This is a genomic window from Variovorax sp. GW531-E2, assembly GCF_059423125.1.
In genome coordinates, this window is the sequence record NZ_JBWKXQ010000015.1 from 1 (window position 1) to 56312 (window position 56312).

General features: G+C 70.3%; 50 protein-coding genes and 1 pseudogene (1 of these 51 running past the window's edge). 28 read left to right on the plus strand and 23 right to left on the minus strand.

Features of this window, described 5'->3' with window-relative positions; genetic code table 11:
- Positions 1-376: PhaM family polyhydroxyalkanoate granule multifunctional regulatory protein (locus tag AC07XP_RS11605; protein ID WP_495264741.1), on the minus strand; the 376-nt coding region annotated here is incomplete at its 3' end.
- Between the two features lie 64 nt (positions 377-440).
- Entirely contained in the window at positions 441-1862 is a 1422-nt protein-coding gene (locus tag AC07XP_RS11610) for an aminotransferase-like domain-containing protein (RefSeq protein WP_159273750.1), read from the minus strand.
- A 130-nt stretch (positions 1863-1992) separates the two neighbouring features.
- Between AC07XP_RS11610 and AC07XP_RS11615 the strand changes: the two genes are divergently transcribed.
- From AC07XP_RS11615 to AC07XP_RS11660, 10 genes are all read left to right on the plus strand, one after another.
- Positions 1993-2592 (plus strand): LysE family translocator, encoded by a 600-nt coding sequence (locus AC07XP_RS11615; protein ID WP_495264742.1) that lies wholly within the window; start codon positions 1993-1995, stop codon positions 2590-2592.
- On the plus strand, positions 2589-3536 hold the full coding sequence (locus tag AC07XP_RS11620) for a DMT family transporter (RefSeq protein WP_495264743.1): 948 nt from the start codon (positions 2589-2591) through the stop codon (positions 3534-3536). Before AC07XP_RS11615 ends, AC07XP_RS11620 begins: the two co-directional genes overlap by 4 nt.
- Positions 3537-3547: 11 nt before the next feature.
- Complete coding sequence (locus AC07XP_RS11625; RefSeq protein WP_307583333.1) at positions 3548-3955, plus strand: VOC family protein; 408 nt, start codon at positions 3548-3550, stop codon at positions 3953-3955.
- 49 nt (positions 3956-4004) lie between these two features.
- Positions 4005-5192: an aminotransferase-like domain-containing protein gene (locus tag AC07XP_RS11630; protein ID WP_495264744.1), complete on the plus strand. Its 1188-nt coding sequence runs from the start codon at positions 4005-4007 to the stop codon at positions 5190-5192.
- Positions 5193-5206: 14 nt separating this feature from the next.
- Positions 5207-5854 carry a DJ-1/PfpI family protein gene (locus AC07XP_RS11635; RefSeq protein ID WP_495264745.1) on the plus strand — a complete coding sequence of 216 codons (648 nt, stop codon included), beginning with the start codon at positions 5207-5209 and terminating at the stop codon, positions 5852-5854.
- A gap of 5 nt (positions 5855-5859) precedes the next feature.
- Positions 5860-6501: a glutathione S-transferase family protein gene (locus tag AC07XP_RS11640; protein ID WP_495264746.1), complete on the plus strand. Its 642-nt coding sequence runs from the start codon at positions 5860-5862 to the stop codon at positions 6499-6501.
- Positions 6502-6633: 132 nt separating this feature from the next.
- Positions 6634-7557 (plus strand): PhzF family phenazine biosynthesis protein, encoded by a 924-nt coding sequence (locus AC07XP_RS11645; protein WP_495264747.1) that lies wholly within the window; start codon positions 6634-6636, stop codon positions 7555-7557.
- Positions 7558-7570: 13 nt separating this feature from the next.
- Positions 7571-8266 carry a VOC family protein gene (locus AC07XP_RS11650; RefSeq protein ID WP_495264748.1) on the plus strand — a complete coding sequence of 232 codons (696 nt, stop codon included), beginning with the start codon at positions 7571-7573 and terminating at the stop codon, positions 8264-8266.
- Between the two features lie 4 nt (positions 8267-8270).
- Positions 8271-8903, plus strand: coding sequence for a LysE family translocator (locus AC07XP_RS11655; protein WP_062480600.1), 633 nt, complete (start codon positions 8271-8273; stop codon positions 8901-8903).
- Positions 8904-8921: 18 nt separating this feature from the next.
- A complete protein-coding gene (locus tag AC07XP_RS11660; protein ID WP_495264749.1) occupies positions 8922-9893 on the plus strand; it encodes a threonine dehydratase in 972 nt (323 codons plus the stop codon).
- Positions 9894-10173: 280 nt separating this feature from the next.
- Here the strand turns inward: AC07XP_RS11660 and AC07XP_RS11665 are convergent, their stop codons facing one another.
- Positions 10174-11010, minus strand: coding sequence for a creatininase family protein (locus AC07XP_RS11665; RefSeq protein ID WP_095743493.1), 837 nt, complete (start codon positions 11008-11010; stop codon positions 10174-10176).
- Between the two features lie 320 nt (positions 11011-11330).
- Here AC07XP_RS11665 and pgaA point away from each other — a divergent pair, with 320 nt between their 5' ends.
- The 5 genes from pgaA to AC07XP_RS11690 all read left to right on the plus strand — a co-directional run bounded on the left by pgaA (position 11331) and on the right by AC07XP_RS11690 (position 18700).
- Positions 11331-13874, plus strand: coding sequence for a poly-beta-1,6 N-acetyl-D-glucosamine export porin PgaA (gene pgaA, locus AC07XP_RS11670; RefSeq protein WP_495264750.1), 2544 nt, complete (start codon positions 11331-11333; stop codon positions 13872-13874).
- Positions 13875-13882: 8 nt separating this feature from the next.
- Entirely contained in the window at positions 13883-15949 is a 2067-nt protein-coding gene (gene pgaB, locus AC07XP_RS11675) for a poly-beta-1,6-N-acetyl-D-glucosamine N-deacetylase PgaB (protein ID WP_495264751.1), read from the plus strand.
- Positions 15946-17226, plus strand: coding sequence for a poly-beta-1,6-N-acetyl-D-glucosamine synthase (gene pgaC / locus AC07XP_RS11680; protein ID WP_492731640.1), 1281 nt, complete (start codon positions 15946-15948; stop codon positions 17224-17226). The genes pgaB and pgaC overlap by 4 nt, the downstream gene beginning before the upstream one ends.
- The gene (locus AC07XP_RS11685) at positions 17216-17782 is read left to right on the plus strand and encodes a PgaD family protein (protein WP_159273740.1); all 567 of its coding nucleotides are present in this window, start codon (positions 17216-17218) and stop codon (positions 17780-17782) included. The genes pgaC and AC07XP_RS11685 overlap by 11 nt, the downstream gene beginning before the upstream one ends.
- A 120-nt stretch (positions 17783-17902) precedes the next feature.
- Positions 17903-18700, plus strand: coding sequence for an SDR family oxidoreductase (locus AC07XP_RS11690; protein WP_495264752.1), 798 nt, complete (start codon positions 17903-17905; stop codon positions 18698-18700).
- Between the two features lie 306 nt (positions 18701-19006).
- On the opposite strand, the gene AC07XP_RS11695 is transcribed toward AC07XP_RS11690, so the two are convergent.
- Positions 19007-19915 (minus strand): LysR family transcriptional regulator, encoded by a 909-nt coding sequence (locus tag AC07XP_RS11695; RefSeq protein ID WP_495264753.1) that lies wholly within the window; start codon positions 19913-19915, stop codon positions 19007-19009.
- A gap of 89 nt (positions 19916-20004) precedes the next feature.
- On the opposite strand from AC07XP_RS11695, the gene AC07XP_RS11700 reads away from it, so the two are divergent.
- Entirely contained in the window at positions 20005-21015 is a 1011-nt protein-coding gene (locus tag AC07XP_RS11700; RefSeq protein ID WP_495264754.1) for a zinc-binding alcohol dehydrogenase family protein, read from the plus strand.
- A 19-nt stretch (positions 21016-21034) separates the two neighbouring features.
- Complete coding sequence (locus AC07XP_RS11705; protein WP_495264755.1) at positions 21035-21628, plus strand: GNAT family N-acetyltransferase; 594 nt, start codon at positions 21035-21037, stop codon at positions 21626-21628.
- Here the strand turns inward: AC07XP_RS11705 and AC07XP_RS11710 are convergent.
- From AC07XP_RS11710 to AC07XP_RS11720, 3 genes are read right to left on the minus strand one after another with little or no spacing between them, the layout of a single operon-like run.
- Complete coding sequence (locus tag AC07XP_RS11710; RefSeq protein WP_062480617.1) at positions 21620-22333, minus strand: sulfite exporter TauE/SafE family protein; 714 nt, start codon at positions 22331-22333, stop codon at positions 21620-21622. The two genes, AC07XP_RS11705 and AC07XP_RS11710, sit on opposite strands and share 9 nt — an antisense overlap.
- Positions 22330-23742, minus strand: coding sequence for an amidohydrolase family protein (locus tag AC07XP_RS11715; RefSeq protein WP_495264756.1), 1413 nt, complete (start codon positions 23740-23742; stop codon positions 22330-22332). Before AC07XP_RS11715 ends, AC07XP_RS11710 begins: the two co-directional genes overlap by 4 nt.
- A 45-nt stretch (positions 23743-23787) precedes the next feature.
- Positions 23788-25164, minus strand: a complete 1377-nt coding sequence (locus tag AC07XP_RS11720; protein WP_495264757.1) for a uracil-xanthine permease family protein — start codon at positions 25162-25164, stop codon at positions 23788-23790.
- A gap of 147 nt (positions 25165-25311) precedes the next feature.
- On the opposite strand from AC07XP_RS11720, the gene AC07XP_RS11725 reads away from it, so the two are divergent.
- Entirely contained in the window at positions 25312-26352 is a 1041-nt protein-coding gene (locus tag AC07XP_RS11725; protein ID WP_495264758.1) for a LacI family DNA-binding transcriptional regulator, read from the plus strand.
- A gap of 7 nt (positions 26353-26359) precedes the next feature.
- Here the strand turns inward: AC07XP_RS11725 and AC07XP_RS11730 are convergent, their stop codons facing one another.
- Positions 26360-27718, minus strand: a complete 1359-nt coding sequence (locus AC07XP_RS11730) for a PQQ-dependent sugar dehydrogenase (protein WP_495264759.1) — start codon at positions 27716-27718, stop codon at positions 26360-26362.
- A gap of 130 nt (positions 27719-27848) precedes the next feature.
- Between AC07XP_RS11730 and AC07XP_RS11735 the strand changes: the two genes are divergently transcribed.
- The 5 genes from AC07XP_RS11735 (at position 27849) to AC07XP_RS11755 (ending at position 34301) form a co-directional block, all read left to right on the plus strand.
- Positions 27849-28622 (plus strand): alanyl-tRNA editing protein, encoded by a 774-nt coding sequence (locus AC07XP_RS11735; RefSeq protein ID WP_495264760.1) that lies wholly within the window; start codon positions 27849-27851, stop codon positions 28620-28622.
- Between the two features lie 61 nt (positions 28623-28683).
- Positions 28684-30912: a protein-disulfide reductase DsbD family protein gene (locus AC07XP_RS11740; protein WP_495264761.1), complete on the plus strand. Its 2229-nt coding sequence runs from the start codon at positions 28684-28686 to the stop codon at positions 30910-30912.
- Between the two features lie 126 nt (positions 30913-31038).
- Positions 31039-31731 (plus strand): redoxin domain-containing protein, encoded by a 693-nt coding sequence (locus tag AC07XP_RS11745; RefSeq protein WP_185993734.1) that lies wholly within the window; start codon positions 31039-31041, stop codon positions 31729-31731.
- A gap of 129 nt (positions 31732-31860) precedes the next feature.
- Entirely contained in the window at positions 31861-33168 is a 1308-nt protein-coding gene (locus tag AC07XP_RS11750) for an MFS transporter (RefSeq protein WP_495264762.1), read from the plus strand.
- Between the two features lie 152 nt (positions 33169-33320).
- Positions 33321-34301 (plus strand): AraC-like ligand-binding domain-containing protein, encoded by a 981-nt coding sequence (locus AC07XP_RS11755; RefSeq protein ID WP_095743481.1) that lies wholly within the window; start codon positions 33321-33323, stop codon positions 34299-34301.
- Positions 34302-34311: 10 nt separating this feature from the next.
- On the opposite strand, the gene AC07XP_RS11760 is transcribed toward AC07XP_RS11755, so the two are convergent.
- Positions 34312-35610 (minus strand): hypothetical protein, encoded by a 1299-nt coding sequence (locus AC07XP_RS11760; RefSeq protein ID WP_495264763.1) that lies wholly within the window; start codon positions 35608-35610, stop codon positions 34312-34314.
- A gap of 5 nt (positions 35611-35615) precedes the next feature.
- Positions 35616-36605 carry a tripartite tricarboxylate transporter substrate binding protein gene (locus tag AC07XP_RS11765; RefSeq protein WP_495264764.1) on the minus strand — a complete coding sequence of 330 codons (990 nt, stop codon included), beginning with the start codon at positions 36603-36605 and terminating at the stop codon, positions 35616-35618.
- A gap of 163 nt (positions 36606-36768) precedes the next feature.
- Here AC07XP_RS11765 and AC07XP_RS11770 point away from each other — a divergent pair, with 163 nt between their 5' ends.
- The gene (locus tag AC07XP_RS11770; protein WP_495264765.1) at positions 36769-37701 is read left to right on the plus strand and encodes a LysR substrate-binding domain-containing protein; all 933 of its coding nucleotides are present in this window, start codon (positions 36769-36771) and stop codon (positions 37699-37701) included.
- On the opposite strand, the gene AC07XP_RS11775 is transcribed toward AC07XP_RS11770, so the two are convergent.
- From AC07XP_RS11775 to AC07XP_RS11820, 10 genes and pseudogenes are all read right to left on the minus strand, one after another.
- Entirely contained in the window at positions 37698-38405 is a 708-nt protein-coding gene (locus AC07XP_RS11775) for an ABC transporter ATP-binding protein (protein ID WP_495264766.1), read from the minus strand. The two genes, AC07XP_RS11770 and AC07XP_RS11775, sit on opposite strands and share 4 nt — an antisense overlap.
- Before the next feature lie 7 nt (positions 38406-38412).
- Positions 38413-39120, minus strand: coding sequence for an ABC transporter ATP-binding protein (locus AC07XP_RS11780; RefSeq protein WP_307696637.1), 708 nt, complete (start codon positions 39118-39120; stop codon positions 38413-38415).
- The gene (locus tag AC07XP_RS11785; protein ID WP_495264767.1) at positions 39117-40187 is read right to left on the minus strand and encodes a branched-chain amino acid ABC transporter permease; all 1071 of its coding nucleotides are present in this window, start codon (positions 40185-40187) and stop codon (positions 39117-39119) included. The genes AC07XP_RS11780 and AC07XP_RS11785 overlap by 4 nt, the downstream gene beginning before the upstream one ends.
- The gene (locus AC07XP_RS11790) at positions 40184-41053 is read right to left on the minus strand and encodes a branched-chain amino acid ABC transporter permease (RefSeq protein ID WP_062476232.1); all 870 of its coding nucleotides are present in this window, start codon (positions 41051-41053) and stop codon (positions 40184-40186) included. The genes AC07XP_RS11785 and AC07XP_RS11790 overlap by 4 nt, the downstream gene beginning before the upstream one ends.
- A 12-nt stretch (positions 41054-41065) precedes the next feature.
- Entirely contained in the window at positions 41066-42331 is a 1266-nt protein-coding gene (locus AC07XP_RS11795; RefSeq protein WP_495264768.1) for an ABC transporter substrate-binding protein, read from the minus strand.
- Between the two features lie 40 nt (positions 42332-42371).
- The gene (locus AC07XP_RS11800; protein ID WP_495264769.1) at positions 42372-43874 is read right to left on the minus strand and encodes an aldehyde dehydrogenase family protein; all 1503 of its coding nucleotides are present in this window, start codon (positions 43872-43874) and stop codon (positions 42372-42374) included.
- Between the two features lie 46 nt (positions 43875-43920).
- On the minus strand, positions 43921-44313 hold the full coding sequence (locus tag AC07XP_RS11805) for a nuclear transport factor 2 family protein (RefSeq protein WP_495264770.1): 393 nt from the start codon (positions 44311-44313) through the stop codon (positions 43921-43923).
- A gap of 26 nt (positions 44314-44339) precedes the next feature.
- Positions 44340-45140: a MoaF C-terminal domain-containing protein gene (locus AC07XP_RS11810; RefSeq protein WP_495264771.1), complete on the minus strand. Its 801-nt coding sequence runs from the start codon at positions 45138-45140 to the stop codon at positions 44340-44342.
- Between the two features lie 16 nt (positions 45141-45156).
- Complete coding sequence (locus tag AC07XP_RS11815; RefSeq protein WP_495264772.1) at positions 45157-45963, minus strand: SDR family NAD(P)-dependent oxidoreductase; 807 nt, start codon at positions 45961-45963, stop codon at positions 45157-45159.
- Positions 45964-46042: 79 nt separating this feature from the next.
- A pseudogene (locus AC07XP_RS11820) lies at positions 46043-47635 on the minus strand (GMC family oxidoreductase); the annotation flags it as partial.
- 143 nt (positions 47636-47778) lie between these two features.
- On the opposite strand from AC07XP_RS11820, the gene hemE reads away from it, so the two are divergent.
- Together hemE and priA are read left to right on the plus strand one after the other, a co-directional pair.
- Positions 47779-48888 (plus strand): uroporphyrinogen decarboxylase, encoded by a 1110-nt coding sequence (gene hemE, locus AC07XP_RS11825; RefSeq protein WP_495264773.1) that lies wholly within the window; start codon positions 47779-47781, stop codon positions 48886-48888.
- A gap of 479 nt (positions 48889-49367) precedes the next feature.
- A complete protein-coding gene (gene priA, locus AC07XP_RS11830; protein ID WP_495264799.1) occupies positions 49368-51449 on the plus strand; it encodes a replication restart helicase PriA in 2082 nt (693 codons plus the stop codon).
- Positions 51450-51471: 22 nt separating this feature from the next.
- Here the strand turns inward: priA and AC07XP_RS11835 are convergent, their stop codons facing one another.
- Both AC07XP_RS11835 and AC07XP_RS11840 read right to left on the minus strand, forming a co-directional pair.
- Positions 51472-53115, minus strand: a complete 1644-nt coding sequence (locus tag AC07XP_RS11835; RefSeq protein WP_495264774.1) for a S41 family peptidase — start codon at positions 53113-53115, stop codon at positions 51472-51474.
- A 106-nt stretch (positions 53116-53221) separates the two neighbouring features.
- Positions 53222-53431: a hypothetical protein gene (locus AC07XP_RS11840; protein ID WP_062476199.1), complete on the minus strand. Its 210-nt coding sequence runs from the start codon at positions 53429-53431 to the stop codon at positions 53222-53224.
- A gap of 276 nt (positions 53432-53707) precedes the next feature.
- Here AC07XP_RS11840 and AC07XP_RS11845 point away from each other — a divergent pair, with 276 nt between their 5' ends.
- Positions 53708-54358: a hypothetical protein gene (locus AC07XP_RS11845; protein ID WP_223301482.1), complete on the plus strand. Its 651-nt coding sequence runs from the start codon at positions 53708-53710 to the stop codon at positions 54356-54358.
- A 9-nt stretch (positions 54359-54367) separates the two neighbouring features.
- Here the strand turns inward: AC07XP_RS11845 and AC07XP_RS11850 are convergent, their stop codons facing one another.
- On the minus strand, positions 54368-55387 hold the full coding sequence (locus tag AC07XP_RS11850; protein ID WP_495264775.1) for an AEC family transporter: 1020 nt from the start codon (positions 55385-55387) through the stop codon (positions 54368-54370).
- 149 nt (positions 55388-55536) lie between these two features.
- Here AC07XP_RS11850 and AC07XP_RS11855 point away from each other — a divergent pair, with 149 nt between their 5' ends.
- A protein-coding gene (locus AC07XP_RS11855; RefSeq protein WP_307696645.1) for an ATP-dependent helicase crosses the window boundary here: on the plus strand, positions 55537-56312 show its beginning. The gene runs 1321 nt beyond the window's last position; 776 of the gene's 2097 nt are visible here — the first part of the coding sequence; it begins with the start codon at positions 55537-55539; the stop codon falls past the right edge of the window.

The window sequence follows — 56312 nt, forward strand, 5'->3', positions numbered from 1 at the left end:
GTGCGGGGGCCGGGGCGGGAGCCGGTGCAGGCGCCGGCGCCATCGCCGCGGCCTGCTTGGTGAACGCGCTGGCGATGTCTTCCATCCGCACGTTCATGCCGCGCAGGGTCGACAGCGTCATCTTCTGCACCTCGAGCGCCTGGATGGTCGCCTTGAGCGCGTGGCCGTTCTGTTCGAGCCAGTACTGGACGGTCTTGAGTTCCTGGATGCGCTTGTCGACCTCTTCGACGCTCATGGTGGGCGCGACCCAACTCGCCAGGCTGGGGATGCCGGGCACCGAACCGGAGCCCGCGGCGGCACCGCCGGCGAGGTTCTTCAGGAAGTCGAATCCGGGGACGAACTGGCTGAAGTTGAAGGGTTTGCTGGCGTTGCTCATGCGGGAGGTCTCCTGGCTGGGTTTTCTTGTGCTGCCAGCTTACTCCAAGCCCTTTGCAAGCGAATCAGAGCTCGTCCCTGACCCGGCTGAAAACCTTCCAGAAATTCGCGTCCTGCGAGGTCGCGAAGTTGATCCGCATCATCGTGCTCGGCGGGCGGCGCGCATGGAACAGCGAGCCCGGCGCCAGCAGGTAGCCCTGGTCGAGCATGCGTTGCGTGAGCGCGTCGGTGTCCACGCCCGTGTCGACCCAGCCGAACAGCCCGGCCGGCTCCGAGGCGAAGGTGCAGCCGTGCGACATGGCCAGCTTCACCGCGCGGCCGCGCGCGCCGTCCAGGCGGATGCGCACGCGCTCCGAATGGCGGCGCAGCTGGCCCTGGTCGATGCACCACGACAGCGCCCGCTCGAACAGCGTGGGCGAGGTCAGCGTGGCCAGCAGCTTGGTCTCCAGAAGCCGCTCTTTCAGCGCGGGCGAGGCGGCCAGGAAGCCGATGCGCCAGTTGGGCGCCAGGATCTTCGCGAAGCCGCTGACGTAGATGGTGCGCTGCAGCCCGTCGAGCGCACTGAGCCGCGTGGCGTGCTCGGGCGCGAGGTGGCTGTAGGTGTCGTCCTCGACGATGTGGAAGTCGTGTTCGTTGGCCAGCTTGAGCACGCGGTGCGCGCTGCCCGGCGTGAGGCTGTAGCCGGTCGGGTTGTGCAGCACGCTCACGCTGACGAAGAGCTTGGGGCTGTGCAGCTTGCAGTACTGCGCCATCACGTCGAGGTCGGGCCCGTCGGCACGGCGTGGCACGGGCAGGATGCGCATGCCGAGCGCTTCGAGCCGCGCGAACTCCAGCGCCCAGCCGGGCTCCTCGACCATCACCGGATCGCCCGCGCGCAGCAGCGTGCGGCTCACGATGTCCAGCGCGTGCGTGGCGCCGATGGTGGTCACGATCTGGTCGGGCCCGGCCGGCACGTTGATGCGCACCAGCTTCTGCGACAGGCTGCGGCGCAGCGCGAGATCGCCCGAAGGCTCGCCGTATTGCAGCGACAGTTCCTGCAGCGCCGACGTGGTGGTCACGCGGCGCACCGCGGTCGCCAGGAAGGTCGAGGCCATCCAGTCGGGCGGGAACACGCCCATGCCCGGCTGCGGCTTGTCGCTCGGACGGTGGAACATGCTGCGGATCAGCGAGCTGGCGTCGGCCGGCACGCGCGAGGCCATCATCGGCGGCACCACGGGCACGGCATGCGCCGGGTTGCGCGAACTCTCGGACGCCGGCGCGGCGTCGCGCACGTAGAAGCCGCGCTGGCGGCGCGCCTCGACGAGGCCCTGCGCGAGCAGTTGGTCGTAGGCGGCGACCACGGTGTACGGGCTCACGCCCTGCTGGCGCGCGCACTCGCGCACCGAGGGCAGGCGTGCGCCGGGGGCCAGCAGCCGGTTGCGGATGCGCTCGGCGAGGCGATCGGCCAGCTGCCCGGTCAGGGACTGGGTGGAGGTTCGGGTCAGCATCGGATCGGGCTGCATCGCACAGAGAGCGAGAAAAGGGCGGCGTGTGTCGAAGGAATGACCAATACAGATTTCAGATTTGTTCGATCATCTGTACTGGAACTGTAATGGTCCAAAGTTTAGAGTCTGTGACATGAACTGGCAAGAATTCACCGCGCTGCTGGTGCTGGCCACGGCGATGAGTTTCTCGCCAGGCCCCAACACCACGCTCTCCACCGCCCTGGCGGCCAACGGCGGCCTGCCGCGCGCCATGCGTTTCGTGGTCGCGGTGCCGGTGGGCTGGACCTTGCTGCTCGCCATCTGCGCGGCCGGCCTCGGCGCGCTGGTGGTGGCCATGCCGCCGCTGCGCCTGGCGATCAAGGGCCTGGGCATCGCCTACCTGCTGTGGCTGGCCTACAAGCTCAGCGGCAGCGCCCAGCTCGGCAAGGCCGACAGCGCCCGCCTCTCGGTCGGCTTCGGGCAGGGCGTGATGCTGCAGTTCGTGAACATCAAGGCCTGGCTGCTGGCGCTCACGCTGGTGGCGGGCTGGATCGCCGGCCAGCCCGACGCGCTCGCGCGCTTCGCCATCGTCGCGCCCGTGATGCTGACCTACGCCTTCACCAGCAACTTCGCCTATGCGCTGGTCGGCGCGCTGCTGCGCGAGTGGCTGTCCAAGGGCCGGCGCCTGCTGTGGTTCAACCGCGCGATGGGCCTGATCCTGGTCTTGACGGCCTGGTGGATGGTGGGCGTATGAAGCTCGCCATCAAGGACGAAACGCTGGGCATGTGGCTCGGGGTGGTCGGCGTGGCGCTGTTCGCCATCACGCTGCCGATGACGCGGCTGGCCACGGGCACGCAAGAGGCGCCGCAGCTGTCGCCGTGGTTCGTCACGCTCGGGCGCGCGGCGCTGGCGGGCGTTCTGTCGGCCGTCTTTTTGCTGGTCACGCGCTCGCCGCGTCCGGCGGCGCACCAGTGGAAGTCGCTGGGCATGGCGGTGCTGGGCAACTGCATCGGCTTTCCGCTGCTGCTGGCCTTTGCGCTGCGCGTGGTCACGGCCAGCCATGCGGCGGTGGTGACGGCGCTGCTGCCGCTGGTCACGGCCGCGGTCGCGGCCTGGGTGCTGCACCAGCGCGCGCGGCTGGGCTTCTGGCTCTGCGCCATCGCGGGCAGCCTGCTGGTGGTGGTGTTCTCGGTGCTGCGCGCGCAGCAGAGCGGCCACGGCTTCGGTTTCGAATGGGCCGACCTGCTGCTGGTCGGCGCGGTCGTCGCGGCCTCGGTCGGCTACATCTACGGCGCGCAGGTCACGCCGTCGCTGGGCGCCGAGCGCGTGATCTGCTGGGTCTGCGTGATGGCGCTGCCCGTGACGCTGCCCGCCACCATCGCCCTGTGGCCGCAGCAGCCCGTGGCCGCCTCGGCCTGGGTCGGCTTCACCTACGTGGGCATGTTCTCGATGTGGATCGGCTTCTTCGCGTGGTACCGCGGCCTGGCCCTGGGCGGCGCGCTGCGCGTGAGCCAGACGCAGCTGCTGCAGCCCTTCCTGTCGATCCTCGCGTCGATCCCGCTGCTGGGCGAACCGCTCGACCTGGTGACGCTGGGCTTCGCCGCCGCCGTGGTCGCCACGGTGGTCGCGGGCAAGCGGCTGTCGCAACCGGCGGCGCCTGCCGTTCCACGCGGCGCCGAGCCGCAGGCCAGGAGCTGACCACCATGACACTGTTCAGCCATGTCACCGTCGGTTGCACCGACCTGCCGCGCGCCGCCGCCTTCTACGACGCGGTGCTGACGCCGCTCGGCCTCATCCGCCGTCCCGTGACGCCCGACGGCGGCCCCGACGCCGCTTGCTGGATCGCGCCGGGCCAGACGCTGCCGCGCTTTTACGTGTACATCCCGCTGGACGGCGAACCCGCCAGCGCCGGCAACGGCAGCATGGTCGCGTTCTGCGCGCCCTCGCCGCAGGCCGTTCATGCCGCCCACGAGGCGGCCCTGCGCCACGGTGGCCGCGACGAAGGCGCGCCCGGGCCCCGCCCCCGTTACGGGCAGGGCTATTACGGCGCCTACCTGCGCGACCCGGACGGCAACAAAATCCATGTCGTGCACCGTGGCGACATCCCGCCGCCCTGACCCCACACTCAGACTCACATCTCATTCGCCAGAAAGAAGAAAGCCTCCCATGAACTGGAAACTCGCCGCCCGCGCCGCCAAGATGAATCCTTCGGTGCTGCGTGAAATCCTCAAGGTCACCGAGCGCCCCGGCATCATCAGCCTGGCCGGCGGCCTGCCTTCGCCCAAGACCTTCCCGATCCAGGAATTCGCCGACGCCTGCGCCGAAGTGCTGCACAACGACGGCCAGGCCGCGCTGCAGTACGCCGCCAGCGAAGGCTACGCGCCGCTGCGCCAGGCCGTGGCCGACATGCTGCCCTGGGACGTCGACGCCTCGCAGGTGCTCATCACCACCGGCTCGCAGCAGGGCCTCGATCTCGTGGCCAAGGTGCTGATCGACCCGGGCAGCAAGGTGCTGGTCGAGACGCCCACCTACCTGGGCGCGCTGCAGGCCTTCGGCCCGATGGAGCCGCACCCCGTGGGCGTGGCCAGCGACGACGACGGCGTGATCGTCGACGACCTCGTGAACAAGGCGGCCGACGCGCGCTTCGTCTACCTGCTGCCCAACTTTCAGAACCCCACCGGCCGCACCATGACCGAGGCGCGCCGCGCCGCGGTCTCCGCTGCCGCAGCCGCCGCGAACCTGCCGATCGTCGAGGACAACCCCTACGGAGAGCTCTGGTTCGACGAAGCCCCGCCGCTGCCGCTGGCCGCGCGCAACCCCGAGGGCGTGATCTACCTGGGCTCGTTCTCCAAGGTGCTGGCCCCGGGCCTGCGCCTGGGCTTCCTGGTGGCGCCGAAGGCCATCTTCCCCAAGCTGCTGCAGGCCAAGCAGGCGGTCGACCTGCACACGCCGATCTTCACGCAGCGCATGGTCTCGGCCGTGATGAAGGACGGCTTCCTGGACCGCCACGTGCCCACCATCCGCGCGCTGTACAAGCGCCAGCGCGACGCCATGATCGCCGCGCTGCACCGCGAGATGGCCGGCCTCGACGTGAAGTTCAACGCCCCCAAGGGCGGCATGTTCCTGTGGGCACGCCTGCCCGAGGGCATCGACACCGTGACCCTGCTGCCCAAGGCCGTGGAGCGCAACGTGGCCTTCGTGCCCGGCGCGCCGTTCTACGCCGGCGAAGGCGATCCGCGCACGCTGCGCCTGTCGTTCGTGACCGCCAGCGTCGAAGAGATCGACACCGCCATCGCCGCGCTCGCCGTCACGCTGCGCGAAGAGCTGGCGCTGCTGGCCCCCGCCCACGCCTGACAAGGCCGACGACGATGCACATCGCGATCCTCACCTTCGACGGCTTCAACGAGCTCGACTCGCTGGTCGCGCTCGGCGTGCTCAACCGCGTGAAGAAGCCGGGCTGGCGCGTGACGCTGGCCTCGCCCAGCGCCACCGTGACCTCGATGAACGGCGTCACGGTGCATGCCACTGCGACGCTCGAATCGGCTTGCGAGGCGGGTGCGGTGATCGTCGGCAGCGGCATCCGCACGCGCGAGATCGCCGCCGACGCGGGCCTGATGGGCGTGCTGCGCGGGCTCGACCCGTCGCGCCAGCTCATCGGCGCGCAGTGCTCGGGCACGCTGCTGCTGGCCAAGCTCGGCCTGCTGGGCACCGTGCCCGCCTGCACCGACCTCACGACCAAGCCCTGGGTGCAGGAAGCCGGCGTCGAGGTGCTCAACCAGCCCTTCTTCGCGCAGGGCAACGTGGCCACCGCGGGCGGCTGCTTCTCGGCGCCCTACCTCGCGGCCTGGCTCATCGCGCGCACCGAAGGCCTGGAGGCCGCGAAGAGCGCGCTGCATTACGTCGCGCCGGTCGGCGAGAAAGACGACTACGTGGCGCGCGCGATGCGCAACATCGAACCGTATCTGCAGACGCGGCCATCGGCCACGGCCGACGCCCTCTCCGCACAAAGACACTGAACACCATGCTCAACATCTGGGGCCGCATCAGTTCGATCAACGTGCGCAAGGTCGTGTGGTGCGCGCAGGAGCTCGGGCTCGACTTCCAGCGCACCGAGGCCGGCGGCAAATTCGGCGTGGTGCAGACGCCCGAATACCGCGCGCTCAACCCGAACGCCATGGTGCCCACCATCGACGACGGCGAAGGCGCCGAGCGCGTCACGCTGTGGGAGTCGAACGTCATCGTGCGCTACCTGTGCGCCCGCTACTCGCACGGCACGCTCTACCCGAGCGAGCTGCCCGCGCGCTTCGACGCCGAGCGCTGGATGGACTGGCAGCAGACCACGCTCAACCGCGCCAGCCGCGACGCCTTCGTGCAATGGGTGCGCACGGCGCCCTCGGAGCGCCAGCCCGCGCTGATCGCCGCGTCGGTGCGCGAGAGCGAGGCGCTGTTCGCCATGCTCGATGCGCACCTCGCGCAGCGCCCCTACATGGCCGGCGAGCGCTTCACCATGGCCGACATCCCGATCGGCTGCGAAGCGCACCGCTGGTTCGGCCTGCCCGGCGCCGAGTACCGCCGGCCCGTCTGGCCCAACGTCGAGCGCTGGTACGCCGACCTGCTTTCCCGCCCGGGCACGCGCGGCGTGCTCGACCTGACTTTGGAATGACCCCCAGGCTACGCGCACTTCGTGTCGCTTCGCCAACCCCCTTCCAGGGGGCGACACCAGTGGCCCGGCAAAGCCGGTTCCACGGTGTCCCCTCGACTGACATTGCCCGCTGATCCGAACCGTTTGAATCCGATGAAATCCCGCCCCTTCAAGCAAGTCGACGTCTTCACCGCCACCGCCTACTACGGCAACCCGCTCGCGGTGGTGATCGACGGCCAGGACCTGGACGACGCCGCCATGCAGCGCTTTGCGCAGTGGACCAACCTGTCGGAGACCACCTTCCTGCTGCCGCCGACCGACCCGGGCGCCGACTACCGCGTGCGCATCTTCACGCCCGGCGGCGAGCTGCCCTTTGCCGGCCACCCGACCATCGGCAGCTGCCATGCCTGGCTGCAGGCCGGCGGCAAGCCCAAGGTGGCGGGCCGCGTGGTGCAGCAGTGCGGCGCCGGCCTCGTGCCGCTGCGGCGTGACGGCGAGCGCCTGGCCTTTGCCGCGCCGCCGCTCAAGCGCAGCGCCCCGAGCCCCGCGCTGCTGGCCAAGGTGGCCGGCGCGCTGGGCCTGAAGGCGCAGCAGGTCATCGCGGCGCAGGTGCTCGACAACGGCCCGGTGTGGTTCGGCCTGCTGCTGAACGACGCCGACGCCGTGCTGGCGCTGCAGCCCGACCACCGCGCGCTGAAGGAACTGGGCGTGAAGGCCGGCGTGGCCGGCGTGCCCTCGGCGCACGACACCTCGCTGCTCATCGGCCGCTCGAACCGCGAGGCGCGCGCCTTCGGCAACCGCCCCGCCACGCCGAACGACGACGGCGCCAAGATCGACCTCGAGGTGCGCGCCTTCGCCGAGCCCATCGGCGTGCAGGAAGACCCGGTCACCGGCAGCCTCAACGCCAGCCTGGCCGAATGGCTGATCGCCGACGGCCACATGCCCGAGCGCTACCTGGCCGCGCAAGGCCAGTGCCTGGGCCGCGCGGGCCGCGTGCACATCGAGCGCGACAGCGACGGCACGATCTGGGTCGGCAGCGATGCCGTGACCTGCGTCGACGGCCACGTCACCCTCTGAACAAAGGCACGCCATGGCCCCCGCCGAAATCGACCACCTGGTGATCGCCGCCGCCTCGCTGGCCGAGGGCGTGGCGTGGTGCGAGGCCACGCTCGGCGTCACGCCCGCGCCGGGCGGCGTGCACCCGCTGATGGGCACGCACAACCGGCTGCTGAACATCGCGAGCGCCGCGTTCCCGCGCGCCTATGCCGAGATCATCGCGATCGAGCCCGGCAAGGCGCCGTCGCGGCCGAAGACGCGCCGCTGGTTCGACCTGGACGACGCCGCGCTGCAGGCCGCGCTCGCGCAGCGCGGCCCGCACCTGATCCACTTCGTGGCGCGCGTGCCCGACGCGCACGCCGCCACGCAGGCGCTCGCGCGCGAGGAGCATGCGCACATCGACCGCGGCCACCTGCTCGAAGCCTCGCGCGACACGCCGGCCGGCCGGCTCGAGTGGCAGATCACGGTGCGCGACGACGGCCAGCGCCTGTTCTACGGCGCGCTGCCCACGCTGATCCAGTGGGGCGCCGTGCACCCGACCGACGCCATGCCCGCCTCGGGCCTGGCGCTGCGTTCGCTGCGCGTGGCGCATCCGCGCGCGCCGGCACTGTCGGCCGCGCTCACGGCCATCGGCATGGGCGGCCTGCCGGTCGATGCCGGCCCGCCCAACCTCGTCGCCGTGCTCGACACGCCGCGCGGCCCCGTCACCCTCGAATCGCAAGGACTCTGACCCCATGCTCACCCTGACCGAAATCGCCTGGTTCGCCCTCGCTTCGCTGCTGCTGGCGCTCACGCCGGGGCCGAACATGATCTATTGCGTGTCGCGCACGCTGATCCAGGGCCGCCGCGCGGGGCTCATCTCGCTGGGCGGCGTGCTGATGGCCTTTTTGGTGCACCTGTTTGCCGCGGCGCTGGGCCTCACGGCGCTGCTGCTGGCGGTGCCGGTCGCGTTCGACGCGATCCGTTTCGCCGGTGCGGCCTACCTGATGTGGCTCGCGTGGCAGGCGGTCAAGCCCGGCGGCAACGCGCCCTTCGAGGCCCGCGCGCTGCCGGCCGATCCGCCAGCCAAGCTGTTTCGCATGGGCTTTCTCACGAACCTGCTGAACCCGAAGGTGGCGATGTTCTACCTGTCGTTCTTCCCGCAGTTCATCCATCCCGAGCGCGGCTCGGTGCTGCTGCAGAGCCTGCAGCTGGGCATGGCGCAGATGGCGAGCAGCGCGCTGGTCAACACCGTGATGATCGTCGGCGCCGCGAGCATCACGGCCGTGCTGTCGCAAAGCGCGGGCTGGCTGCGCGCGCAGCGCTACATCATGGGCAGCGTGCTGGCCGCGCTGGCCGTGCGCGTGGCGCTCACCGAACGCAAGTAAGCAACCCGAAGGACGTCGATGCGATTCACCCGCGAAGAGATCGAAGCCGCGCAGCGCACCGTGCATGCGGCCATGCCGCCCACGCCCCAGTACACCTGGCCGCAGCTGTCGCAGCGCCTGGGCGCCACGGTCTGGGCCAAGCACGAGAACCACACGCCGGTCGGCGCCTTCAAGATCCGCGGCGGCCTGACCTACTTCGAGACCCTCGCGCGCGAGCAGCCCGCCGTGCGCCACGTGATCAGCGCCACGCGCGGCAACCACGGCCAGTCGGTCGGCTTCGCCTCGCAGCGCCACGGGCTGGCCGCGACCATCGTGGTGCCGCACGGCAATTCGCGCGAGAAGAACGCGGCGATGCGCGCGCTCGGCGTGACGCTGGTCGAGCATGGCGACGACTTTCAAGCGGCCGCCGAACACGCCGCGGTGCTGGCCGAACGCGACGCGCTGCACCGCGTGCCCTCGTTCCATCGCGAGCTGGTGCGCGGCGTGTCGACCGCGTACGTCGAGTTCTTCAGTGCATTGAAAGCTTCACCGCCCGACGTGCTGTTCGTGCCCATCGGCCTGGGCTCCGGCTTTGCCGGTGCAGCGGCGGCGCGCGCGCATTGCGGCGTGTCGACGAAGCTCATCGGCGTGGTGTCGGCGCATGCCACGGCCTACCGCGATTCGTTTCGCGCGCGCCGTGCGGTCGAGTCGCCCGCCACCACGCGGCTGGCCGACGGCATGGCCTGCCGCACGCCGGTGCCGGAGTCGCTGGAGGTGATCCTGCGCGAAGCCGACGACGTGATCACCGTCACCGACGACGAGGTGGCCGAAGCGATGCGCGTGCTCTTCAGCGACACGCACAACGTGGCCGAAGGCGCGGGGGCTGCCGCGCTGGCGGGCGCGCTTCAGCAGAAGGAACGCTGGCGCGGGCAGACGGTGGGCGTTGCACTGAGCGGCGGCAATGTCGACGCGGACATGTTCGCCGGGGTGCTGGGGCGCAGCGCTTCCTGAACCAGGCGCTGCTGTTCAGGGCACGTACCCAGGCCACCGGGTACTTCCCTCCGCGAATGTCCCCCGGGCTTCGCCCTCCTCCTTGATTTCGCTGCGGGAAGCACCCAGTGTCCTGGGCACAGGGCACGCTGCCGGTTCGCGGCCGATCAACCACTGCACTGCCCAACGCTCACGTCGATGCGGTGCCTTGCGCAGCGAAATCAAGGGGGAGGCCGAAGGCCGGAGGACATTCGCGGAGCAAGGTACCGCGTCGGCGGGAGCGTCGCCCTGAACTACGCCCTTACGGCAGCGGCCCTGTGTTCGCCGTGCTCAGCGGCAGCTGGGACACCTCGGCCAGCAACAGGGCCAACTGCTGCGCGGCCGCATCGATCACCGCCTGCCCCTTCGCGGCCGTGGCCGCTGCGGCATTGCCCGCCGCCCCCTGCGCGTTGTAGTCCTCCATGGCCCAGCCGAGCTTGGCGCTCTTGCCGTTGCCGAGGATCGCGCAGTCGGCCGCGCGCTGCTCCGAGGTGGAGCTGAAATCCTTCGCCTCGCCCATGCGCACCAGCGCGGGCGTCAGCGCCAGCATCATCGAGGTCTCGACCTCGCCCGCGTGCACGCCGAAGCGGTGCTCCCGGGCACTGAACTGCGCGTTCGCATCGCCCAGCGGCAGATTGAACCAGCTCACGCTGTAGACGATCAGGCCGTGCGCGGCGCGCAGTTCGCGCGCCACGATGTCCATCGCGCCCACATGGCCGCCGTGGGCGTTGAACAGCACCAGCTTCTTCACGCCGGCGCGCGCCACGCCCGCGCCGATCTCGTTCCACATGCGGATCAGCGTCTCGGCCGAGAAGGTGAGCGTGCCCGCGAAGCGCGCGTGCTCGGGGCTCAGGCCGATCTGCTGGGTGGGCAGGAACAGCGCCGGCAGTTCCGGCGGCAGCAGCGGCAGCGCGGCGGCCACGATGCCGTCGGCCAGCACGGTGTCCACGCCCAGCGGCAGGTGCGGGCCGTGCTGCTCGGTCGCGCCCAGCGGCAGCACCGCCACCGTGGTCGCCGCGTCGAGCGCGGCGAAGTCGCGCGTCGTCAACTGGGACCAGAAACGGGGCCAACGGGGCGAAGAGACCGGAAGTGCGTTCATGCCGCGATCTTAGGACGGGGCCATGGGCGGCGGATGGCGGCGCACAGGGCAACACTTGCATACAACTTGCCAACATCGGATGAATTGATCGCGAATCTGTTCACGATTAGTTCTCATCTTTCCCGATGTTCGGTCCTATTGTTTACAAATTGGCCTAGAGTCCCTTTTCACGAACTTTCCGCCACGGCTTGTCACGGCCCAGGAGAGTTCACGCAAAAGGGAGTAGCGTGTCCATCCATCCACAAAAAAATGGAGGCACCGTCGTTGCCGGGCGCAAAGTCGCGCCCTTCAAGGCATTGCCTCACCATCTCGCACGAGCCGTGCGGGGTTTGCCGCCGATCGTGTGCGTGCTGGTCTTCGGAAGCAGCACCGCGTACGCGGAATCCACTGTCGCGCCCTCGCCGGCCGCCCCCCTGGGCAGCGCGCTGGCGTATGACGCCTCGCAGCACGACGGCCTCATCGTCGCGCGCCGTGCCGGTCGCATCACGCCGGCCCAAGCCCTGCAGCAGCTGCGTCAATGGCTGGCGGCGCCCCTGGCCGATGAGCAGCGCCGGCGCGTGGCATCCGACGCCATCGCGATCGCGGTGGCCGAGGGCCAGTTCGCCGACGCGGTAGCCGTGGGCCGCCAGGTGCCGCCGGGCGAGCTGGGCGATTACGCGCTCGGCCCGCTGGCCGGTGCCGCGCGGCGCACGGGCGACATCGCCTTGCAAGGCGACACCGTCAAGGTCTGGCGCGCGCGCCAGCCGGCGGCCCGCGAACCGCGCATCCACGAAGCCTTCTGGCGACTGGCCAGCGGCGACACGGCGGGCGCGCAAACCCTCTACCGCGCACTCGCACAGCCCGCGCCCACCGAGGTCGCCGACCGCGTCGCGCTGCTCGACCTGCGCGCCGCGCTGGCGCGCGCCCAGGGCCAGCCGTTCCAGGCGCTCACGGCCTACGGCGAGATCACCGCGCTGCAACCCACGCGCCGCGATGCGCAGCGCGACGCCGACTTCCTGCTGGCCGAGTACGGCGGTGCCACCGCTGCATTCGAGGACGCGCAGGCGGTCGAACGCAAGCAGCCCGGCAGCCTCGCGCCACTGACGCTCGCGCTGCTCGAACAGCAGGCGCTGGCGCAGCAACTGCGCTGGGCCGTGAAGGCGCGCGACCAGCGCCTGGGCGCGGCGCGCGTCACCGACCTCGACAAGGTGCTGGCCGCCCAGAATGCCGCGCTGGCCCGGATCGACGCCGCACTCGCGCAGCCCGCCCCGCAGGACGCCGACACCTGGCGCACGCTGCGCACGCGGCTGCAGTCGGATCGCATGATGGCGCTGCTGGAGCGCGGCCGCCCCGCCGACACCATCGCGCTGTACGACAGCCTGCGTGCCGACGGCACCGCGCTGCCGCCCTACGCGCTCGGCACCGCCGCCCGCGCGCTGGCGCAGGAGCGCCGCTCGGTCGATGCCGTGCCGCTGTTCGAGAAAGCGGTCGTCGACCTGCCGATGCCCGACAGCCTGCATTTCGGCCTGGTCTACGCCTACCTGGACACCGGCCGCTTCGACGAGGCCGAGGCGCTGCTCCAGCGCATCGAAAGCGCCACGCCCGTGCTGATGCGGCTGGCACCGGAAGCCGGTCGCCCCAACGACCAGTTCTCCGAGGTCAGCGGCCTGGGTGCGCTGCTGCAGCTGTACGGCGACCGCCCGAAGATCGCGCAGCCGCGCTTCAACACGCTCACGCAGGAAGCCCCGCTCAACGCGGGCTACGCCTACGGCGCCGCGCTCACCGAGCGGCTGCGCGAGCACCCCGAGGCGGCCGTGGCGCGCTTCGAGGCGCTGAGCGCCGACCACCCCGACGACCTGAGCGTGCGCACCGGCCATGTCGAAGCGCTGCTCGACGCCGACGAATTCCGCGCGGCCCGCATCCGTGCCGAGTCGCTCGAGGCCGACGCACCCGACGCCGCCGAAGTGCGCGAGATGACGCGCAAGCGCCGCTCGCTGGTCGGCCCGCAGCTCGAGGTCGATGCCGAAGGTTCGCGCGGCGGCGGCACGCTGGCCAGCCGCGAATGGCGCGTCGACAGCCGGCTCAGCTCCGGCCTCATCGGCGATGCGTGGCGCGTGTTCTACGCGCAGACGCTGGGCCGCGGCTACACCTCCGAAGGCACGGCCCAGTGGGCGCGCGGTGGCCTCGGCGCGAGCTGGCAACAAGGCCGCTGGCTGGCCGAAGGTGTGCTGCAGCACGCGAACAGCGGGCGCTACCGCAACAGCGTGGCCGGCCGCGTCGACTACCGCGCCAGCGACGCCTGGCGCCTGTCGGCCACCTACGACGGCGACAGCAAGGAGCTGCCCTGGAAGGCGCGCGCCGTGCCCTTCGGCGCGCAGGCCATCGGCGCGCGCGAGTTCGGCGCCAGCGCGGCCTACGTCGTCAACGAGTCGCGCCGCTTCGACCTGCAATGGCGCCGGCTCGACTTCAGCGACGGCAACCTGCGCGACGGCCTCGACTTCGGCTGGCGCGAGCGCTGGGTCAGCACGCCGCGCTTCCAGATCGAGACGCGGCTGGGCGTCGATGCCAGCCGCAGCCGCCTGCAGGACGTGCGCTACTTCAGCCCCTCGCGCGACGCCAGCGCGCAACTGTCGGTGCGCGGCCAGTGGCTCACCTGGAAAAGCGACGACCGCCAGTTCTTCCAGGTGCTGGAGCTCGGCGGCGGCAGCTACCAGCAGGCCGGCTTCGGCAGCGGCCCGCTGTGGAACGTGCGCTACGAGCACCGCTGGGCCCTGGGCCAGAAGCTCACGCTGCGCTACGGCCTGACCTTCGGCAGCCACCCCTACGACGGCGTGCGCGAAAAACAGCGCGGCGTGTTCCTGAACCTTTCGATGCCCCTGCAGTGATGTCCGTGATGCAAGCCCCCACCTTCTTCCTCCGGCTGCGCGCGGCCCTGCTCGGGCTGCTGCTGGCGACGGCGTTGCCTGCACTGGCGGCGCCGGTGCTGCCCGCCGATCCCGACAACGGCGTCGACTTCCGCGTGATCTCGTTCCACGACGTGCGCCCCAACGTGCGCGCCAGCTTCGAGACCTCGCCCGACGAAACCGCCATCGACGAGCGCACGCTCGCCGAAGTGTTCGCCTGGCTGCGCCACAGCGGCTACCACCCGGTCAGCCTGCAGCAGATCATCGATGCGCGCAGCGGCGGCAAGCCACTGCCGTCGCAGCCCGTGCTGCTGACCTTCGACGACGGCTACCGCAGCGCCTACACGCACGTGTTCCCGCTGCTGCAGCGCTTCAACTACCCCGCGCTGTTCGCGCTCGTGACGAGCTGGCTCGAGGTGCCTGAAGGCCAGCCCGTGCACTGGGGCGACAAGCCCGCGCCGCGCGAGAACTTCCTGCTGTGGCGCGAAGCCGCCGAGATGGCGCGCTCGCCGCTGGTCGAGTTCGCGAGCCACACCGACGCGATGCACACCGGCATCCAGGCCAACCCGCAGGGCAACATGCTGCCCGCCGCGGCCACGCACCGCTACGACCCGAAGACCGGCCGCTACGAGGACGACGCCGCCTACCTGCGCCGCATCGAGACCGACCTGCGCCGCAGCCGCGAGCTGATCGAGAAGCGCACCGGCGCCACGGTGCGCGCCACCGTGTGGCCCTACGGCGCCTACAACACGCCCGCGCTGGAAGCCTCGGCGCGCGTGGGCATGCCGATCACCTTCACGCTCGACGACGGCGCGAACACCAAGGAGATTCCGCTCAACCGCATCCGCCGCGCGCTGGCCGCCTACGACAACGAGGCGCCCGACTACGTGCAGATGCTGCGCAGCCCGGTGGGCGGCGAGGTGCGCCCGATCAACCGCGTGATGCACGTCGACCTGGACTACGTGTACGACGCCGACCCTGCCCAGCAGGAGCGCAACCTCTCGGCGCTGATCGAGCGCGTCGCCGCCGTGCGCCCGCGCTCGGTGTTCCTGCAGGCCTATGCCGACCCCGACGGCGACGGCGTGGCCGACGCGCTGTACTTTCCCAACCGCCACCTGCCGATGCGCGCCGACCTGTTCGCCCGCGCCGCCTGGCAGTTGCGCAGCCGCACCGGCGTGAAGGTCTATGCGTGGATGCCCGTCACCGCCTACCGGCTGCCGGCGTCGAACCCGCTGGCCACGCACACGGTGCGCACGCTCAAGGGCGACGCGCCGGCCGACCGCTACCACCGGCTCTCGCCCTTCGACCCGGCCGTGCGCACGCTGGTCGGCGACCTGTACGAAGACCTGGGCCGCCACACCTTCTTCGAAGGCCTGCTGTTCCACGACGACGCCATGCTCTCGGACGACGAGGACGCCAGCCCCGCCGCGCTCGACACCTACCGCCGCTGGGGCCTGCCGGCCGACGTGGCCGCGCTGCGCGCCGACCCCGCGCTCATGGCCCGCTGGACCGCCGCCAAGACCCGCTACCTGATCGACTTCACGCACGAACTCGCGGCGCGCGTGGGCACCTGGCGCCCCGCGCTGGAAACGGCGCGCAACCTCTACGCGCGGCCGGTGCTCGAACCCGCGGCCGAGCAATGGTTTGCCCAAAACTATGAAGCCTCGCTTGCTGCCTACGACTACGTCGGCCTGATGGCCATGCCGCGCATGGAGCAGGAGGCCCGCACCCCGGCCGACAGCGACGCCTGGCTGGGCCGTCTGGCGCAGCGCGCGGCCGCCACGCCGCACGGCCTGGACCGCACCGTGTTCGAGCTGCAGGCACGCGACTGGCGCACCGGGAAACCCGTGGCCGACGCCGAGCTCACGCGCCAGTGGACCCTGCTGCAACGCGCCGGCGTGCGCCACCTGGGCTACTACCCCGACGACTTCCTGAACAACCAGCCCTCGCTGGAGACCGTGCGCCGCGCGATCTCGGTGCGTTCGCTGCTGTCGCGCGCCCCCCGGCGCAACCACGACGCCGCCACGCTGCCGCCTGAAGGAGGGAAGCCCCGATGAACACGCTCCAGATGCTGGTGGACCTGATTCCGCCGGTGCTCTTCGGCTTCGTCTTCTACTACCCGTTCTTCATGGCGTGGGTGTGGATCGCGGGCGGCCTTTCGCATGCGTGGTCGTTCGAGCGCAAGCGCGACGTCGAGATCGACCCGCTGCCGCTGCTGCCCTCGCAGCCGCTCGTGACCGTGGTCGTGCCCTGCTTCAACGAGGCGCCGCACCTGCGCGAAGTGATCGAGCAGCTCATGCGCACGCGCTACCCGAACTACGAGGTGATCGCCGTCAACGACGGCAGCACCGACGGCACCGGCGAGCTGCTCGACGAGATGACGCTGGAGTTCAGCCGCCTGCGCGTGATCCACAACGCCAGCAACCAGGGCAAGGCCGTGGGCCTGAACACCGCCTGCCAGCTGGCGCGCGGCGAGTACATCCTGGGCATCGACGGCGACGCGCTGGTCGACCCCAACGCCATTGCGTGGATGCTCAAGCGCATGCTGGCCTCGGATCGCATCGGCGCCGTCACCGGCAACCCGCGCATCCGCACGCGCACCACGCTGCTGGGGCGCATGCAGGTGGGCGAGTTCTCGTCGATCATCGGCCTCATCAAGCGCTCGCAGCAGCTCATCGGCACGCTGTTCACGGTGTCGGGCGTGCTGGCCATGTTCCGCCGCCGCGCCGTGCTCGAAGTGGGCTTCTGGAGCCCCGACGTGCTCACCGAGGACATCGACATGAGCTGGAAGCTCCAGCTCGCCGGCTGGCGCCTGCGCTTCGAGCCGCGCGCGCTATGCTGGATCCTCATGCCCGAGACCCTGCGCGGCCTGTGGAAGCAGCGCCTGCGCTGGGCCGTCGGCGGCATCCAGACCATGCTGCGCATCACGCCGTCCATCCTGCGCCTGCGCAGCTGGCGCCTGTGGCTCATCTACAGCGAGTACATGGTGAGCGTGGTGTGGGCCTATGCGATGGCGCTGGTGCTGCTGATCAGCTTCATCCGCCCCTTCCTGCCGCACGAGTCGGCCTGGCATTCGGCGCTGCTGCCGCACTGGCAGGGCACGCTGCTGGCCATGACCTGCATCCTGCAGATGCTGCTGAGCCTGTGGATCGACCGTCGCTACGACCGCGACCTCATGCGCTATTTCGCCGGAACGATCTGGTACCCGATCGCGTTCTGGACGATCACGATGGCCACCACGGTGGTCGCCCTTCCCAACGCTCTGATGCGTCGTCGCGGCAAGCGCGCGGTGTGGACGAGCCCTGACCGAGGAGTTTCTTCTGATGCATCCTGAGAACCCGCTCTCTTCGCCGGCGCTGCACGAAGCCCCGCCGCCCCGCACCCGTTCGTGGGGCCAACCCGCGGTGGACGAACCCATCATCGACGCCGCGCGCATCCCGCTGCACGCCTTCGGCAACGGCCGTTCGCCGGCACGCACGCTGGCCATGTACCTGTGGCTGCGCGTGCTGCGGCCCGCGATCACCGTCGCGATCTGGTTCTGCGCCATCTGGTACGCCTGGCCCTACGTGATGGGTGCGCGCTCCCAGCCCGAGGTGCTTCAGCTGCTGGGCCTGTACGCCATCGTCATCGGCGTGATCCTCGCCTCGATGCTGATCATGGGCCCGCTGCGCCGCCGCCAGCACCGCAGCGAGACGCCGCCGGAGAAGGAACAGTCGTCGCTGTTCGCGCTGGCGTCGTACATCGAGGTCGCGCCCGCGCGCCTGTCGACCTGGCAGCGCACGCGCCAGCTGCTGGCGCACCACGATCACCACGGCCAGCTGCGCGACGCCACCGACACCGCGCCGGCCGCGCTGGAAGAAGAAACGCCAGCAAAGCGCCGCAAGGCCTGACGCGCAGAGGCAACCGACGCGGCCTTTTCGGCCGCGTCGCTGCAGGGGTTTCGGGGCGGTGATTCAATCGCGCGGCGGCAGCGCCGCAGACAGATTCACCTTCTTCCAAGGACCCCCGACATGGATCTCGAGCTCCAGGACCAGCACGTTCTCATCACCGGCGGCAGCAAGGGCATCGGCCTGGCCTGCGCGCTGGGCTTCCTGCGCGAAGGCGCGCGCGTGAGCCTGGTCTCGCGCGACCTGCAGAACCTGCAACAGGGCCAGCAGTCGCTGCTCGCCGCGTTCCCGCAAGCCGAAGGCCGCGTCAGCCTGCACGCCGCCGACCTCAAGAACCCCGCCAGTGCCGTCGCCGCCCTCGACGCCGCCGAGCAGGCCTTCGGCCCCGTCGACGTGCTCGTCAACTCGGCAGGCGCCGCGCGCCGCACCCCGCCCGACGAGCTCACGCCCGCTGCGTGGCACGACGCGATGGACGCCAAGTACTTCACCTACATCCACATGATCGACCCGGTCGTGAAGCGCATGGGTCAGCGCGGTCGCGGCGCGATCGTCAATGTGATCGGCCAGGGCGGCAAGGTTGCGAGCCCGGTCCACATGGCCGGCGGTGCGGCCAACGCTGCGCTCATGCTCGTGAGCGCCGGCATGGCCGCCGCCTATGCCGCCAAAGGCGTGCGCGTGAACGCCGTGAACCCCGGCCTCACGCTGACCGCGCGGCTGCAGGAAGGCATGAAGGCCGACGCGAAGCTGCAGGGCATCGACACCGACGAAGCGTTGGAGCGCGCCACTGCGCGCCTGCCGCTGGGGCGCATCGCGACGCCCGAGGAAGTCGCCAACACCGTGCTCTTCCTGGCGTCGCCGAAGGCAAGCTATGTGACCGGCGCGATCGTGGCGATGGATGGCGCCGTGACCCCGATGATCTGACGAGGGACAACAGGGGGAGCGAACGCAGTGATGCGATCCCCCCAAGGCCGAGCGCAGCGACGGCCCGACCATTCCCCCTCCCCTCTGGCCGCGCCGAGGAGCGCAGCGTTTCGCGGATCAGGGCTCGCCCTTGTTTGAGCGAAGCGAGTTTGGGCGAGACCCCGCGAAACGCGAGCACCGCAGGTTGCCCGCAGCGAAGCGGAGGGACGCGGACAGTGGGGTCGCCTTTCTTTGCTTACTTTCTTTGGCGAAGCAAAGAAAGTGAGTCGCCCGCCGGGGCGAGACCCGGCCCCGGAAACCAAACCCTCAGCCCAAAGCCAACAACCCCTCGAACTTCAACGCCAGGAAATCCACAAACCCCCGAACCCGAGCCGGCACAAACCGCCCACTGGGCAACAGCGCATGCAACGGATAAGGCTCGGTGTCCCAATCCGGCAGCAACCGCACAAGACGGCCCTCACGAATATCGCTGCGCACATCCAAAGCAGACTTCAGCGAAATCCCATACCCCGCCACCGTCCACTCCCGCGCCAGCGAAGCATCATCCACACTGCGATCCCCATTCACCCGCACCTCCGTCCACTGCCCCAACTGCGCAAACCGCCACACCCGGTGCCTTCGCCCACTCCGGTTGAACGTCAGGCAGTTGTGCTGCAGCAAATCCTGCGGAACCCGAGGCAAGGGATGCCGACGCAGATAGTCCGGTGAAGCCGTCAGCACAGGGTTCGTCAGCGCAAACGCCCGCGCCACCAGCCGCGAATCGGCCAGCGCCCCGTAGCGCAGCGCGACGTCCACCTCGTCCCGCATCACGTCCAGCGGCCGATCCCCGACAGACAGCGACAACTGCACCCCCGGATGCAACGCCAGGAACTCGTCGAACCAAGGCAGCAAGGTGCTGCGCGTGAGGTCCGACGGCGAGGCCACCCGCAAGGTACCGACAAGTTCGCCGCGATCCGCAGTGACCAGCGACTCCCCTTCATCCAACAGTTCAAAAGCACGCACCGCGTAGTCAAGCAGCGTCTGCCCCTGCGGCGTCAGCCGCATCGCCCGCGTCGACCGCTCGAACAGCCGCGCCCCCAACTGCGCCTCCAGCCGCTTCAACGTCGCACTGGCCGCCGCCGGCGTGATCCCCAGCGCATGCCCCGCCGCCGTCAACGTGCCGCCACGCGCCGTCTGCACGAGCACCTGCAGGTCCGATATATTTTCAATCTTCATTTGAAAGTGTTGGTGATTCAGGCCACCTTATCAAACAAACGTTGTCATCCTACAGTCCAGCCATCGTTCCAGAAAGAAGGTCTCTTCCCATGAAAGCCGTCGGCTACCACCAGCCTCTCCCCATCGACAACCCCGAATCGCTGCAGGACATCGAACTCCCCGCCCCCGTGCCCGGCGCGCGCGACCTGCTGGTGCGCGTGAAGGCCGTGTCGGTCAACCCGGTCGACACCAAAGTCCGCAAGAACGCCGCCCCCGAAGCCGGCCAGGCCAAGGTGCTGGGCTGGGACGCGGTCGGCACCGTCGAAGCCATCGGCAGCGGCGTGCAGGACTTCAAGGTCGGCGACCGCGTGTACTACGCCGGCTCCATCATTCGCCCCGGCGCCAATTCGGAGCTGCACGCGGTCGACGAGCGCATCGCCGCCCTCGCCCCGAAGAGCCTCGACGACGCGCAAGCCGCCGCCTTGCCGCTGACCACCATCACCGCCTACGAATTGCTGTTCGACCGCCTCCAGGTGCCCAAGGACGGCGGCGAAGGCCAGACGCTGCTGATCACGGGCGGCGCAGGCGGCGTGGGCTCCATCCTCATCCAGCTCGCGAGCCAGCTCACGAAGCTGCGCGTCGTCGCCACCGCCTCGCGCGCCGAAACGCGCGCCTGGTGCCTGGCACTGGGCGCGCACGTCGTCATCGACCATTCGAAGCCGCTCGCCGCCGAACTGAAGGCCGCCGGCATCGATGAAGTCGACATGGTCGCCAGCCTCACGCAGACCGACCAGCACTACGCGCAGCTCATCGAAAGCCTCAAGCCCCAGGGCCAGCTCGCGGTGATCGACGACATGAAGGTGCTCGACGCGATGCCGCTGAAGACCAAGTGCATCTCGCTGCACTGGGAGATGATGTTCACGCGCTCGCGCTTCACCACGCCCGACATCGCCGAGCAGGGCAAGCTGCTGGCCGAAGTGGCCGCGCTGGTCGACGCGGGCCGCATCCGCACCACGGCGAATGCGAGCTTCGGCACCATCAACGCAGCGAATTTGAAGAAGGCGCATGCGCTCATCGAGAGCGGCAAGGCGCAGGGCAAGGTGGTGCTGGCCGGGTTCTGATTTGCGCACAATCGGTCGCATGACCGAAGAAAGCACACATCCGCCCCTCATCGAATTCGAGACCCCGCGCCTGCGGGTGCGCCAATGGCGCGAGAGCGATCTCGCGCCATTTTTCGCGCTGGCCTGCGACCCGCAGGTGATGGAGTTCCTGCTGCCCTTGCCCACGCGCGCCGAGAGCGACGCCGCGGCCCACCGTGCCCAGGCGCTCATCGCGCAGAAGGGCTGGGGCTTCTGGGCCGTCGAGCGCAAGGACACCGGCGAGTTCATCGGCTTCACCGGCCTGAACGTGCCGATGGCCACGCTGCCTTTCTCGCCCTGCGTGGAGATCGGCTGGCGCCTGTCGCGCGCCAGCTGGGGCCAGGGCTTCGCGACGGAGGCCGCGCGCGGCGCGCTGCAGGTCGGTTTCGAACGGCTCGGGCTCGGCGAGATCGTGGCGTTCACCGCCAACGGCAACCTGCGCTCGGCCGCCGTGATGGCGCGCCTGGGCATGCACGAGGACGTGGCCGGTGCCTTCGAGCATCCGGCAGTGCCCGAAGGCGATGCGCTGCGCGGCCACCGGCTGTTTCGCATCGACCGCGCGGCATGGCAGGCCGCGCAGCGCGCCTCAGAATGAATGCAGCAGCAGTGCGGCGCCCGACACGATCGCGAAGACCTGCACGAAGATGCGCAGCACGCGGCCGTTGATGCGCCGATGCACCACGCGGCTGAGCACCGCGCCCACGACGAGCGCGGGCAACAGCAGGGCCGCGGCATAGAGCTGTGAGCCGTCGATGCGCCCCGCCGCCATCAGCGTGGCCAGCGACACCAGCTCGCCGACCAGGAAGCACAGCGCGATGGTCGAGCGCATGGTGGGCGCCGGCTGGTGCTGGTAGACCAGCGCCAGCGGCGGCCCGCCGATGCCGGTCGCGGTTTCGGTGACGCCGGTCACGAGCCCCGCCGCCACGAAGGCGGTGCGGCCCGGCGAGAAGGCCGGCATCATCAACGTGACCAGCGCCGCCGCGATGGTCGAGGCGCCAACGAACAGCGACAGGTGGCTCGCGCTCAGCGCCGCCAGCACCCACAGGCCGCCGACGGTGCCGAGCAGGCGCCCGCCGGTGATCCAGCTGGCGCCGGTGCGGTCGATGGCACCGCGCTCGCGCCACATCACGTAGAAGTTCAGCGGCAGCATCAGCACCAGCACGCACACGGGCAGCAGGTCGGGGCGCACGATGCCGATCACCGGCGCGGCGATGAGCGCAAAGCCGACGCCGGTCGCGCCCTGCACGAAGGCGGCGAACAGCACGGCGAGCGAGACGAGGACAAGGTGTTGCGCGCTCACTGCGAGTGCCGCTCCGAGGCCAGGCGGCGGTGCGCGGCGGCCGGGGGATGCAGGCGCACGATGGGCGCGCGGTCCATGGCCGCGTGGGCGACGCGCGCCAGCTGCCGCTGCAGCGCGCGCGCATCCCAGTCGGGCGGCCAGCCTTCCCACAGGCGCAGGCGTCCGTCGACGAACACGGCCACGATCTGGTCGCGGTTGCCCAGGCGCACGAGGTCCCACGTGAGGTCGACGGAGGTGCACATCTCGGGCGTGTCGACATCGACGATGAGGAAGTCGGCCGCCTTGCCCACGGCGATCTCGCCCGTGAGGTGGCCCAGGCCCACGGCGCGCGCGCCTTCGTGCGTCGCGTGGTCGAACCAGGTCCAGCCGCCGCCGCTGGACGCATCGCCGATGGCCATGCCGAAGGCCAGCTTCTGCGCGGCCTCGGCCGCGTCCATCAGGCGGAAGGCGTCGCTGCGCGTGGCGTCGGTGCCCAGGCCGAAGCGGATGCCCAGCGCGGCCATCAGGTTCGCGGGCGCCACGGCGTTGCCCTTCCACTGGCTGGCGACGGGGTTGTAGCTCACGGCGGTGTCGGTGTCGCGCAGCACCATGAGTTCCGAAGGCGTGACCAGCGTGCCGTGCGCAATGAGCACCTGCGGGCCGAGCGCGCCCAGGTGCGCCAGCAGCTCCAGCGGCCGCTTGCCGCGCTGCACCACCGAGCGCTCGACCGAGGCGAGGTGTTCGTTGACGTGCGTCTGGAACACGGTGCGCGCCTCGGCGCACAGGGCCGACACGGCGACCAGCATCTCGTCGGACGCCGCCTCGGGCACCGAGATGGCGAGCGAGGGATGCACCAGCGGCGCGTCCGACCACTGCTGCAGGAACTGCGCGGCATGCGACTGGATCGCCTGCCGTTCGGCGGCGCTGCTGTCGTTGCCGCCGTCGTTGCAGATCAGTCCCAGCACGCAGCGCAGCCCGGCCTCCTGCACGGCGGCGGCCACGGCGCCGATGTCGCCCGGCGCGCGCGTGCCCGCGTCGCACACGGTGGTGAAGCCGCCGCGCAGCGATTCGAGCGCCGCGAGCTTGGAGGCCATGTAGACGAACTCGTCGTCCAGGCTCGACTCGAGCGGCACCCACACGCGTCGGAAGATCTCGGACGGCTCGCCATAGGCCAGCGACTTGCCGAAGGACTGCGTGAGGTGGTGGTGCGCATCGATCATGCCGGGCATCAGCAGCTTGCCGGGCAGGTGCAGCGGCGTGAGCTGCGGGTGGCGGGCGATGAGCGCGTCGGCGGGGCCGACCTCGCGGAAACGGCCGCCTTCGATGCGCACGGCATGGCCGGTGGCGGGGCCGTCGCGCAGCATCAGGTGGTCGGGAACGAGCAGCAGCTCGTCGGCCGCGAAGTGCGCGGCATCGAGTTCAGGAGACATGGTGAAAAGAGAGAACAGGAAAAGAAAGGGAGAGGCGCGCGTCGCTCATTGCGGCGCCGGTGCGATGGCCGGGCTGTCCGCCGGCACGCGGTTGAACACCAGGTTGAGCACCACCGCCGTGAGCGAGCCCATGGCCAGGCCGTTGCCCAGCACCAGTTGCAGCGTGTCGGGAAAGCGGCTGTACAGGCCCGGCACGACGATGGGCAGCAGGCCCATGGTCAGCGCGCCGGCCAGCACGAACATGTTGCCGCGCTCGTGCAGGTCGACCTTGCGCAGCATGTCGATGCCCATGGTGCCGATGATCGCGAACACCACCATCGCGGTGCCGCCGACCACGGCCGACGGAATGGCGCTGGCCAGCCGGCCCAGCGGCGCCGACAGCGCGATGAGGATCAGGATCACGCCGGCCGCGGCCGTCACGTAGCGCGAGCGCACGTTGGTGGCGCGCACGATGCCGATGTTCTCGCCGCTGGTGATGATCATCGAGGTGCCGAAGAGGCCCCCCGCCAGCGACACCAGCGCGTCGCCGCGGATGGTGCGCGGCACCACGTCGCGCGCATCGATCTTGCGGCCCACCACCTCGGCCACCGCCACGGTCTGCCCCGTGGCCTCGACCATCGAGATGATGCTGAAGATGAGCAGCGGCACGGCCGCCACCAGGTCGAAGCGCGGCATGCCGAAGGGCAGCAGCGTCGGCGCGCTCCAGAAGGGGCCGGCCGCCACGCTGCTGAAATCCATCAACCCGCAGGCCGCGGCCAGCACCGTGCCGGCCAGAAGGCCCAGCAGCACCGCGAGCTGGCCGAGCGTGCCCTTGAACACGCGCGCGAACAGCACGGTGAAGCCGATGGTCGCCAGCGCCAGCCCGATGTTCACCGGGTCGGCAAAGGTGGACGTGCCGGCCTTGCCCGCGATGATGCCGCCGTACACCTTCACGAGGTTGATCGACACCAGCAGCAGCAAGGTGCCGATGACGATCTTCGGAAAGTAGCGCAGGCAGCGCGCGAACACCGGCAGCACCAGGAAGTAGAAGAGCGCCGTGAGGATCACCGCGCCCGAGGCGGTCTGCAGGTCGCGCTGCTGGGCGATGGTCACGAACATCACGATGGGCGCACCGCCCGGCACCATCACGAAGGGCAGGCGCGCGCCGAACTTCCACGGCCCGAACGACTGCAGCAGGGTGCCCACGCCGCACAGCAGGAAGGTGGCGCTGATCAGGTTGACCGTGAGCGCGGACTCCAGCCCCAGCGCCTTGGCCACGAGGAACACCGAGGTGATCGGCACGGCCGCCATCACCAGCACGTGCTGCAGGCCGAACAGCAGCAGTTGCGACAGGGGCAGCACCGCATCGACCGGGGCGATGGCGGAAGGCGCGCCGACAGGCGCGACCGGGGGCACAGCAGAGGCATCGGGCACACGGGACATCATGGAATCCTTGAACCGGGACCGCGCCCAAATCGATTTGGGCGCACTGGCAAAAAAAGCCGCCGAAGCGGGTGAAGTACATTCCGTGGCATGGCGCCCCAAAACGATTTGGGAATTGAATCACCGCTTTTCGAAAAGGTCAACGGGATGAGCACCAATCCATCGCCGCGGGCAAACATCAAGGACGTGGCGCGCGAAGCGGGCGTGTCGCCGACCACCGTCTCGCACGCGCTCAACGCCCGGGGCCAGGTCGACGCGGAAACGCGCGCGCGCGTCGAGCAGGCGGCGCTGAAGCTGGGCTACCGGCCCAACCGCAATGCGCAGCGGCTGCGCACGGGCGAGGCGCACATGATCGTGCTGCTGTCGTCGATGCCGTTCGCGGTGGCCGGCGGCCCGTCGCGCCTGGGCTTCCTGATGGAGGTGGCGGCCGTGGCGGCCGCCGCGGCGCTCGACCGCCGGCTGGCGCTGGTGCTGGCGCCGCCGATGGAAACCGGGCGCGTGCCGATGGAGCTGCTCGACGTTGATGGCGCGCTGGTCATCGAGCCCTCGGCGGGCGACCCCAACCTGGCGTATCTGCTGCGGCGCGGCCTGCCGGTGGTGGCCATCGGCAAGCCGGCCGAGGAAGCGGCCGACGGGCCGGCGATGCCGCCCTTTGTCGACATCCACTCGGGCCGGACCACGCGCCTGCTGCTCGAGCACCTGCACGACCAGGGCGCGCGCAAGGTCGCGATGATCCTCGGCTCAGCCGCGCGCAATTCCTATGTGGAAGGCCAGGCGGCCTACCAGGCCTTCGCCGCCGCGCGCGGGCAGGCACCGCTGCTGTCGCTGGTCGACGAGGCCGAGGGCGAGAACGGGGGCCGGCAGGCGGCGCTGGCGCTGCTGGCGGCGCACCCCGACATCGACGCCTTCTGCGTGCCGGTCGACGCGTTCGCCTCCGGCGCGGTGACGGCGGTGCGCGAATCGGGCCGGCGCATTCCCGAGGACGTGATGGTCGCCACGCGCTACGACGGCCTGCGCGCGCGCACCTGCGTGCCGCCGCTCACGGCCGTCGACCTGCACCTGGACGAGGTGGCGCAGCAGGCGATTGCGCTGCTGTTCGACCACCTGCGCGGCGACACGAGCCGGCGCCGCGTCGACGGGCCGGCGGCCCAGCTGGTGCCGCGCCTGTCGTCGGCACGCCGGGGCTGATCGCGCTTCAGTTCGGCTTGCTGCGCGACACGCGCCACACCGCGTTGCCCACATCGTCCGCCACCAGCAGCGCGCCGCCCTTGTCCAGCGCCACGCCCACCGGCCGGCCGTGGGCCTTTTCGTCGGCGCTCAGGAAGCCCGTGAGAACGTCGACCGGCGGCCCGCTCGGCTTGCCGCCGATGAAGGGCACGAACACCACCTTGTAGCCCGACTTGGGCTTGCGGTTCCACGAGCCGTGCTCGCCGATGAAGGCGCCGTTCGCGAACTCGGGCGGCATGCCGCGCGCGTGCGAGAACACCAGGCCCAGCGGCGCGACGTGCGCGCCCAGCGCGTAGTCGGGCGCCAGCGCCTTGGCCACGCGCTCGGGCTGTTGCGGCGTGACGCGCGCATCGACCACGCCGCCCCAGTAGCTCCACGGCCAGCCGTAGAAGGCGCCGTCTTTCACCGAGGTGAGGTAGTCGGGCACGAGGTCGCTGCCGATCTCGTCGCGCTCGTTCACCACGGTCCACAGCACGTTCGTCTCGGGCTCCCAGCCCAGGCCGTTGGGGTTGCGCAGGCCGCTGGCGAACAGGCGCTTCTCGCCGCTCTTCGCATCGACCTCCCAGATCGCGGCGCGGCCCTCTTCGGCCGCCATGCCGTTCTCGCCGATGTTGCTGTTGGAGCCGACCGTGACGTACAGCTTGCTGCCGTCGGCGCTGGCGATGACGTTCTTGGTCCAGTGGTGGTTGAGGCCGGCGGGCAGCGCCGTCACCACGGTGGGCGTGGCGCTGACCGAGGTCTGGCCCTCGGTGTAGGGCACCTTCACGAGCGCGTCGGCGTTGGCGATGAAGAGCTCGTTGCCGACCAGCGCCATGCCGTAGGGCGAGCTGAGGTTCGCCAGGAACACCTGCTTCACCTCGGCCAGGCCGTCGCCGTCGGCGTCGCGCAGCAAGGTGATGCGGTTGGCGCTGGGCACGCCGGCGCCCGCGCGGCCCATGACCTTGCCCATGACCCAGTTGCGCACCTTGGCGACCGGGCCGCCGGCGCCGCTGCCTTCGGGCTTGGGCGGCTTGTTGCTCTCGGCCACCAGCACGTCGCCGTTGGGCAGGGTGTAGACCCAGCGCGGGTGGTCCAGCCCGCGCGCCAGCGCCGTCACGCGCAGGCCTTCGGCGGGGGTGGGCGCGGCAGTGTCGGTCCAGCCGACGGCGGGCGCCACGTTGACGGTGGGGATCAGCGTCTTGTTCGGATCGGCCAGCTGCGGCCGGGGGCCGGTCGTGAGCTCGGGCGCGAGCTTGGCGGTCTCGCCGCAGCCGGCGACGAGCAGCACGGCGGCCACGGCCGCTGCGGACAAGGCGAGGCGGACGGGAAGGTGCGGCGATGCGTTCATGCGGATTCCTTGCGCGGCAGGCGGCCGCAGACCGCCGGATCATGCGCAATCGCACGGCGCGGGCGTGTCGGTCGTGGGCGCTTTCCGGCGTGCGCGCACCTCCTTCGCGCATCGTCGCTACCATCGCCGCATGACCGACGACCTGTTCCGCGCCGACGCCTACCTGCGCACCTGTGAAGCCCGCATCCTGCGCATCGACGACACCGGCATCGTGCTGGACCGCACCGTGTTCTATCCGCTGGGCGGCGGGCAGGCCGGCGATGCCGGCGCGCTGGTGCTCGCCGACGGCCGCGAAATCGCCATCGCCGACACCCGCAAGGCCAAGGACGCCGAGGGCCAGCCGACCGCCGAATTCGTCCACGTGCCCGCGCCCGACCAGGCCGAGCTGCTGGCCGCGCTGGCGCCCGGCGACACTGTCACCGCCCGCCTCGACTGGGAGCGCCGCCACCGGCTGATGCGCTTCCACACCGCCAGCCACCTGCTGTGCCACCTCGTGCCGGTGCCGGTGAACGGCTGCTCGATCACGCCCGAGTACGCGCGCATCGACTTCCACATCACCGACCCGCTCGACAAGGAAACGCTCACCGCCGGCCTCGCGAAGCTGGTCGAGGCCGCCCACCCGCTGACCGTGGGCGCCATCAGCGACGCCGAGCTCGACGCCAACCCCGCGCTGGTCAAGAGCATGAGCGTGCAGCCGCCGCGCGGCACGGGCACGGTGCGCACCATCCGCATCGGCGGTACGGGCGAAGACGGCGGCGCGCCGTCGATCGACTTCCAGCCCTGCGGCGGCACGCACGTGGCCAACACGGCGGAAATCGGCGCCATGGTCGTCACGAAGATCGAGAAGAAGAGCGCGACCACCCGGCGCGTGGTCCTGGGCTGGCCCTCGGCCACCGCGGCCTGAGCCTCGGGAAAGACCCGGCCCCCAGGAACTTCGCCCCGCCCTCTGGCTCCGACTGACCGGCATGACCTTTTCGCGCATCTCTTTCGCTACTTTTCTGATAGCTACCGCCGCAGCCTGCATGCCGGCTGCGGCCCAGCTGGCCCCGAAGACCGGGGCCGTGGTCACCACCCCCCACGTGCGCGCCGAACTGGTCGCCCATGCGCCCCAGGGCGTGGCGCCCGGCGCGCCGGTCTGGCTCGGACTGCAGATCACCCACCAGCCCGAGTGGCATACCTACTGGAAGAACGCCGGCGACTCGGGCCTTCCGACGGAATTGAAGTGGACGCTGCCCGCCGGCGTCTCGACCGGCGAGATCGCCTGGCCGGTGCCCAAGAAGATCCCGGTTGGCACGCTCGCCAACTACGGCTACGAGAACACCGTGCTGCTGCCGGTGCCGCTCGAGGTCTCCACGCTCTACAAGCCCGACGCGGCGCTCACCGGCGGCTCGCCGGCCATGGACATCAAGCTGCAGGCCTCCTGGCTGGTCTGCCGCAAGGAATGCATTCCTGAAGAGGGCGAGTTCACGCTCTCGCTGCCCACGCGCGGCTCGACCGCGCTGAACAAGGCGGCCTTCGACACCGCGCAGGCCGCGCAGCCGGAGCCGCTGGGCGCGCCCGGCACCATCGCCGTCGAGGGCCAGCAACTGAAGGTGCGCCTGGACGGCCTGCCCGCCGCCGTGCGCGGCAAGACGCTCGAGTTCTTCCCCGAAACGCCCGAGGTGATCCGCACCGCGGCCGTGTCCGGCAAGGACTGGACACAGACCTGGGACGGCGCGACCTGGACCGCCACCGTGCCGCTGGCCGACCAGCGCAGCGAAAGCCCCACCGCCATGCCGGTGGTGGTGGCGCTGGCCGAGGCCGACCGCCAGGCCGGCCAGCCCGTGGCCTGGCGCGCCGAGGCGCCGGTGTCGGGCACCTGGCCCGCCGCCACCGCCGCACCGCGCGCCGCCGAGGTGTCGCCCGCGCTGCAGGCGGCGCTGGCAGCCAACGCGGCCCAGGCGGCGACCCCTGCTGCCGCTGCGCAGGCCCAGCCCGCCGGCACCTTCATCGTCGCCCTGCTCGGTGCGCTGCTCGGTGGCCTGCTGCTCAACCTGATGCCCTGCGTGTTCCCGATCCTCGCGATCAAGGTGCTGGGCTTCGCGCGCCAGGCCGGCAACGCCAGCGCGCACCGCAAGGCGGGGCTGGCCTACACGGGCGGCGTGATGCTGTCGTTCCTCGCGCTGGGCGGCGCCATGCTGGCGCTGCGCGCGGCCGGCGCGCAGCTCGGCTGGGGCTTCCAGCTGCAGTCGCCCGACGTGGTGGCGGCGCTGGCGGCGCTCTTCACCCTGCTCGGCCTGAACCTGGCCGGCGTGTTCGAGTTCGGCCGCGCGGCGCCGCAGTCGGTGTGCAGCGCGCAGGCCAAGCACCCGCTGGCCAACGACTTCCTCTCCGGCGTGCTCGCCGTGGTGATCGCCTCGCCCTGCACCGCGCCGTTCATGGGCGCCTCGCTGGGCTTTGCCATCGGCCTGCCGGCGGCCCAGGCGCTGCTGCTGTTCGCGGCGCTGGGCCTGGGCCTGGCGCTGCCCTACCTGGTGGCGGGCTTCGTGCCGGCCGTGGCGCGCCTGCTGCCCAAGCCGGGCCCGTGGATGCACACGCTGCGCCGCCTGCTCGCCTTCCCGATGTTCGCGACCGTGGCCTGGCTGGTCTGGGTGCTGGGCCAGCAAAGCGGCATCGACGGCGCAGGCACGCTGCTCGCGTTGTTGGTGTGCCTGGCCGCCGTGGTGTGGGCGCTCACGCTGACCGGACGCACGCGCGTCGTCATCGCCACCGTGATGATCGCCTTCACCGCCGTGCTGGCCGGCACCATCGGCCGCAACATCGTGCAGGTGCCTGAACCGACTGCGAAGCTGGCCTCGGCAGCACCGAACGACGGCGAGCGCTGGCAGCCGTGGTCGGCCCAGCGCGTGAGCGACATGGCGGCCGCGGGCCGGCCCGTGTTCATCGACTTCACCGCCGCCTGGTGCGTGACCTGCCAGTACAACAAGAAGAGCACGCTGGCCGACGCCGAGGTGCTCGCCGACTTCGACACGAAGCAGGTCGCCATGCTGCGCGCCGACTGGACCCGTCGCGACCCCGCCATCACCGCCGCGCTCACCGCGCTGGGCCGCAGCGGCGTGCCGGTGTACGTGCTGCAGGCACCGGGCAAGGCGCCCGTCGTGCTGACCGAAATCCTCAGCAAAGACGAGGTGCGCGCCGCGTTGGCAGCGCTTTGAGCGCCGATGCGGTGAATTGAAACAAGATGACAACGCCGCTGTCATGGGTTGTCACACGCACTTGAAGAAACCGTTCTAAGCTGCAGTTGTTGTTTGGAATTTTGTTTTTTGGAGTTCAAGCTGGCCATGACGCTCTCGCCCACTGTCGACTCACGCTCCCTTCGCGCCGCGCGCCAGGCACGCGCCGCCCTCAGCCGCGCTTCCCGCCGCGCCGTCGTGGCCGCCGCCGTCGCGCTGGGCGCCACCTTTCTCATGGGCACCAACGCCTTCGCCGCGCCCGCCGTGGGCCAGCAGGCGCCCGACTTCGTGGCCGTCGACACCACCGGCGCCAAGCACAAGCTGTCTGACTTCGCGGGCAAGTTCGTGGTGCTCGAATGGACCAACCCCGGCTGCCCCTTCGTGCGCAAGCACTACGGCAGCGGCAACATGCCGGCCACGCAGAAGGCCGCCACCGACAAGGGCGTGGTCTGGCTCGCCATCAACTCCACCGAACGCGCCGCCAGCGACTACCTGAAGGCCGACGCACTCGACGCCTGGATGAAGTCGCAGAAGGCCTCGCCCACCGCCGTGCTGATGGACGAAGACGGCGTGATCGGCCAGGTCTACGGCGCGCGCACCACGCCCCACATCTTCATCATCGATCCCAAGGGCACGCTGGTGTATGCCGGCGGCATCGACAGCATCGCCTCGGCCCGTGTGGACGACATCAAGACCGCCACCAACTACGTGAACCAGGCGCTGGGCGAAGTGACCGGCGGAAAACCGGTGTCGATGGCGAGCACGCGGCCGTACGGGTGTTCGATCAAGTACAAGAGTTGAGCGTGCCGCACGCGCGCCGCCGGCCTGCGCGGCGCGCTGCATTGACAGCTACCTGACTCCCCTCGTCAGGTGCAGGTCGGGAACCCCGACCTACCCTTGGGCCCACAACACCGCCCCAGGGGACACACCATGACTTCCGCGCCTGCCAACGCGCATTCCTCCTCGAAATTCGCCACCGTCCTGCGCGTGACCGGCGGCAACTTCATGGAGATGTTCGACTTCTTCCTGTTCGGCTTCTACGCCACGCAGATCTCGAAGGCCTTCTTCCCCGCGGGCAACGAGTTCGCGTCGCTGATGCTGACCTTCATGACCTTCGGCGCGGGCTTCCTGATGCGGCCGCTGGGGGCCATCTTTCTCGGCGCGTACGTCGACCGCGTGGGCCGCCGCCAGGGGCTGATCGTCACGCTCGCACTGATGGCCGTCGGCACGCTGCTCATCGCCTGCGTGCCGAGCTACGCGACCATCGGCGTCATCGCGCCGCTCTTGGTGCTGGTCGGACGGCTGCTGCAGGGCTTTTCGGCCGGCGTCGAGCTGGGCGGCGTGTCGGTGTACCTGTCGGAGATGGCCACGCCGGGCCGCAAAGGCTTCTACGTGAGCTGGCAGTCGGCCAGCCAGCAGGTGGCCATCGTCGTCGCCGCCGCGCTCGGCTACTGGCTCAACGTGACCTTCACGCCGCAGGAGATCGGCGACTTCTACTGGCGCATTCCCTTCTTCGTCGGCTGCCTGATCGTGCCGGTGCTGTTCATCATCCGCCGCTCGCTGCAGGAAACCGAGGAGTTCAGGGCGCGCAAGCACCGCCCCGACGCGCGCGAGATCTTCCGCTCGATGGTGGCCAACTGGGGCCTCGTGGTCGCCGGGATGATGCTGGTGTCGATGACCACCGTGTCGTTCTACCTGATCACCGTCTACACGCCCACCTTCGGCAAGGCCGTGCTGCACTTGAGCACGACCGACGCGCTGATCGTCACGCTGTGCGTGGCCATTTCCAACTTCTTCTGGCTGCCGGTCATGGGCTCGCTGTCGGACCGCGTGGGGCGCAAGCCGCTGCTCGTGCTGTTCACCGTGCTGACCATCCTCACGGCCTATCCGTCGCTCAAGTGGCTGGTCGGCGCGCCGAGCTTCGCGCGCATGCTCGAGGTGGAGCTGTGGCTGTCGTTCCTGTACGCCAGCTACAACGGCGCGATGGTGGTGGCGCTCACCGAGGTGATGCCGGTCAGCGTGCGCACCGCCGGCTTCTCGCTGGCCTACAGCCTTGCGACGGCCCTGTTCGGCGGCTTCACGCCGGCCATCGCCACGGGCCTGATCGAGATGACCGGCGACAAGGGCGCGCCCGGCCTGTGGATGACGGCCGCCGCCGCCTGCGGGCTGATCGCGACGCTCATGCTGTACCGCCGCAACGTCGACCCGGCTGACGCGGGCCGCGTGCCCGTCGTCTGAGAAGGTGTGACCCGCGGGCATTGACCCAGCGCGCACCGGCCGTTGACCGGGAGCGCACCGCCCCTGCCGCCCCGGGTGGAAGTACCGATGATGGCGCGCGCCGACCTGCCTATCCTGCACCAGCGCTTCCGGCGCCCCCTGGGAACCACGGCATGAACGCACACCACTTCAGCACCCGGCTCGAACACCCGGCCGACCGGCAGGCCTGCTGGGGCCGCATCAACGAGTCGTACTTCGGCGCGCTGCGCGTGCAGTGCCTCGACCCCGGCCCGTTCGACGCGCGCATGGACGCCTACGAGCTCGGCCCGCTGGGCATGTTCATGATCGAGGCGCCTTCGCACCGCGTGGCGCGGCCCGACACGCACCGCGAGATCGCGCTCGACGAGCACTACAAGCTGGTGCTGCAACTCGAAGGCCACGGCCACATCTCGCAGCGCGACCGCGAGTTCCACCTGCACCCGGGCGACTGGAGCCTGTACGACCCGCGCGTGCCCTACGCCATCACCAACCCCGAGCGCTCGCGCCTGCTGGCCATCACGATCCCGCGCCAGCAGTTCAAGGGCATGAAGATGCCCGACCTGCACACCTGCGAAGCCCACACGCCGGCCATGCAGGGGCTGTACGCGGTGCTCGGTTCGTTCCTCACCTCGCTGGCCGACCAGCTGCCCTCGCTGCCCAACGCCGTCGGCCGCTCGGTCAGCGACACCGTGCTGGGCCTGCTGGCCTCCACGCTCGCCACGCACGCTGACGAGCAGTTCGGCGCGCAGCCGCTGCCCGGCGTGCTGAAGGCGCGCGTGAAGCAGTTCGTGCACGCGCACCTGGCCGACCCGGCTTTGTCGCTCGACCTCATCGCGCAGCAGCTGCGCTGCTCCAAGCGCTACCTGCACCGCGTGTTCGAGGACGAAGACCAGACGCTCGACCGCTTCATCTGGCAGATGCGCCTGGAGCGCTGCAGCGAGGCGCTGCGCCAGGCCGCGGGCGGCCGCGCCTCGGTGTCCGAGATCGCCTTCGCCTGGGGCTTCAACAGCAGCGCGCATTTCTGCCGCGTGTTCAAGGCGCAGTACGGCGTGTCGCCGCGCGAGTTCCAGCGGCGCGAGGCGCAGCGGGCGATGTCGCCGGCGCTCACGCACTAGGCGACCTCCTTCAGGGGCTGCCCACGATCCCCGACACGTCGACGATGTACATCTGCCGCTGCGATTCGTGCACCGAGTCGATGCACACCTGCAGCCCGTCGCGGCGCCAGCGCGGGTGCAGGTCGCACCGGTTCTCCTTGCTCAGCGCCGGCGAGGCGTAGAAGCTGCCCAGGTCGTGGCGACGGCCGGTGGCCATGTCGAACAGGAACAGCACCCGCTCGTGCGTGCGCGCGTCGGGGTAGGTGTCGCTCAGCAGCCAGCGCGTGTTGACCGGCGAGAAGGTCATGTGGCCGTTCTCCACCAGCACGCCGTCGCCGATCACGCGGACCTTGCCGCCCATGCGGTCGTGGTACAGGTGGTAGTGGATCTTCCCGGCATGCGGCCCCCACACGATGATGTGTTCGTCGTCCTGCCACAGCGGATGCGAGATCTGGTACTCGGACTTCTCGTAGTCGAAGGTGCCCACGGCCGTCGGGTCGAAGTCGTCCGCCAGCTGCGGCAGCGGATGGTCGGAGCACTCCAGCAGGCGCAGGTCGGAGCCGTCGGGATTCATCGTGAGCAGGCGATGCAGAAAGCAGGTCTCGTCCTCGACGCGCTCGGTCCAGCGGTGCAGGAACAGTACGCGCGACGACGACGGGTTGACCTCGATGTGGCTCACCCAGTGGATCGCCTTGTCCATCGACGCGCGCGGATGAAACCGGCGCAGGTCCTGGTAGCTCAGCAGCAGCCGCGCCGTGCCGGTGGCCAGGTCGGTCGCGTGGATGCCGTCGTCGGCCGGTGCGAGCGGCAGCTCGAACGGCCCGCCGGCCTCGCTGTAGCCGATGGTCCGGTGCGTGATGTACAGGCGCCGGTAGTCCACGCTCAAGGCCCACCGGCTGTCGGGGGCCACCACGTAGATCGGCAACGGCAGCAGGCGCTTGGCGCCGGTGTCGACATCGAGCACCGTGGCACCGAAGCCGGGGTAGAACGCATCGGCATCGCCGGTGCGGCTGTTGTAGATCAGCTGGCTACCCGGCGCGCCGTCGAGCCACTGCAGCTGGCTGCCCATCTGCCAGTTCCATGCGGTGGTGTCGCCCACCGCGTGGAAGCGGTCGTTGTCCTGCAGGTCGAAATAGCCGACGCGGGCGGCGGCGGCCGGCGTGAGTTCGGCGTCCATCCAGGGCACCTGCTGCGCCAGCAGGTAGCGCCCGCTGCGGTCCCAGGCGCTCTTGTTGTAGTAGCCGAAGAAATGGTGCTGCGCGCCATCGCCCACGCGGCGGCAGGGCACGGGCGCGAGGCGGGGTTGCTCGGGAAGTGGGTTCGTCGACATGGGGCTCACTCCGCGGCAATGCGGCCTTGCTGGATCACCTGGTCCCAGCGCAGCTTCTCGGCCGCGATGAACTTCGTCGCGACATCTCGCGTGTTCGCCACCGGCGTCATGCCCTGCTCCGACAGCCCCTTGCGGAACTCCGGTGCCGCGACGATCTTTCGGATGTCGGCATTGAGCTTGTCGGCGATGGCGTCGGGCACCTTGGCGCTCACCGCCACCGTGGTCCACGAGGTGGCCTCGAAGGCCGGAAAGCCCGACTCGATCGCGGTCGGCACCTCGGGCAGCGCCGGCAGGCGGGTCTTGCCCGTCACGGCCAGCGCCTTGAGCTTGCCGCCGCGGATGTGGGCCAGCGTGGTCGGCGGGTTCTCGAACATCAGCTGGATCTGCCCGGCCAGCAGGTCGTTCAGCGCGGCCGTGCTGCCCTTGTAGGGCACGTGCACGATCGGCGCGTTGGCCGTGAGCTTGAAGAGCTCGCCGATCATGTGCACGGACGAGCCCACGCCGGCCGAGCCGAAGTTGATCGTGTCCGGCTGCTTGCGCGCCAGCGCCATCAGCTGCTTCAGGTCGTTGGCGGGCAGCGCGGGGTGGGCGACCACGACGTGCGGCATCTCGGCCAGCACCGTGACCACCTTCAGGTCGGTCGCGGGGTCGTAGCTCAGTTTCTTGAACACGCCGTAGGTCGCGTGCAGCCCGATCGAGCCGAGCAGCAGCGTGTAGCCGTCGGCCGGTGCATCGGCCACGAACTTGCCGCCGATGTGCCCGCCGGCGCCGGGCTTGTTGTCGACCACCACCGACTGCTTGTACAGCTTGCCCAGGCGGTCGGCCAGCATGCGGGCCTGCACGTCGGAGCTGCCGCCGGCGGTGAAGGGCACCACGAGCCGGATCATGCGGTCGGGGTAGGCCTGCGGCTGCGATGCCTGCGACATCGAAGCGACGCCCAGGGCCAGTGCGAGAAGGCCGAGGCCGGCGGCCCTGCGGGGCCAGTGCTGTGTCATGCGTCTTCCTTGCTGTGCGCCGCGACGGCGCGATGGAGGGGGTGGATAGGGCGCAGTCTAGGAACGCAGCATCATTCTGAAAAATTCATTTTCATTCACAGGCTATGCAGAAAAGATATGCCATGCTTTCTGCCTTGCACCGTGCAGCCCCAGGAGCCCCCGCATGTCGCGCCCATTGAACTTCCGCCAGATCGAGGCCTTTCGCGCCGTGATGCAGACCGGCACCACCACCGCCGCGGCGGCCCTGCTGCACACCACGCAGCCCTCCGTGAGCCGCCTGCTCTCGCAGATCCAGCATGCCACCGGGCTCAAGCTGTTCGACATCCACAAGGGGCGGCTGCGCCCCACGCACGAGGCGCGCCAGCTGTTCGACACCGTGCAGCGCCACTTCCTGGGCCTGGACCGCATCGAGCAGAGCGTGGCGGTGCTGCGCAAGTCGGGCGCGGGCTCGCTGCGCGTGGGCTGCACGCCGGCGCTCGGGCTCGGTGTGATGCCGCAGGTGATCCATGCCTTCTCGCGGCTGCACCCCGAGGTGCACGTCAACCTGCAGACCGTCGGCACGCACGCCTTGCGCGAAGGCCTGCTCTACGGCCTGTACGACGTCGCGCTCAGCACCGCCGCCTTCCACGACCCGCAGCTCGACGCGGTCAGCCTGCACAAGGCCAGCGCGGTGTGCGTCGTGCATCCCGGGCATGCGCTGGCGCACCGCGACGCGATTCATGTGCGCGACCTGAAGCAGCAGGTGCTGCTCACGCTGAATGCCGACGACGAGATCCACCAGCAGTTCCAGCGCACGCTGCAGCAACACCGCATCGAATGCGCCGCCACGGTCGAGACGACCTACTCGGTCACCATCTGCATGATGGCGGCGCAGGGCACCGGCGTCGGCATCGTCAACCCCTACGTGGCTTCGGTGTTCGCGCGTGACCTGAAGATCCTGCCGCTGTCGCCGCGCTGCCCGGTGGAGGTGTCGATGGCGTTCTCGCCGCAGTCGGCGCCTTCGGCCATCGCCGAGGAGTTCACCGCGCGGCTGCGCGACTACTTCCAGGCCTTCGTGATGCCCACCGCACGGAAGGCGCAGAAGGAGCGCGCCTAGGCCGTTGCGAGATAGCTGCTGTGCAGGATCTCCGGCCGGCTGCGCAGTTCTTCCGACGAGCCCACAAAGGCCATGCGCCCGCGCTCCAGCACATAGGCGCGGCTCGACACGGCCAGCGCCACCGTCGTGAACTGCTCGATCAGCAGCACGCCCACGCCCTCGCGCGCGACCTGCTGCACCACCTCGACCAGCCGCTTGACCACCGCAGGGGCGAGCCCCAGCGAGAGCTCGTCGATCGCGAGGTAGCGCGGCTTGCCGATGAGCGCCTGCGCGATGCAGACCATCTGCTTCTGTCCGCCCGACAGCGAACGCGCGGGCAGCGCGAGCTTCACGCGCAGTTCGGGGAACACGCCGAGCACACGCTCGACCGCATCGGCCACGCCGGCCGCAGGCAGCGCGGTCGCGGCGGCGCGCAGGTTGTCGAGCACCGACAGCTCGCCGAGCACGCGATGCCCTTCCGGCACCACCGCCACGCCGAGTGCGCGCACGCGCTCGGGCCGCTGGCCGTGCAGCGCGTGGCCTTCCACCTCGATGCGCCCGCCCGTGAGCGGCAGCACACCGCCGATCGCCATCACGGTGCTCGACTTGCCCGCGCCGTTGGCGCCCAGCAGCGCCGTCACCTCGCCCGGCGGCACCTGCAGGTCGATGCCGTGCAGCACGGCCTTGCCGCCGCGCTGCAGGCGCAGATCGGTCACGTTCAGCATGGGGTGGTCACTCCGTTCCCAGGTAGGCCTTGCGCACGGCCGGATCGTCGAGCACTTCGCGCGTCGGGCCGAGCGCAAGGCGGCGGCCGAAGTCGAGCACCAGGGTCTGCGTGCAGGTCGCGGCGATCAGGTCGACGTCGTGGTCGATGAGCAGCACCTGCGCGCCGCAGAACGCATGCACCGCACCGATCGTGCGGCGCAGCACGCCGGCTTCCTGCTCGGTGAGGCCGGCGCCGGGCTCGTCGAGCAGCAGCAGCTTGGGCGCACCGACCAGCGATTTCGCAAGCTCCAGCATGCGGCGCTGGAACAGGTTGAGGCGGTGCCCCATGACGGTTGCCACGTCGAGCAGGCCGGTGTGCGACAGCGCACGCGCCACCTGCGCTGTGGCCTCGCCGCGCGCGTGCGGCACGTGATCGAGCAGCGCGCGCACGTTGTCCCACACGCTGAGGTCTTCCACCACCTGCTCGGTCTGGAACGAGCGGCGCAGGCCGAAGCGCACGCGCGCGATGGGCTTCAGGCCCAGCAGGTCGGCGCCGTCCACCGCCACGCGGCCGGCGCTGGGCGACACGAGGCCGCTGAGCACGTTGACCAGCGTGGTCTTGCCCGCGCCGTTCGGCCCGATGAGGCCGCACACGGGCGCATCGAGCTGGGCCGTGAGCGCGTCGATGGCCTTGACACCGCCGAAGGCGACGGTGAGATCGTCGATGCGGATCATGGCGCGGCGTCCTTGTCCTTCGATGCGGCGAAGCGCTGGCGCACCGCGTCGAACGCGCCCATCAGCTGCCCCGCGATGCCGCTCGGCGCGGTGATGAGCGCATGCAGCAGCGCCACGCCGAAGAAGATCATCGCGAGGTAGCCGTTGACGCCGAAGTCGGTCAGCAGCGCCGGCACCGCGCGCAGCAGCAGCCCCGCGATGAGCGCGCCGGCCCAGTGGTACACGCCGCCCACCACCGTGAGCGCGAACAGCATCACCGATTCGCCGGCCGTGAAGGCGCGCCCGTCGAGCTGCCCCACGCCGCCCGCGAGCAGTGCGCCGGCCACGCCGGCGCAGAAGCCCGCGAGCCCGAAGGCCCAGGTCTGGTAGCGCAGGATGTTCACGCCGGCCGCCACGGCCGCCGCCTCGCCGCGCCGGATCAGCGCCCACGAGCGGCCCGCGCGCGTGCGCCGGTGCAGCTCGATCAGCGCCAGCACCGCGGCCAGCCACACGGCGACGTAGCGGAAGTACGCGGCGTCGGAAAGCGCCAGCGCGGGGCGCGGCATCATCAGCCGCTCGCTGCCGAACACGCGGCCCAGCCAGCCCGCGCCGCCATCGGGAAAGCCCGTCACGTTGACGACCACCTGGAAGCCGCCCGCCATCATCATCGTGACGAGCGCCAGGTACAGCCCCTTGAGCCGCAGCGCCGGCAACCCCGCGAGCATGCCCACGACACACGACAACAGCCCGCCCGCGAGCACCGACAGCTCGAAGGGCCAGCCCAGCCCGTGCCCCGCGCGCAGCGCGACCCAGCCGCCCGCACCCAGCAGCGCGTACTGGCACAGCGACACCAGCCCGAGCTGGCCATAGAGCAGCGCCACGCCGGCCGCCGCGACCGACAGCGCGAGCGACGAGGTGAGCGTCTTGATCCAGTAGGCGTTCGCGAACCACGGCACGGCCCAGCCGATCAGCAGCACGCAGGCCACCATGAGCACGAGCGAGTGGCGGGCGCGGCGCGTGGCCTGCGCGAGCGCGGCGGGTGCGGCGTCGGACGCGGGCATGGCGCCTTCGAGGATCGACGCGTTCATGCCGACCGCGTCCCCGCGCGGTAGAACACGATCATCGCCAGCGCGATGAGGAACGGCGTGGCGGTGCGAAAGGCCGCGAAGCCCGGCACCGTGATCGCCAGCGCCTCCAGCACGCCGATGGCGATGCCGCCCGCCACCGTGGCCGGCAGCGAATGCAGGCGGCCGATGATGGCGGCGGCAAAGGCCGGGATCACGAGAAATGTCAGCAGCGTGGCCTGCAGCCGCACGATGTTGGCCAGCAGCAGCCCGCACACGCCCGCAAAGGCACCGCTCAATATCCACGCCACCGTGTCAACGCCGAGCACGCGGATGCCGAGCAGCGCGCTCAGGTCGCGGTCGTTGGCCAGCGCGCGCATCTTCAGGCCCACGCGCGTCTTCGACAGCAGCAGGCCGACGCCGCCCATCATCAGCACCGCCAGCGCCAGGCCGAGCGCGCGCGTGTGCGTGAGCCGCACCTCGACCTCGCCCAGCACGAACTCGAGCGCGCCGCCATCGGTCGGCAGCACGAGGCGGCGCGGCTGCTCGCCCCAGGTCCATTCGGTGAAACCCACCACCACGAGCGCGAAGCCCAGGGTCGCGATGCTGCGGATGGTCGGGTCGCGGTGCGACAGGCGCGGCGCCAAGAGGCGCCCGTAGGCCAGCGACAGCGCCATGGCCGCGAGCACCGCCGCGCACCACGCCAGGCCCTGCGGCCAGTCGGCTTCGAGCAGCGTCCAGGCCACGTACGCACCGAGCGCGCCGATGGCGCCGAAGGCGAAGTTCAGCACGCCCGACGAGCGATAGAGCACCACCAGCCCCACGCCCGAGAGCGCGTACACCGCGCCCAGGCCCAGGCCCGAGATGACGAAAGGCAGGTAGTCCTCCATGGCCCGGCGCGCTTACTTCAGGCCCATCTTCTGCTCGTCGGCACGGATGTCGACCAGCTCCGGGTCGTCCGCCGTGAGGCAGCCGCCGGGTGCAAAGCGCCAGCCGTTGCCGTCCGGGCTGGCCATGGGGCCGCTGTTGTTGGCGTTGTGGCGGTTGCCGCTGCCCACGTAGAAGGGCTTGCACAGGATGTCGCTGCGGAAGTCGCTCACCTTGCGCAGCGCGTCGGTCACGCTGGCACGGTCGAGCTTCTTCGGGTCCATCTTCAGCATCGCCTGCGTGGCCAGGCGCGCGGCCAGGTAGCCGGCCTGCGAGAAGGTGTCGCGCGGGTCGCTCTTGGCACCATGCTTGTCCATCACGGCCAGCCAGTTCTTGTTGTCGGGCCCGGCCGATTCGAGCGGGTTGAACTCGAGGTTGACGTCGAAGTTGCCCTTCCAGTACGGCCCGATGGCCTTGGGCACGTCGACGTTGTAGGCCGGCGCGGCCGACACGAAGTGGATCTTCCTGCCCAGGTTCTGCTGCTCGGCCGCGGCCAGCATCGGCACCAGGATGCCCTTGGGCACGTTCATGATGATGGTGTCGGGCTTCTTCGCGGCGGCCTGCAGCATGGTCGAGGTGGCGTCGGCCGAGCCGGGGTCGATGGTGAGGGTCTCGACCGCCACGCCGTTCTTCTTTCCCCATTCCTTGGGCCCCTCGCAGGCCCAGTTGCCCAGGCTCGGGATGTTCGGAATGATGCAGACCATCTTCTTCGCCTTGTACTTCTGCGCGGCGTACATCGCGGCGATGGTGGCCGACACGCGCGGCCCCGCGTTCACCGGCACGTAGTTGCGCGCGTTGAAGCATTCGCGCGGCACGCCGGTGCCGGCGATGACCATCACGCCCTCGTCGGCGTACATCTTGGCGTTGGCGCCGCACTCCACGAAGCTGGTGCTGCCCACGAGCGCGACCACCTTGCGGTCCTTCACGAGCTTGGAGGCCACCTGCGCGGCCGTCTCGGGGTTCCACTGGTCGTCGAGAACGAGGTAGTCGACCGGGCGGCCATGGATGCCGCCGTTGGCGTTGACGCACTTGAAGTACGCGGCCGCCGCCTGGCCCGAGGCGCTGAAGTCGTCGGGGCCGGTCTTGCCGACCACCGCGCCGATGGGAATGGGCTCGCCCGTGGCGGGCTTGCCGGTGTTGAGGCCGCAGTCGGGGCTGGCCTGCGCCCAGGCGCCGCTGAAGCCAGCGAGGCCCAGCGCGCCAGCAACGGCCGACAGCGCGATTCGTCTTTTGCTTTGCATGAGGTGTCTCCTTCTTTTGGGTGATCGAAACCGGGCGGGGCTACACCGCCATGCACACGCTCTTGAGTTCGGTGAAGCTCTCCACCGCCGCGCGCCCCAGGTCGCGCCCGCTGCCCGACTGCTTCACGCCGCCCAGCGGCAGCGCGTTGTCGAGCACGTTGTGCGCGTTGACCCAGACCACGCCCGCCTGCAGGCGCGGCACGATGCGGTGCACAGCCGAGAGATCGTTCGACCAGACGCTGGCCGCCAGGCCGTAGGCGCTGTCGTTGGCCAGGCGCACCGCGTCGTCCACGTCGTCGAAGGGCACCACGGTTGCGACCGGGCCGAACACTTCCTCGCGCGCGATGCGCATCGACGGCTGCGCGTCGACGAACACGGTGGGCTGCACGAAGCAGCCGCCGTCGAAGGCCTGGCGCCCGCCGGTGACCAGCGTGGCGCCCTCGGCCACGGCGCCGTCGATGTGCGCCATCACGCGCGCCAGGTGGCGCTTGGACACGAGCGGCCCGAACTGCGCCTTCGGGTCGAAGCCCGAGCCGATGTGCAGGCCCTCGGCGGCCTGCGCGAGCCGGCGCACCACCTCGTCGAACAGGTTGCGCTGCACGTACACGCGCGAACCCGCCGTGCACACCTGGCCCTGGTGAAAGAAGATGCCGTTGGCCGCGCCCTGCGCCGCCGCCGCCGGGTCGGCATCGCCGAGCACGATGAGCGGCGACTTGCCGCCCAGCTCCAGCGTGAAGCGCGCCATGCTGTCGACGGCCGCGTGGCCGATGTGCCGGCCCACCGCGGTCGATCCGGTGAAACTGATCTTGCGGACGTCCGGGTGCGCGGCCAGCGCCGCGCCGGCCGTGGCGCCGCGCCCGCACACCACGTTGAGTGCGCCCGCCGGAAAGCCCGCCTCCAGCGCCAGCTCGGCCAGCCGCAGCGCGGTGAGCGGTGTTTCTTCCGACGGCTTGAGCACCACGGTGCAGCCGGCCGCCAGCGCCGGCGCCACCTTCCACAGCGCGATGGCGAGCGGAAAGTTCCACGGCACGATGGCCGCGACCACGCCCACCGGCTCGCGCCGCGTGTACGTGACCCACTGCGCGCCGGGAATGCCGATGGAGTTGTCGAGCGTCTGGCCTTCGAGCTTGGTGGCCCAGCCCGCCATGTAGCGCACGAACTCCGCGCCCGCGCCCACATCGACCATGCGCGCGATGCCGCGCAGCTTGCCGCTTTGCAGGGTTTCGAGCGCGCTGAGCTCGTCGGCGTGCGACTCGATGAGCGTCGAGAGCGTGTACAGCATGCGCTCGCGGTCGGCCGGGCGCAGCGACTTCCAGGCGGCACTCTCGAAGGTGCGGCGCGCGCCGGCGACGGCGGCGTGCACGTCGTCCGCGTCGCTGTCGGGCGCCTCGGCCACGGTCATCTCGGTGGCCGGGTCGACCACCGGCAGGTACTGCCCGTTGCGGGGCACGACCTCGTGGCCGTCGATGTGGTTGCCGCGGCGGCGCTGCGCCAGCAGGCCCACCTGGCCGAGGTGTTCGATCGACAGGTCGCGCAGATTCATGGGCGGGCTCCGGGAATGGATGCGAGGGATGCGAAAGAAAGCGGCGTCACGGCTGCATGGCGCGCGCGACGAGCAGCGTGTCGGTGAACTGCTCGAAGCGCCGCACCTTTCCGCCCTGCACCTGCCACACATGCGTGACACGGGCCTGCATCGGCTTGCCCGTGGTGCGGTGGCGCGCGTGGTAGTCGCCGATGCCGACCACGGTGTCGCCGCCGTCGACCAGCCGTTCGAGCACGAAGCGGTAGCCCTCCCACTCGGCGCCGAGCACCTGAAAGACCTTCTCGACCACCTGCGCGGGGCCGACGTGCGTGCCGGCGCAGGGAAATCCGGCCATCTCGGTCCACTGCACGTCGTTGGCCACGTCGGCGAACATCGCGGCGAGGTCGTGGCGGTCGGAGGCGGCGTAGTGGCCGGCCACGATCTGGTAAGGGGTGCGCATGAAAAAGCTCCTGGACAACGGTGAGGTCAGACGGGCCCGAACTCGGGCGGGTAGAAGGTCTGCGAGGCCTTGCGCATGAAGGCGCCGGCGGGGTTGTTGGCGATCGCGCCGGTGCCGGTGAGCCCGAGGAACTTGCCGGTCGATCGGCCGTTCGCGAAGTCGAAGAAGAACACCGACGCGACCGGGATCAGGAACTCGCGGAAGGTGAAGACGTACTGGTCGTCGTCGAACTTCCAGTAGCTCGCGAGGTCGACGTCGCCGTGGCCGCGCTGCACGCCCACGAGGCACTGCCAGGCGTAGCGCTCGGCGCTCAGGTAGGTGTGCTCGTAGGTGTGGTTGGGGCTGTAGGTCTGCCAGGTGCGCAGGCCGATGAGGTCGCGCGTGGCGTGCGGTGCACTCCCCGTTGCAGTGCCGCCTTCGAGCGTGCCGGACCAGAAGTCCTGCGGCACGCGCGGCTGGCCCGCGGCCTCGTCGGCGCCGATGATGCGGCAGCGAATCGCGAGCACGCGGCGCGTGCGCGTGTTGAGGACCACGGTCAGCGCCTCGCTCGGGCGGCTGGCCTGCGTGATGTCGAGAAAGAAGGTGTCGGGCGCGACCTCGATGGCCTCGTACCAGTCGCCCTGGCCTTGCCCGCCGCGTGCGCCGTCTTCGTGCCAGTCGAGCGTGTGCTGCGCGCGCGGCTGCAGCGTGAGCTGGAAGCCGGGCAGCGCGAGCCGCAGCGTCTGGCCAGCGAGCGCGTCGGTGGCGGGCAGGCGGTTGGTTGCGATGCCGAGCGCGAACTGGTCGTAGGTCTTCCAGTCGGCGGGCTTGGTGGTGTCGGTGCTCATGAAATCTTTCCCTTCTTCAGGCGTCGTGCGCGAAGGCGATGGTGGGCAGGTCGACCGCGGACGCGCCGCCATCGACCATCAGCGAACTGCCGCTGACCATCGCGGCCAGCGGCGAGGCGAGGAACAGCACGGCGTTCGCCACGTCGTCGGGGCTCGCGGCGCGGCCCATGGGCACGTCGCGCGTGACGAGGGCGTAGGCCGCGTCGGCATCGGCCAGGCGGTATTTGTCGACGAGCACCTGCATCTGCTCGTCGGCCATCTCGGTGCGCACCCAGCCGGGGCACACGGCGTTCACGCGCACGCCCTGCTTTCCGTAGTCGCGCGCCAGCGAACGCACGAGGCCGATGAGCGCGTGCTTCATGGTCACGTAGCCGACCACGCCCGGCCCCGCGAAGTGGCCCGCGAGCGACGAGAGCACGACGATGTTGCCGCGCCGCGCGATGAGCTCGGGCAGCAGCTCGCGTGCGCAGACAAAAGCGGTGTCGAGGTTCAGGCGGGTGGACAGCGCCCACGAGGCGTCGTCGGTCGCGAGCGCATCGCCCACGCCGTGACCGCCCGCGTTGGCGACCAGCACATCGACACCGCCGAAGCGTTCGCGCGCGGCGGCCAGGGCGCGCTGCACGTCGGCCGTGTTCGCTGCATCGCCCGCCACCGCGAGCCCGCCGAGCTTTGACGCCACCGCTTCGAGCTGCGCGAGGCGCCGCCCCATCAGCACAACGCGGCCACCCGCCGCGACGAACTGCGCGGCCACCGCCGCACCGATGCCGGTGCCACCACCGGTGATGAAGGCGACCTTGCCGGCCATGGAATCTGTAGCACGCATTCGCTGTGTCTCCTGGTTGGGAAGGACTCTAGGTTTCAGTGCGCTTCGGCGATTGACCGAGCGCGCAACTTCAGTTGCCCGACAGCGCGAAGTCGGCGCAGCGCTCGGCCAGCATCACGGTCGGTGCGTTGGTGTTGCCGCTGACGAGCGAAGGCATCACCGAGGCATCGCACACGCGCAGCTTCGCCACGCCGTGCACGCGCATGCGCGCATCGACCACGGCCATGGCGTCGCGGCCCATGCGGCAGGTGCCGCTCGGGTGGTAGACGGTCTTGGCGCGCTCGCGCACGTAGGCCTCGAGGGCCTCGTCGGACATGTCGTCGGCGGCCGACGGCGCCAGCTCTTCGGACACCACCTCGCGCAGCGCCGGCGCGCGCAGGATGCGGCGTGCCAGCTTCACGCCGCGAACCAGCGTGTCGACATCGGCCTGCGCCTGCAGGTAGCCGCCGTCGAACAGGATCGGCGCCATCGGGTCGGCGCTGCGCAGCGCCACGCGCCCGCGCGACTGCGGACGCAGGAAGCAGGGGTTGATCGACAGGCCGTGGCCGGCCAGCGGTGCGCGGTCGACATCGCCCACGAGCACGGGCAGCACGTGGAACTGCAGGTCTGGCCGGCCTTCGCCGGTGGTGTCGACGAAGCCGCCGCTCTCGACCACGTTCGACGTGAGCAGGCCGGAGCCGAACATCATCCATTGCAGGCCGTGCTTCAGCGCCGCCAGGCCGCGGTCGTTGCTCAGCAGGCTCACTGGCTCGCGCGTGCGGCCGTAGACCGACACCTCCAGGTGGTCCTGGAAGTTCTCGCCCACGCCGGGCAGGTCTTTCACCACCGGCAGGCCCAGCGCCTGCAGCTGCGCGCCGGGGCCGATCCCCGAGAGCAGCAGCAGCTTGGGCGAGGCGAGCGCGCCGGCCGAGAGGATCACTTCGTCGCGCGCCGTGGCCACCACCTCTTCGCCGCTGCCGTTGCAGCCCGTGCGGTAGACCACGCCGGTCGCCGCGCCGTCCTGCGTGAGCACGCGCAGCACGTGCGCGCCCGTCACCACGGTGAGCTTCGGGTCGTCGCGCACGGCCGCGAGGTAGGTGGCGGCGGTGCTCGCGCGCCGGCCTTCGAAGGTGGTGGTCTGGTAGAAGCCCACGCCGGCCTGGGCGGCGCCGTTGAAGTCGTCGTTGTAGGCCAGGCCGCTTTGCTGCGCGGCGCGCAGGAAGGCCAGGCTCAGCGGATGGCGAAAGCGCGTGTCGCTCACCTTCAGCGGCCCGCTCGTGCCGTGCAGCTCGCAAGCGAAGCGCGCGTTGCCCTCGGCCTTGCGGAACCACGGCAGCACGTCGCGCCAGCCCCAGCCTTCGCAGCCCTGCGCCTCCCAGCCGTCGTAGTCGGCGGGCGTGCCGCGCACGTAGACCATGGCGTTGACCGAGCTGCCGCCGCCCAGCGTGCGGCCCTGCGGCACGAACATCTTGCGGCCGGCGGCGGCGGGCTGCGGCTCGCTCTCGTAGGCCCAGGTGCGCTCGGTGCCGATCACGCGCACGAAAGTGGCGGGCATGTGGATGAAGCGGTCGTCATCGGGCGGGCCCGCCTCCAGCAGCAGCACGCGGCGCCCGGCGCGCACCAGCCGGTGCGCCAGCACGCAGCCGGCCGAGCCGGCGCCCACCACCACCACATCGAAAACCTGCTGCGCCATGTCCGTTCCAGACCGAAGTTGTTGTCGGGAACGCATGCTCGCGGCTGGCGCGCGCCGTGGCGCATCGGGGCGGGTTGATGCAACGCAAAGTGCGCTGTCGGTCAACTCGCGGTGAACGCGGGGGGCCCTGCGACAATCGGGCCATGCCTTTCGCCCCTTTGCAAAACGACACCTTCCTGCGGGCCTGCTGGCGCCAGGCCACCGATCACACGCCCGTCTGGCTCATGCGCCAAGCCGGCCGCTACCTGCCTGAATACGTTGCCACGCGCGCCAAGGCCGGCAGCTTCATGGGGCTAGCCACCAACACCGACTACGCCACCGAGGTCACGCTGCAGCCGCTGGCGCGCTACCCGCTGGACGCGGCCATCCTCTTTTCGGACATCCTCACCGTGCCCGACGCGATGGGCCTGGGCCTGTCGTTCGAGGCCGGCGAAGGCCCGCGCTTTGCGCGCCCGGTGCGCGACGAAGCGGCCGTGGCCGCGCTCGAAGTGCCCGACCTGGACAAGCTGCGCTACGTGTTCGACGCCGTGGGCTCGATCCGCAAGGCACTCAACGGCCGCGTGCCGCTGATCGGCTTCTCGGGCAGCCCGTGGACGCTGGCCTGCTACATGGTCGAAGGCGCGGGCTCGAGCGACTACCGCCTCGTGAAGAGCATGCTGTACGGCCGCCCCGACCTGATGCACCGCATCCTCGCGGTCAATGCCGATTCGGTGGCCGCGTACCTCAATGCGCAGATCGACGCCGGCGCGCAGGCCGTGATGATCTTCGACAGCTGGGGCGGCGTGCTGGCCGACGGCGCGTTCCACGAATTCAGCCTGGCCTACACCGCGCGCGTGCTCGCCGGCCTGAAGCGCCACGGCCCCGACGGCCAGCCGGTGCCGCGCATCGTCTTCACCAAGGGCGGCGGCCTGTGGCTCGGCGCCATGCGTGCGCTCGACTGCGAAGTGCTCGGCGTCGACTGGACCGTGAACCTCGCCGCCGCGCGCCGCCTCGTGGCCGAAGGCACCGAGGACAAGGCCAAGGCGATCCAGGGCAACATCGATCCGAACGTGCTGTTCGCCCCGCCCGCGGCCATCGAGGCCGAGGTCGGCAAGGTGCTGCAGGCCTTCGGCAAGCCCCACACCGACCGCACCACCGCGGGCCCGACGCACATCTTCAACCTGGGCCACGGCATCAGCCAGTTCACGCCGTCCGACCACGTCGCGGCGCTGGTCCAGGCGGTGCACGACCAGTCGCGCGCGCTGCGCACTTGAGCTAACAAATGTGAACTGCCGACCGCCCGGTTGGCAGACTCAGCGCCCCCTGAAAGCCAGTCGCCCGGCGTTTGTCAAGCCCTAAAACGGCCCCGGACGCCCGACTTATGCACAAAACGCGTGTTGCACTGCGCAAGATTATCTGAGGGGGCATTGGTTCTGCTCCTAAACCAATAGCGACGCTAAGTGGTTGATTTATATAGGTTTTGATTTTTGCTTTTTTTACAGGCATTCCAGCGGAAGCCTTGAAAATCAAGGCTTCGGCGACTATCCAGCCGTCTTGTCAACAAAGTTATCCACAGAAACTCTGGATGACCGCCAAAGCGCTGTGAAATCAACAACTTAAGCGGTCTTGCTCCAAAACGCATTAACAAACCTTGCCAAAAAGGACGCCCAGCCCCTCCACCGAATCGCCGCCCGAAGCCGGCGCGCCGACGGTCACATCCGCCACAAACGTCTCCTGCCCCTGGCGACTCGACATCGCGGTGCAGACGCCCGCGCATGCCGCGCTGGGTGACCTGCTGAGCTACGCCGGCGCCGAACCGCTGGTGCCGGGCACGCTGGTGCGGGTGCCGCTGGGCAAGCGCGAGGTGCTGGGCGTGGTCTGGAACGAGCCGACCTCGCTGGAGGGCGCCGAGCCCGACATGGCGCTCAAGCCCGTGGGCGCGGCGCTCGACGCGCTGGCGCCGCTGGGCGAGGCCTGGCGCGACCTGGTGGCGTTTGCCGGGCGCTACTACCAGCGCTCGATCGGCGAGATCGCGCTGGCCGCCCTGCCGCCGCAGCTGCGCGACCTGAGCACGACGCAGCTGGCGCGCCGCCTCAAGCGCAAGACCACCGCCGGGCCGGTGGCCGAAACCGCCGAATCCGCGAACCTGATCGCCCTCTCCGACGAACAGACGGCCGCGCTGGCCCGCATCGAGGCCGGCACCGGCACCTTCCTGCTGGTGGGCAGCACGGGCAGCGGCAAGACCGAGGTCTACCTGCGCTGCGTGGCCGACCTGCTGGCGCGCGACCCCGAGGCGCAGGCGCTGGTGATGGTGCCCGAGATCAACCTCACGCCGCAGCTCGAGGCCCGCTTCAAGGCGCGCTTCGGCGACGAGGCCGTGGTGTCGCTGCACAGCGGCATGACCAACCCGCAGCGGCTGGCGAGCTGGCTGGCGGCGCACAGCGGCGCCGCGCGCATCGTGCTGGGCACGCGCATGGCGGTGTTCGCGTCGATCCCGGGGCTGAAGCTCATCGTGGTCGACGAGGAGCATGACCCGAGCTACAAGCAGCAGGAAGGCGCGCGCTACTCGGCGCGCGACCTCGCCGTGTGGCGCGGCCAGCGCGAAAAGTCCAAGGTGATCCTGGGCTCGGCCACGCCCTCGCTCGAGAGCTGGCACCAGAGCCGGCCGCCCGAGGGCGACGACCCGGGCGGGCGCTACGTGCGGCTCGCCATGCCGTCGCGCATCGGCGCGGGCGCGCTGCCGGCGGTGCGGCTCGTGGACATGAACCTGCAGCCGCCGAAGACGGTGATCTCGGGCGCGCTGCTCGACGCCATCGGCCAGCGCATCGCGCGCGGCGAGCAGAGCATGATCTTCCTGAACCGGCGCGGCTATGCGCCGGTGCTGGCCTGCGGCGACTGCGGCTGGAAGAGCGAATGCCCGCACTGCAGCGCCTACCGCGTGTTCCACAAGATCGACCGCACGCTGCGCTGCCACCACTGCGGCTTCACCGAGCGCGTGCCGCGCGCCTGCCCGGCCTGCGGCAACCCCGACATCGCGCCCGTGGGCCGCGGCACCGAGCGGCTCGAAGAGCACCTGGCCGAGCTGTTCGCCGGCGTGAAGCATGCGGACGGCAGCGCGGTGCGCATCGCGCGCATCGACGCCGACAGCACGAAGAAACAGGGTGCGCTCGAATCGCAGCTCGCGGCCGTGCACGCGGGCGAGGTCGACGTGCTGGTCGGCACGCAGATGATCGCCAAGGGCCACGACTTCCGCCGCATCACGCTGGTGGCCGCTGTGAACCCCGACGGGGCGCTGTTCTCCAGCGACTTCCGCGCGCCCGAGCGCTTGTTCAGCCTCTTGATGCAGTCGGCCGGCCGCGCGGGCCGCGACGCCGCCTACCTCGCGGCGCAAGGCGCCAAGGCCGAGATGTGGATCCAGACGCACCACGCGCCGCATCCGCTGTTCGCGGCGCTGCGCCGGCATGACTACGAGGCCTTCGCCAAGCAGCAGCTCGAAGAACGCCAGGCCGCTGCCATGCCGCCCTTCGCGTTCCAGGCGCTGGTGCGCGCCGATGCGCGCGAGCAGGCGGTGGCGCAGGGCTTCCTGAACCTCGCGGCCGACCAGGCCGAGGCGCTGCCCGGTGCGGACCTGGTCACGCGCTACCCGGCGGTGCCGCTGGCGATCCAGCGCGTGGCGAACGTGGAGCGCGCGCAGATGCTCATCGAAAGCCCCTCACGCGCCGCGCTGCAGCGCCTGCTGGCCGCCTGGCAGCCGCTGCTTCACGAGCTGCGGCGCACGCCCGAGGGCAAGGGCGTGATCCGCTGGCTGGTGGACGTGGACCCGCACAGCATCTGAGCGCGGCGCGCGGACGCCTGCCTCAGCGCGGACGCAGGATGCGGTTGCGCAGGCCTTCGGGCTTGTGCAGCAAGGGAGCGGCGGGGCCGGTGGCAGCACTCCTGGCGAGGCGACCGCCGGGCACGGCAGGGCAGACACCCGTGACCTGATGCGAGAGCGCGGCGGCCAGGCGCGCCTCCGCCGGATCGCCGAGCGCATGGCCGAAATCGTCGGGCATGGCGCAGGTGGGGGCGATGCCGTCCGGGTAGTCGCCGAAGCCCTTGGCGTTCACGCCCTGGAACTGCACATTGAAATAGGTGGTGCCGCAATTGTCCTGCGGATAGAAGCCGTAAGGCTTGCCGCAGGTGGTGCCACCGATCTGGATCACGTCGATGTCGATGCCGCGCAGGCCGTTGATGAACGCCTCGCTGGCCGAGCAGGTGTCGGGGCCCGTGAGCACGTAGACGCGTCGCAGGTCGAGGCTGGGCAGGAGAAGGGGCGGGTCGATGGGAGAAAGAAAGCCCAGGGTGGTGGCCCAGAACGGCGTGGGCGCGAGCGCGTCGCCGGTCACCGGATCGCGCTCGGCGTGCTTGTTGTTGAACCGCATGGTCTCGAAGGTCTTGCCGCGCGTCTGCGCCTCGCCGGCGACCATGAAGGCCAGTTGGCTGGCCAGGTCCACGTAGCCGCCGCCGTTGTAGCGCAGGTCGACGACCAGCTCGGTGGCCCGCTGCGCGCGCAAATGCTCGATGGCCGCCTTCAGTTGCAGCTCCGCCGTCCCGATGTGGTCGTTGAACTGCAGGTAGCCGACCGTGCGGCCCCCGTGCGGGAAGGTCTTGACGTTCTGGACAGGCACCGAGGTCACGGCGGTGGCCTTCAGCGTGACCTCGCGCTCGATGCCGCTGACGACGTCGCGAACGGTGAAACGCGTGGACATCCCCGGGGCGGCAGGAAAAAGCCCCGCGTTGATGATGTCGATGCCTTCGTCCGTGTTGTCGTTCACGAAATCGGTGTCATTGACCTTGAGCACCTGGTCGCCGCGCCGCAGGCCGACACCCGTCGCGGATGCGGGGGAGCCGGGCTCCACATAGGCCACGAGCAGATCGCGTGGCGGGCGGTTGGCAAACATCGCCCACTGCGCCCCATAGCCGACGGACGTGCCAGCGCGCACGAGCGCATTCCACTCCTCGGTGGTGTAGGTGAAATGGAACTGGTCCTTGTCCCTGCCCGAAGGCGTCACGGCGTGGGTCTTGAGCAGGTCGAAATAGTCGGCCGTGGCGTACAGCGCCGGGTCCAGGTCCGGCACCTCGTCGTACCAGAGGTAGGTGTCGTTGGTCCACGACCGCAGCCAGTTGTTCTCGTCGAGCGTGCGGCCGGTCTTGTCGGCGAAGGGCTTGCCGTCGGGGTCGGTGCCGGTGCGCGGTGCTGCGCACCGGTCCTTGTAGAGGCTCGCGGTCCGGAACACGCCCTCGACCCAGGGCGCGTTGCGCAGGGCATCGCCGTCGTCGGGCACGTCGGGCGGTGCCGTGGGTGGGGTGGTGGCAGGCGGCGGGGTGGCCGTGCCGCTGTTCGGCCAGAAGCCGACAGCCGAGCCGCCGTCTCCCCCGCCGCCGCAGGCGACAAGCACGGCCGTCGGAACGGCCAGCAGCAGAAGACGGGCGAAACGAAAACGCAGAGGGAAAAGAGGCACGGCGAGATTCCTGGAGGGCGGTAAGGCGCCGCCATCCTAGGAAGCTCTGCGTCGTTGCGCATTGGACCAAAGTCCTAGGCGCGGCCCGAACGCGCCGCGTCGGTCGTCAGTGGTAGCCGGTGGGCTCCTTGCCCATGTCGACGTAGCGCAGCTCGTTGTGCCGTCGCCGCGCAATGCTGTTCGGCCAGGCGAACACGACGAGGCTCAGCGCGGCCAGCGCGAGCGCGGCGCCCGTGCCGATCGTGCCGGCATGCCAGAACCAGCCCACCGCAGCGAGCCAGGCCAACCACATCAGGATGCGAACCAGTATTGCCATCGCGCGCCCCACTTGGACCCTTCACACCTTGGACTCGGAACCACTGTAGCAGTGCAACTGCATACGCAAGCATTCATCTGAAGAGATAACGCACGGTATGCCTTTAGACATGCCCTGGGATTACCCCGAAATAATCTGCAAAAAGAGTTGACGGTACCCCCGCCCTTGCACAAGCTGTGCCTGTGCGGTTCCATCGCTGGGTCCGCGGTGTTTCGTGCCCGCTCGCTTGATGCAAAGGTCGCCGTGAAATCGTCGTCTCTTCTGGCTGGGGTTGCTGTGGCTGTCGCCGTGTCGCTCTCGTACCTTGCCGCTGCAGGGTCCGCGGGCGCGGCGGAGCTCGAACTGCAGGGTCGGCGGCTGGTGGTGTCGGGCACGCTCGACGGCAGCAAGGTCAAGGCCTTCACCGAACTCCTGAGCAGCGGCACGGTGCGCACCGTGGTCTTCGAAGACTCGTTCGGCGGCACCGCCGAAGCCGCCGGCGCGTACGCCGACGCGATCCGCGAGAGCGGCGTGCAGACCGAGGTGCGCGGCCATTGCATGGCGGCCTGCGCCTACGCCTTCCTGGCCGGCAAGACGCACCGCTTCGGGCACGGCCTGCAGGTCAACGGCATCCTGGTGCCGGTGGCGACCCGCCCCACGGCGGCCGAACTGGCGGTGCGCTGGCGCGGCGAGGAAGCCCGCAAGACACTCGCCGATTTCACGCCCGCCCCCGGCGCCACCGACGCGGCCCGCCCGATGGAAGCCACCGCGCCCGCCCCCAAGGACAACTGGCAGCCCGACCACGGCGTGCTCTTCACGGCCAGCCCGACGCTGTTCGGCCGCATCTACAACACCTACTACTGCGACGGCACGCAGGGCCGCGACTTCTCGAAGTGCGAGCGGCTCTCCGATGCCGATCCATACAAGCTCGGCGTGCTGACCGAGTGACGCCCCCGGTCAGCGCAGCGCGCCGACCGCCACCGGGAAGGTGAAGAACGCCGCCACCGTCGTCCACAGGATGATGCGTGCGATGCGGCCGTTGTCGGCGCCGAAGCGCTCGGCCAGCATCGACACATTGCTCGCGCTCGGCAGCGCCGCGACCAGCACGATCACAGCCAGCGCCGAGGGCGCCAGGGGCAGCCCCAGCGCGATGGCGCCGCGTCCCAGCGCCCAGACCGCCAACGGGTGCAGCACCAGCTTCACGAGCACCACGGGCAGCACGTCGGCCAGCGGCGCCTTCGGCGTGGGCCCGGCGCCGGTGCCCATCGCCGCCGCCACCATGGCGCTGGCACCGTGCTCGCGCGCCAGCAGCGCCGAGCGCGCCAGCACCGCGCCGATGGTGAAGAGCGCCACCGGCGAGGCCGCGTCGGCCAGCATGGCGATGGTGCGCTCCACCGGCCCGGGCAGCGGCCAGCGCACCGCCGATAGCAGCACGCCCAGCAGGATCGACCACGGCATCGGGTTCACGAGGATGCCGCGCAGCGCCTTGCGCGCGGCCAGCGTGGCGCCGTGGCGACCCGCGCTGCCGGCCCCGTCGAGGCGCGACAGCGCGATGCACAGCGACGAGGTCACGACCAGGTCGAACGCGATGGTGATGATGATCGGCCCGGCCGCCTGCGCGCCCAGCAGCGCCACCAGCAGCGGCACGCCCATGAAGCCGGTGTTCGGAAAGGCCGCCACCAGCGCGCCGAAGGCCGCGTCGTTCCAGCCGATGCGCGCATTGCGCGTGAACAGCACCACGCCCGCCACCACGGCCAGCGCGCAAATGCCCCAAATCAGTGCAACGCTGCCGTCCAGCAGTTGCGAGATGGGCGTGCCGGCGCCGAAGCGCAGCAGCATGCAGGGCAGCGCGAAATACAGCACGAAGGTGTTGAGCCCCGGGATCGCATCCAGCGGCAGGATGCGGGTGCGGGCGGCGGCGTAGCCGGCCGCGATCAGGGCGAAGAAAGGAAAAGTAACAAGGAAAACAGGCAGCACGCCGGCATTGTCGTCCTCCTTCGTCGCGCGATGCCCGCTGACACGGACGGCCGCAGCCGGGCCCGTATCATTGCCCGCTTTGCGACGGCCGCGCCCTGCGGCCCCTCCTGCCTTTTTCGCGTTCCCGCTTTCCCGGTTCCCCCTCCCCCATGTCCCACGGTCTCAATCTCGCCCAGCAAGAAGCGGTCAACTACATGCACGGTCCCTGTCTGGTGCTCGCAGGTGCGGGCTCGGGCAAGACGCGCGTGATCACGCACAAGATCGGCCGGCTGATCCAGTCGGGCCTGAAGCCCGAGCGCATCGCGGCCATCACCTTCACGAACAAGGCCGCCGCCGAAATGCGCGAGCGCGCCAAGGACCTGATCGGGCGCGACGCGCGCAAGGTGGTGGTGTGCACCTTCCACGCGCTGGGCGTGCGCATGATGCGCGAGGACGGCCACGTGCTGGGCCTGAAGAAGGCCTTCAGCATCCTGGACGCCGACGACGTCACCAAGATCTTGAAAGACTGCGGCGGCACCGTCGACATCGCCACCGCCCGCATCTGGCAGTGGACGATCAGCAAGTGGAAGAACATGGGCCTGAACGCTGCGCAGGCCGCGGCCGCCGCGGTGGACGACAACGAGCGCATCACGGCCGAGATCATGGTCCAGTACGAAGAGCGGCTGCAGGCCTACCAGAGCGTGGACTTCGACGACCTCATCGGCATGCCGCTGAAGCTGCTGTACGAGTTCCCCGAGGTGCGCGCCAAGTGGCAGGCCATGCTGGGCCACATCCTGGTCGACGAATACCAGGACACCAACGCCACGCAGTACGAAGTGCTCAAGGCGCTGGCCGGCGAGCGTGGCCAGTTCACGGCGGTGGGCGACGACGACCAGTCGATCTACGGCTGGCGCGGCGCCACGCTGGACAACCTGAAGAAGCTGCC

Bases quoted from the DNA above. Each gene is read 5' to 3' on its own strand.
- AC07XP_RS11645 (WP_495264747.1), top strand. From the start codon at position 6,634: ATGAAATCCCGCCCCTTCAAGCAAGTCGACGTCTTCACCGCCACCGCC.
- AC07XP_RS11810 (WP_495264771.1), bottom strand. From the start codon at position 45,140: ATGAGCACCGACACCACCAAGCCCGCCGACTGGAAGACCTACGACCAG.
- AC07XP_RS11705 (WP_495264755.1), top strand. From the start codon at position 21,035: ATGACCGAAGAAAGCACACATCCGCCCCTCATCGAATTCGAGACCCCG.
- AC07XP_RS11790 (WP_062476232.1), bottom strand. From the start codon at position 41,053: ATGGAGGACTACCTGCCTTTCGTCATCTCGGGCCTGGGCCTGGGCGCG.
- AC07XP_RS11770 (WP_495264765.1), top strand. From the start codon at position 36,769: ATGTCGCGCCCATTGAACTTCCGCCAGATCGAGGCCTTTCGCGCCGTG.
- AC07XP_RS11780 (WP_307696637.1), bottom strand. From the start codon at position 39,120: ATGATCCGCATCGACGATCTCACCGTCGCCTTCGGCGGTGTCAAGGCC.
- AC07XP_RS11725 (WP_495264758.1), top strand. From the start codon at position 25,312: ATGAGCACCAATCCATCGCCGCGGGCAAACATCAAGGACGTGGCGCGC.
- AC07XP_RS11685 (WP_159273740.1), top strand. From the start codon at position 17,216: ATGCATCCTGAGAACCCGCTCTCTTCGCCGGCGCTGCACGAAGCCCCG.
- AC07XP_RS11785 (WP_495264767.1), bottom strand. From the start codon at position 40,187: ATGAACGCGTCGATCCTCGAAGGCGCCATGCCCGCGTCCGACGCCGCA.
- pgaB (WP_495264751.1), top strand. From the start codon at position 13,883: ATGCAAGCCCCCACCTTCTTCCTCCGGCTGCGCGCGGCCCTGCTCGGG.
- AC07XP_RS11640 (WP_495264746.1), top strand. From the start codon at position 5,860: ATGCTCAACATCTGGGGCCGCATCAGTTCGATCAACGTGCGCAAGGTC.
- AC07XP_RS11695 (WP_495264753.1), bottom strand. From the start codon at position 19,915: ATGAAGATTGAAAATATATCGGACCTGCAGGTGCTCGTGCAGACGGCG.
- AC07XP_RS11615 (WP_495264742.1), top strand. From the start codon at position 1,993: ATGAACTGGCAAGAATTCACCGCGCTGCTGGTGCTGGCCACGGCGATG.
- AC07XP_RS11805 (WP_495264770.1), bottom strand. From the start codon at position 44,313: ATGCGCACCCCTTACCAGATCGTGGCCGGCCACTACGCCGCCTCCGAC.
- AC07XP_RS11660 (WP_495264749.1), top strand. From the start codon at position 8,922: ATGCGATTCACCCGCGAAGAGATCGAAGCCGCGCAGCGCACCGTGCAT.
- AC07XP_RS11715 (WP_495264756.1), bottom strand. From the start codon at position 23,742: ATGTCTCCTGAACTCGATGCCGCGCACTTCGCGGCCGACGAGCTGCTG.
- AC07XP_RS11630 (WP_495264744.1), top strand. From the start codon at position 4,005: ATGAACTGGAAACTCGCCGCCCGCGCCGCCAAGATGAATCCTTCGGTG.
- AC07XP_RS11795 (WP_495264768.1), bottom strand. From the start codon at position 42,331: ATGCAAAGCAAAAGACGAATCGCGCTGTCGGCCGTTGCTGGCGCGCTG.
- AC07XP_RS11635 (WP_495264745.1), top strand. From the start codon at position 5,207: ATGCACATCGCGATCCTCACCTTCGACGGCTTCAACGAGCTCGACTCG.
- AC07XP_RS11730 (WP_495264759.1), bottom strand. From the start codon at position 27,718: ATGAACGCATCGCCGCACCTTCCCGTCCGCCTCGCCTTGTCCGCAGCG.
- AC07XP_RS11765 (WP_495264764.1), bottom strand. From the start codon at position 36,605: ATGACACAGCACTGGCCCCGCAGGGCCGCCGGCCTCGGCCTTCTCGCA.
- AC07XP_RS11755 (WP_095743481.1), top strand. From the start codon at position 33,321: ATGAACGCACACCACTTCAGCACCCGGCTCGAACACCCGGCCGACCGG.
- AC07XP_RS11815 (WP_495264772.1), bottom strand. From the start codon at position 45,963: ATGCGTGCTACAGATTCCATGGCCGGCAAGGTCGCCTTCATCACCGGT.
- AC07XP_RS11840 (WP_062476199.1), bottom strand. From the start codon at position 53,431: ATGGCAATACTGGTTCGCATCCTGATGTGGTTGGCCTGGCTCGCTGCG.
- AC07XP_RS11610 (WP_159273750.1), bottom strand. From the start codon at position 1,862: ATGCTGACCCGAACCTCCACCCAGTCCCTGACCGGGCAGCTGGCCGAT.
- pgaC (WP_492731640.1), top strand. From the start codon at position 15,946: ATGAACACGCTCCAGATGCTGGTGGACCTGATTCCGCCGGTGCTCTTC.
- AC07XP_RS11700 (WP_495264754.1), top strand. From the start codon at position 20,005: ATGAAAGCCGTCGGCTACCACCAGCCTCTCCCCATCGACAACCCCGAA.
- AC07XP_RS11690 (WP_495264752.1), top strand. From the start codon at position 17,903: ATGGATCTCGAGCTCCAGGACCAGCACGTTCTCATCACCGGCGGCAGC.
- AC07XP_RS11800 (WP_495264769.1), bottom strand. From the start codon at position 43,874: ATGAATCTGCGCGACCTGTCGATCGAACACCTCGGCCAGGTGGGCCTG.
- AC07XP_RS11750 (WP_495264762.1), top strand. From the start codon at position 31,861: ATGACTTCCGCGCCTGCCAACGCGCATTCCTCCTCGAAATTCGCCACC.
- AC07XP_RS11720 (WP_495264757.1), bottom strand. From the start codon at position 25,164: ATGTCCCGTGTGCCCGATGCCTCTGCTGTGCCCCCGGTCGCGCCTGTC.
- AC07XP_RS11740 (WP_495264761.1), top strand. From the start codon at position 28,684: ATGACCTTTTCGCGCATCTCTTTCGCTACTTTTCTGATAGCTACCGCC.
- AC07XP_RS11745 (WP_185993734.1), top strand. From the start codon at position 31,039: ATGACGCTCTCGCCCACTGTCGACTCACGCTCCCTTCGCGCCGCGCGC.
- AC07XP_RS11760 (WP_495264763.1), bottom strand. From the start codon at position 35,610: ATGTCGACGAACCCACTTCCCGAGCAACCCCGCCTCGCGCCCGTGCCC.
- AC07XP_RS11620 (WP_495264743.1), top strand. From the start codon at position 2,589: ATGAAGCTCGCCATCAAGGACGAAACGCTGGGCATGTGGCTCGGGGTG.
- AC07XP_RS11735 (WP_495264760.1), top strand. From the start codon at position 27,849: ATGACCGACGACCTGTTCCGCGCCGACGCCTACCTGCGCACCTGTGAA.
- hemE (WP_495264773.1), top strand. From the start codon at position 47,779: ATGCCTTTCGCCCCTTTGCAAAACGACACCTTCCTGCGGGCCTGCTGG.
- AC07XP_RS11775 (WP_495264766.1), bottom strand. From the start codon at position 38,405: ATGCTGAACGTGACCGATCTGCGCCTGCAGCGCGGCGGCAAGGCCGTG.
- AC07XP_RS11650 (WP_495264748.1), top strand. From the start codon at position 7,571: ATGGCCCCCGCCGAAATCGACCACCTGGTGATCGCCGCCGCCTCGCTG.
- AC07XP_RS11655 (WP_062480600.1), top strand. From the start codon at position 8,271: ATGCTCACCCTGACCGAAATCGCCTGGTTCGCCCTCGCTTCGCTGCTG.
- AC07XP_RS11665 (WP_095743493.1), bottom strand. From the start codon at position 11,010: ATGAACGCACTTCCGGTCTCTTCGCCCCGTTGGCCCCGTTTCTGGTCC.